Source organism: Paenibacillus plantarum (assembly GCF_013141695.1).
Classification (GTDB): domain Bacteria; phylum Bacillota; class Bacilli; order Paenibacillales; family NBRC-103111; genus Paenibacillus_E; species Paenibacillus_E plantarum.
The window spans coordinates 1-56786 of the sequence record NZ_WHNY01000061.1 but is presented as its reverse complement, the minus strand read 5'-3'; the positions used below and the strand labels follow the sequence as shown (position 1 = coordinate 56786).

Genomic DNA, 56786 nt, shown 5'->3' with positions numbered 1-56786 from the left:
ATGAACCTAACGATTAAATATGCGAAGAAGCCCATTTGACTCAATACACTTATCGTAGCTCCACCGAGAATCATATTAATCAAATTAAATCCGACCGCCGATAAGCCCATTACAGAAAATTCTTTGTCTGAAAATTGAAGGATAAGTCCAACCCCAGTAGACACTACAATCCCTAATACTAATGTTGTCCAAAATAAGTGAAACCATTTACGCAAAGTCACGTTTAATTACCTCCACACATCAACTCTAATTGTTAATTGTACCAATCTTTGCGATAAAAAGCCAATAATGTTCCCTTATATTCTGACCCTAACCACACATACTAAGACCATTAAAGTTAAGGGAAGGGAGCATGTAGTTATGTTAAAGACAAGACTTAGAAAGCTTCAGGTCCTACCGGCTATATCATTGGCTTTTCTTCTCGCCTCTTGTGGTACAGATAACTCATCTCAAGGCCAATCACAAGCCAATACGTACAAAGAACAAAAGACAATGATCCTCGATATTCTGAAATCAGATGATGGTAAAAAAGCAATAAGTGCTGCAAATCGAAGTATCATGAATGGGGATGTAGGTGCTAACAGTGTTGCTGGCCAATCACAAATTAAACTACTATCCGCTAATGAGTCCCTTCAGCTTCAAATGGCTGTCAAAGATGTACTGACCGCTAAGGAAAATAATATGTTTTTGACCGATATGATGAAGGATCCTAAGTTCGCAGGTGACTTTGCCACAGCGATCCAAAAAGAGACCAAACAAATGTTCAAGGAATTGCTCAAGGACCCTACTTATCAAAAATCACTGATTGATGTTATGAAAAACCCTGATTATGAGAAGATGGTTCTTGATGTTATGAAAACAGCACCATACCGCCAACAAATGATGACTGTCATGGAGGAATCCATCCAAAGCCCTCTTTTCAGAGCGCAAATGGTTGAATTACTTAAGTCTGCTATCGTCCAGCAAAGCAAGCCTGATCAAATGCCTTCCGCAAAGAGTACAGAAAAAAGTGATGATAAAGCCAAAGAAGGAAATAAAAAGCAAGACAGCGGGGATGACAAACAAAAGGATGATTCCTCGGGGGACTCCCAAAAACAAGGTGATGAGAAGAAAGATGGAGGTTCTGATTCTTAAACAAAAAAGGAAGAGTTGGCAGATTCCCTCTGCTTCCTCTTCCTTTTTTTTCACTATTTATCTAGCTTCGAAATCAACCGATCCGCTATTTCCAAATAGATTTGCCCCGCTTTGGATTCCGCTTTATATACGGAAGGCGAGTAATCCTTTTCAGATATATGATTATCAGGCGCTCCTAACGGAATTTGTGCTAATAGCTCACTGTGAAGATCTTCAGCAAGTTTAGCACCTCCACCTTTACCAAAAATATGATCAATGCTGCCATCCTTACTTTCATAGTAAGACATGTTCTCAACGATACCCAAAATTTCATGGTTCGTTTGAATAGCCATCGCACCGGCCCTAGCAGCTACAAATGCTGCTGTAGCATGTGGCGTCGTAACAATGATCTCTTTACTTTGCGGTATGAGCTGATGCACATCTAGTGCGACATCGCCAGTACCTGGAGGAAGGTCTAGAAGGATGTACTCCACATCTCCCCAATTTACTTCGTTGAAGAAGTTGCGGAGCATTTTGCCTAACATCGGCCCACGCCATACAACAGGTGCATTGTCTTGGACAAAGAACCCCATCGATATCACTTTTACCCCAAATTTCTCAACGGGAATAATCACGTTTTCTACTAGCTGAGGCTGTTCTTCAATCCCCATCATATCCGGAATACTAAATCCATAAATATCCGCATCAATAATCCCTACCTTTTTCCCTTTCCGAGCCAGCGCGACTGCCAGATTAACTGTGACTGTTGATTTACCAACGCCACCTTTGCCACTCGCAACAGCGATAAACTCAACTGTTGAGGATTGTCCGAGAATCGGCTGCTGAATCGGAGGTTGTACAGGGGTCTGCGGAGTAGTATCCGACTGTTGTGAAGTTCCTTCCAAACGACTCCGCTCATGGTCCGTCATCAATCTAAACCGGATATGAACTTGGGGTACTCCTATATTTGCTAAAGATTGTTGAATGAATGCTTTGGCTTGCTCCTTATATCCTTCATCCTCGGTTACTACGAGCAAGCTTAAGGATACCGCATCTTCCTTCACCATTACATCACGAATCAAATTTAATTCCACTACACTTTTATTAAACTGGGGGTCTATTAACTTATTCAACGCTTCTAGAATCTGATCTTTATGTACCATAGCCACATCACACCTTTATTGGGACATTGTATTCGCGGCTTTTATTATACCACATTATGAGGAAGAACCCACTTTTTCACCTGCATAATATCTCAAAATCCCTTGATATACCGAAGCTGCCAACATTTTCTGATAGTTCTCATCCGCTAATAACTTAGCTTCTTCTGGATTTGAAAGAAAGCCTACCTCAACGAGTGCGCTTGGAATTTTTAATGTTTTTAGCAGATACACAGTCTTATCAGCCATCTTCGCCACGCGATCTGTATTTTCTAGATTACGCCTAAGCTCGGACTGAATGAGTGCTGCTAGATTGGGATTGTTGGGATTATTCAAATAATAGAACGTTTGTGCGCCTCTCCATTTATCAGAAGGAATACTGTTCAAATGGATACTCAAAAACATATCGGCATTATTGTTCTGAATCAAGTCCGCTCGATTGTGGAGATCCTGCGTCTTCCGTTTGCTATAGCCTTTCGTGCCCGATTCCGCTAGATCCGTATCCGTTTCTCTTGTTAAAACCACGATCGCACCGGCTTGTTGCAAGTAGTCGCGTAACCGCAAGGTTATAGCTAGATTGATATCTTTCTCAATGATACCATCCTTGCTCTCAGCCCCACCATCAGGACCCCCATGACCTGCATCCAGCGCTATTGTCTTCCCCGATAAGGGGAGCGTCCAATCCGACCAGGTCTTCGTTGTAGGGAGCTCGTACGCATAAATAAAGACAACCAAGGCAACCAGCATAGCTGAAAGCAATAGCTTCAGACTACTGTGAAAGGTCAGCCATACCACCAACCTCTTCTTCCTTTTACGCATAAAAAATCCACCTCTGTTCCCCTATAGACTCTGTAACATCTATATGGGACAGGGTGGACAAATATACCATCCTACGTACAATGCATGTAGAATCGCTTCACGAGGCCTTGTGAACGCATTGCAGAGCCGATATCAACTTACTTATGGAGTCCGCATTCCGTTTTCTCAATACTTGCCCAACGTCCTGCGCGCGGATCTTCACCTTCAGCGACTTGGCGTGTGCAGTGCGTGCAACCGATACTAGGATAGTTACGATCATGAAGTGGGTTATATATCACATCATTGTCGCGAATATACTGCCATACGTCTTCTGAAGTCCATCCAGCAAGTGGATTGAATTTGATAAGACCAAACTTCACGTCATATTCCACTTTTTTAGAATTTGCTCGAGTAGGTGCTTGATCGCGGCGAATTCCTGTAATCCACGCATCATAATTTCTAAGGATATCTGTAAGAGGATCAACTTTACGTATGTTGCAGCATTGGTTCGCGTCGCTTTTCCAAAGCTCATCCCCGAATTTCTCCGCTTGCTCATCCAGTGTTAATTTAGGCAATACTTGAACGAATTTCGTACCGTAGTGTTTCTCAAGACGATCTTTCGTTTCATAAGTCTCATCAAAGTGCACATTTGTATCTAAGTAGAAGATATCCACGTTCGGGTTAATCTTTTGCAGCATGTCGACCAACACCACATCTTCTGCGCCAAAACTACAAGCAAGTGTCAATCTTTGAAATGTATCTACAGCTAATTTCAATATGGCTTCAGGCGATTGATTTTCGAATTCTTCCGCAGCTTTCGTTACAAATGCTTCTTTTTCAAATAGATTCATCTTCCGATTCCTCCAATAGTCGACAATCCCGACTGATATTGTATGATTTATAATTTAATTATATCTGACTTCTGCAGGGTGTCAATTACTTTTTATCATTTTGGTATTAACTTATTCTATTGGGCTAATGTTGGATCATGATGAACATAAAAAAAAGAAAAACCTCTCCAGCCATAAGCCGAAAAGGTTCTTCTTGCGTGCCAAAGGCACCATATCTTAACGTTTGGAGAATTGAGGAGCACGACGTGCTGCTTTCAATCCGTATTTTTTACGCTCTTTCATACGGGAATCACGTGTTAGGAATCCAGCTTTTTTCAAGGATCCACGGTATTCCGGATCAGCTTTCAACAATGCACGGGAGATACCGTGACGAATTGCGCCAGCTTGTCCGCTGATTCCGCCGCCATTTGCAAGAACTAGAACATCGTATTGACCGATAGTTTCAGTTAGAGCAAGTGGTTGTTTAACGATTAGCTTCAATGTTTCTAGACCGAAATACTCATCTAGATCACGTTTATTGATGATGATGCGTCCTTCACCCGGTATTAAGCGAACACGCGCTACCGAATGCTTACGACGACCCGTTCCATAATATTGAACTTGTGCCACGAAACGTTCCTCCTTATATTAACCGCGAAGATTCCAGACTTCTGGTAGTTGTGCTTGGTGCTGATGCTCTGCTCCACCGTAGACTTTAAGCTTAGTTTTCAAGCTATCGCCTAGACGGTTCTTAGGAAGCATACCATGAACTGCGAATTCGATCATACGATCAGGTTTGCTGTTAAGCAAGTCTTGAGCGGAAGTCACTTTCAAACCACCTTGGTACATAGAGTGACGGTAGTACATTTTGTTTTGCATTTTCTTACCAGTAAGCTTAATTTGGGAAGCATTGATAACAATAACGAAATCACCAGTATCTACGTGTGGAGTGAACTCCGGTTTGTGCTTACCGCGGATAATGCTAGCAACTTCACTTGCAAGACGGCCAAGTGTTTGGCCTGCAGCGTCAACAATGTACCATTTACGCTCTACTTCATTTGGCTTAGCCATATATGTGGTGCGCATGCTTAATCCTCCTAAAAATATATCTGAAATACATAAGTTATAGTTGTCATTTATTCATAAGCGATGGATAGTTATGATCATTTGTGATCAGGGGCTGTGGGGTAGCCGATCACGAAACGCCAAGTTATATTTTACACGATAACTTCTTAATAATCAAGTAGTGATGACAACTTTTTAATAGTCGACTTTCCACAAGGTTAATCCCATGGCTTCGGCTGTAGGACCCGCTTGAGAGCGATCTCTGGCCTCGAGAACACGTTGCATATCACTAGATGGTCTCTTACCCTCACCGATCTGTATTAACGTCCCTACGATGATCCTCACCATGTTATAAAGAAAACCATTCCCCGTTATGATTAACCGGATACGTTCTACTTTACCTGTCGCCAACAACTCATCGGATTCCGTCTCCATACGTACCTCATATAAGGTTCTCACTTTGATTTCCTTATCCGTTCTCACTGTGCAAAACGAAGTAAAATCATGCTCACCTAGCAAACAAGGGAGCGCCTCTCTCATGGCTTCCACATTCAAATGCGTGGGGTGATGATACTCGAAGTTGCGGTGAAAGACATCAGGGAAGCGCGCCGAACGAATCGTATAACAATAAGTTTTACGTTTCGCGGCTTTGCGAGAGTGAAATGTAGGGAGAACTTCTTCTGCGGTATGTGCAACGATGTCCCTGGGTAGTCTAGCATTTAGAGCTAAACACCAACGTTCTACTGGAATCTTAGAACTTGTTGTAAAATTAATAACTTGCGCTTTCGCATGAACACCGGCATCTGTACGCCCTGACGATATGACCTTCACTGTCTCACCTGTCAGCAAGAAGACTGCCTGTTCTAAACGATATTGCACCGTATCAGATCTAGGCTGTATCTGGAAACCAGAATAAGATGATCCATCATAACTTATGGTAAAGCGTAGATTTCTCAAGGCTTGTTCCTCCATGAGTCATCCTTTCTACCTAGCCTGAGTTGCTTAAGCAGCTCATTACACTAGAATGCGATCCAAGACTGCAAAAAAAGGGCTTCACCAGAATCTAGTGATTCCGTCCACCCTTTCCCATCCGTCTTCTATGCGCGATCTACTAGCTCTAGGTAAACCATTGGTGCTGCGTCACCGCGGCGTGGTCCCAGTTTAAGGATACGCGTGTATCCGCCTGGACGCTCGGAATAACGTGGTGCCAATTCAGAGAATAGTTTTTGAATCGCATCTTGATTTTCGTTAGCAGCTTCTCTACGAACAAAAGCAGCAACCTGACGGCGTGCGTGAAGATCTCCGCGTTTCGCAAGAGTAATTAACTTCTCAGCGATTGAACGAATTTCTTTAGCTTTTGCTTCTGTTGTTTGAATGCGCTCATGTATGAACAGATCCGTTACCAGATCACGAAATAATGCTTTACGATTACTAGAATCGCGGTTCAATTTTCTGTAGTTCATTGAGTTAACCTCCTTCTGACACGATTATTCCTCGGTACGTAGACCCAAACCCAGCTCTTCGAGCTTCTCTTGAACTTCTTCAAGTGATTTGCGACCTAAGTTCCGAACTTTCATCATGTCTTCTTCTGTTTTGGTAATCAGCTCTTGTACGGTATTAATTCCTGCACGTTTGAGACAGTTATAAGAACGAACGGAAAGGTCTAGTTCTTCGATCGTCATCTCAAGAACTTTCTCTTTCTTATCTTCTTCTTTCTCAACCATGATCTCAGCATCTTTCGCTTCATCCGTCAAACCGACGAACAAGTTCAAATGCTCAGTTAGGATTTTCGCGCCCAAGCTTACTGCTTCTTCTGGTCGAATACTTCCATCGGTCCATACTTCGAGGGTCAATTTGTCATAGTTAGTCACTTGGCCGACGCGAGTATTCTCAATAGCGTAGTTTACCCGAGTAATAGGCGTGTAGATCGAATCAATTGGAATTACACCAATTGGTTGCTCTTCATGCTTATTTTTGTCTGATTGGACGTAACCGCGCCCTCTGCCCGCATGAATCCTCATGTGAAGACGTGCATCTGGAGACAAGGTAGCAATGTGTAAATCCGGGTTAAGGATTTCAACATCACTATCACCGCGGATATCAGCCGCTGTAATGTTACCTTCTCCTTCTGCATCAATTTCTAGCACTTTCTCCTCATCGGAGTGAATCTTCAACGACAATCCTTTAAGATTGAGGATAATTTCCGTAACATCCTCAAGCACGCCAGGAATCGTTGAAAATTCGTGCAAAACGCCATCGATTTGGACAGAGGTTACTGCTGCCCCCGGTAAGGAGGACAGTAAGATACGACGTAGTGAGTTTCCTAAGGTTGTACCGTAGCCACGCTCCAACGGCTCAATGATAAATCTACCATAAGCGCCATCTTCACTTAATGCTACAGTTTCTATTTTTGGCTTTTCGATTTCGATCATGAAATGTACCCTCCATTCAATACGTCGGTTCCCTCTGGATACTTCGTTGAAAATTTCATAGTATGCCTATCCTTCAAACCATTATTCACGATTTTAGAATAATTATACTACAAAGTGATCCTGAATTATACGCGACGACGTTTTGGAGGACGGCAGCCATTATGAGGAACCGGCGTCACGTCTTTAATCAGGTTTACTTCAAGACCTGCTGCTTGCAAAGAGCGGATTGCTGCTTCGCGGCCAGCGCCTGGACCTTTAACCATAACTTCAACAGTTTTCAAGCCGTGCTCCATTGCTGCTTTAGCTGCTTTTTCAGCTGCCATTTGTGCTGCGAAAGGAGTGCTTTTACGGGAACCTTTGAATCCAAGGTTTCCTGAACTTGCCCAAGAAATTGCGTTACCATGCGGATCCGTGATCGTTACGATCGTGTTGTTAAATGTTGAACGGATGTGTGCTACACCGCTCTCAATATTTTTCCGGTCACGACGTTTCGTACGGACGACTTTTTTAGGTTTTGCCATTAGCTCTAACCCCCTTTATTATTTCTTCTTATTAGCTACCGTACGACGAGGACCTTTACGTGTACGAGCATTAGTTTTAGTACGTTGACCACGAACAGGAAGACCACGGCGGTGACGAAGACCACGGTAGGATCCGATTTCGATTAGACGTTTGATGTTTAGGGAAATTTCACGGCGAAGATCGCCTTCTACTTTAAGGGATTTGTCAATTACATCACGGATTTTGCTCACTTCATCTTCAGTCAAGTCACGAACACGAGTACTCGCATCGATACCTGTGGAAGCAATGATTTTCTGAGCAGTTGTAGTGCCGATACCGAAAATGTAAGTCAACGCGATTACAACTCGTTTGTCACGAGGTAAGTCAACTCCAGCTAAACGTGCCATCTACAGAATGCACCTCCTTTTAACCTTGTTTTTGTTTGTGCTTAGGTGTTTCACAAATTACCATTACTTTGCCTTTACGGCGAATAACTTTACATTTCTCACAAATCGGTTTTACTGACGGTCTTACTTTCATTTTAAGCCCTCCTTTTCATCGTAAGCAACCATGTTGCGTTTTCGTTAGAAAACTTGCTTCGTAAGCATACGTCTTGAGAGAGTATTACTTCTAAGCCGAACATTTATTTGAAACGGTAGGTTATACGGCCTCTCGTCAAATCATAAGGCGATAATTCTACGGTAACCTTATCTCCAGGCAAAATGCGAATAAAATGCATTCTGATCTTTCCTGAAACATGGGCTAGGATTTTATGACCATTTTCCAATTCAACTTTAAACATTGCATTCGGAAGAGGTTCAATCACTGTACCTTCTACTTCAATTACATCTTCTTTGGCCACAGTCATTCTCCTTTCTCTTGTGCTTCAACTTGCATAAGTTCAACGAATTTGGCGATTGCAAAGCGCAATTTCCCATTAGTCACACGACCTGTTTCCCTAATGCTTGACGCTACTTCACTGCTAATCGTTTCTTGTAAATGAAGATGATTCAGGTTCTTCTTCTTCGGTTGATCGAATTTACGATGATCGCCGTCGGCAAGCCAGACAAAACGATGATCTTCAATCCGAATCACGACCGCATATTCTCCGGGATCTTTACCGCGAAGCACCTTTACGATTTGACCCACTTGCGGAATCTTACTATCCACTCAGTTCACCTACGATCTAGGCAAAGTTAATATTTCATAACCAGCTGCCGTAATAGCAACCGTATGTTCGAAATGAGCACATAGGGTACGATCTGAAGTGACTACAGTCCAATCGTCTTCGAGTGTTTGGACAAATCTTTCGCCAACAACCACCATGGGTTCAATGGCTAGGACCATGCCTGGTTTGAGTCGAGGACCTTTGTCAGGAATACCATAGTTCGGAATTTGTGGTTCTTCGTGAAGATCCGTTCCAATACCATGACCGACATACTCTATAACCACGGAGAAGCCTGCGTCTTCAATACAAGTTTGGATTGCATGCGACAACGTGTAGAGTCTAGCATCCGGTTTAGCTTCTGCAATACCTCGATAGAGTGACTCTTCTGTCACAGTCAACAAACGCTGAGCTGTCTCAGAAATTTCACCGACAGGATATGTCCAAGCAGAATCTCCATGATAACCTTTATATTGAGCACCAATATCAATACTGATAATGTCGCCCTCAACCAGCTTTCTTGGACCAGGAATACCATGAACTAATTCTTCGTTGACTGAAGCACAAATGCTCCCAGGAAAACCATTGTAACCTTTGAAAGATGGAATTGCTCCCTGACTGCGAATGAATACCTCTGCGATCTGATCAAGTTCTTTCGTTGTAATGTTCGGACGAATCGCCCTTGCCAATAAGCGGTGCGTTTCGGCTACGATACGACCAGCTTCTCGCATTAGGTCTAGTTCAACCTCGGACTTACAAATGATCATTACGCTAGACCTCGTAGCAGTGAGCTAATTTGTTCGGTTACCGCATGAATGTCTTGTTCCCCGTTAACCTCACGCAATAATTCCCTCTTTTGGTAGTAATCCAGAAGCGGAGCCGTTTTGTTGATGTATTCATCCAAACGTGTTCCGACTTTCTCTTCCGTATCATCAGATCGTTGGTACAACTCACCGGAACATTTATCGCATACGCCTTCTTGCTGAGGTGGGTTGAAGATGACATGATACGTAGAACCACAGGATTTACAAATTCTTCGGCCAGTTAGTCGTGCTAACAGATAACTGCGATCAACAGCTAGATTGATTACGACCTCAATCTTCTTACCAAGTGAATCAACGATGTCAGACAATGCATCAGCTTGAGCTACCGTTCTAGGAAACCCATCTAGCAAAAATCCTTTATCGCAATCCGGCTGGGCAAGACGCTCTCTCACAATACCGTTCGTAATTTCATCAGGAACAAGAAGTCCCTTATCTACATATCCTTTAGCTTCGATACCCATCGGAGTACCTTGGCTCATTGCTGCACGAAATGCATCGCCAGTTGAAATATGAGGAATTTGAAACTCAGAAACGATTTTCTCTGCTTGCGTACCTTTGCCTGCACCAGGAGGCCCCATAAATATTACGTTCACAATTAAAACCTCCCCATCGCACTCGGCATTACGAACAGCACAATAGGTGCCGATGTCGCAGAACTTGCCCCATCAGTACCTATTAGCTATTTATTGATGAACCCTTTGTAATGACGCTTAATCAATTGGCTCTCGATTTGCTTCATTGTCTCAAGACCAACGCCTACTACGATAAGCAAAGATGTACCACCTATTTTAACCGAACTAGGCAATCCAGCAAGTCCTCCAAATAACATTGGAAGAATAGAGATTGCTGAAAGGAACAAAGCTCCAGAAAGAGTAATTCTAGTCATTACGCGTGTCAGATAAGTCGAAGTCGTTTTACCTGGTCTGATACCTGGTATGTATCCGCCGTTCTTCTTCATCTGATCAGCCATTTGAACTGGATTAATTTGTACGAAGGTGTAGAAGTAGGTGAAACCGATAATCAGCAGTACATACAGTACAATCGCTAATGGTGCAGTTTGGTTAATACTCAAGTTGTTGATAATCCATTCTGCGACTACATTCCCTCTCCAGTAACTTGCAATGGTTGGAGGAAACATCAAAAGTGATAATGCGAAGATTACAGGGATAACACCAGCAGCATTCACTTTAAGTGGAATGTGTGTTGTTTGCCCACCATACATTTTACGACCAACTACTCGCTTAGCATATTGTACAGGTATCTTACGAACACCTTGTTGTACGAATATAACGCCAGCAATAATCAGGATAACAACTAAAGCAATAATGATCAGTTTCACAATGTTCAGGAACAGGGCTCCCTCGGTTGCAAAGAGTGATTTGTAGATTTGTTGAATGCTTGTTGGAATCGCAGAAACGATACCAGCAAAGATGATAATGGAGATACCGTTACCAATACCGTATTCCGTGATTTGCTCACCTAGCCACATCAAGAAAGCTGTACCAGCTGTCAACACGATAGCGATCAAAGCAAAGGTTGTAAACCCAGCATCAATAACTAAACCACTGTATAGGCGGTTAAAGCCAATTGATAGTCCGAAAGCTTGAATCAACCCTAGTACAATCGTACCGTAACGAGTCACCTGCGTCATTTTCTTTCTTCCGACATCACCCTCTTTTGCCCACTGCGCAAAGCGCGGGATAACATCCATGGACAAAAGCTGAACAATGATCGAAGCCGTGATATAAGGCATAATTCCCATCGCGAAGATGGAGAATTGGAAGAGCGCACCGCCGGAGAACGTGTTAAGCAAACCAAAGACATCGCTCTGATTCGCTTGATCTTGAAGTTTCAGAACATCTGTATTAATGTTTGGAACCGGAATAAAGGCACCCAAACGGTAGACGATTAGCAAGATAAGCGTGAAGAGAATCCTTCTGCGTAAATCTTCTACTTTGAAGATGTTGGCTATGGTATTGAACATTAAATCACCTCGGTTTGACCGCCGGCAGCTTGGATTTTCTCAATCGCTGATTGAGAGAACTTATTCGCTTTAACGGTTAATTTTACTGTGATTTCACCGTTTCCTAAAATCTTAATGCCGTCTTTAGGAGCTTTAACAATACCAGTCTCCATTAATACTTCTGGAGTAACTTCAGTACCAGCTGCGAAATTGTTCAAGTCTTCAAGATTAACGATCGCGTACTCCGTACGGAAACGGTTCGTAAATCCACGCTTAGGTAAACGACGGTACAATGGGTTTTGTCCACCCTCAAATCCAGGACGAACGCCTCCACCGGAACGTGCGTTTTGACCTTTATGTCCGCGAGTTGATGTTTTACCCATACCACTACTTGTTCCACGTCCAACACGCTTAGGTGATTTACGAGCGCCAGTAGCAGAACTTAGCTCATGTAACTTCATCGTTGCACACCTCCTCTAGATCTTAAATTCGTAATTCTATGCTTCGATTTCTTTAACTTCTACCAAATGGCTTACTTGGTTAACCATTCCTCTGATTGCAGCATTATCTTGGTGAAGAACAGTTTGGTTAATCTTACGAAGACCAAGAGTTTTCACAGTAACGCGTTGCGTTTCAGGGCGGCCGATCAAGCTGCGTTTTAGGGTAACTTGTAATTGTTTAGCCATGTATACCCCTCCTAACCTAATAGCTCTTGAACAGTTTTACCGCGAAGCTTTGCAACTTCTTCCGCTTTTTTCAAGCGGCTTAAGCCTTCAAGCGTTGCGTTAACCATGTTCATGGAGTTCGATGAACCTAGGGATTTTGTCAAGATATCGCCTACACCAGCAAGTTCAAGTACTGCACGAACTGGTCCGCCTGCGATAACTCCTGTACCTTGGGATGCTGGTTTCAATAGAACGCGTCCCGCGCCAAATTTACCAGTAACAAGGTGAGGAATCGAAGTGCCTACGATAGGAACATGAATCAAGTTCTTTTTCGCATCTTCAATACCTTTACGGATTGCATCTGGAACTTCGGAAGCTTTACCGATTCCTGCACCAACCCAGCCATTGCCATCGCCAACGACGACAAGTGCGCTGAAGCTGAAACGACGTCCGCCTTTTACTACTTTAGCTACGCGATTAATATTTACGACTTTTTCTGTTAGCTCTAAAGTATTAGGATCTACACGCAAGTCTTTTACCTCCTTATTAATGTATTTCTAGAATTCAAGTCCAGCTTCACGAGCTGCGTCAGCCAATGCTTGAACACGACCATGATAAAGGTATCCACCGCGGTCAAAAACCACTTGAACTACACCTTTTTCTTTCGCACGTGCCGCAATCAAAGCGCCAACTTTACGAGCAGCTTCAACGTTTCCACCGTTACCTACTTCACTTTTAAGCTCTTTATCTTGAGTTGATGCTGCAACGATAGTTGCACCAGTTGTATCATCGATAAGTTGAGCATACATATGTTTGGAAGAACGGAAGATGTTTAAACGTGGGCGAAGAGTTGTTCCTTCAATTTTCTTACGAACACGAAGGTGTCTTTTCAGACGAGCTTTATTTTTATCGCTTTTAGTAATCATCTATACTTACACTCCTTTCATCATCTTATGATGCGAGGCTTATGCTTACGTAGCAAGTTTTCATCAGAAAACTCTTAGCTATTACCCGCGATCTTTCGATCTTATTTCTTCTTACCAGCTTTACCTTCTTTACGAAGAATGCGTTCGCCTTCATACTTAATACCTTTACCTTTATACGGCTCTGGTTCACGTACGGAACGAACTTTTGCTGCCATTGCGCCAACTAGCTCTTTATCAATACCTTTAACGATGATTTTCGTGTTCGTTGGAACATCGAACTCAATGCCGTTTTCAGGGTTGATTTCAACTGGATGTGAGTACCCAACGTTAAGAACCAATTTGTCACCGCTTTTGTTTGCACGGTAACCAACGCCTACTAGATCCAAAGATTTCGTGAAACCTTCCGTAACACCACTTACCATGTTGGCAACAACACTACGTGTTGTACCATGCAGGGAACGGTGGAGTTTGTTATCGGAAGGACGCTCAACGGAAATCTCGTTTTCTAGAACATTAACTTTCATATCAGTATGAAGTACACGGGACAAGGAACCTTTAGGTCCACTAACCGTGATTTGAGTATTGTCTAGTGTTACATTTACACCACTTGGAATGGTGATTGGCTTACGACCAATACGAGACATGTTTGCACCTCCATTCAATTACAATTGTATTACCAAACGTAGCAGATAACCTCTCCGCCAGCTTTGGATTGACGAGCATCTTTATCCGTCATAACTCCTTGAGACGTGGAGATGATGGCAATCCCTAATCCGCCCAGTACACGAGGGACTTCTTGTGATTTTGTATAAACGCGTAGACCTGGTTTCGAAATTCTTTTCAAACCAGAGATAACACGCTCATTGTTTGAACCATATTTCAGGAACAAACGAATGATACCTTGTTTGCTATCTTGAACGTACTCAGCATCACGGATAAATCCTTCTTTTTTAAGGATTTCAGCGATTTCCCTCTTCACTTTTGAAGCTGGGATTTCAACTGTCTCATGACGTACGATGTTCGCATTACGAATGCGTGTTAGCATATCTGCAATTGGATCTGACATGACCATTTTGTGTAAACCTCCTTCCCGAAAATAGGGTGATTACCAGCTTGCTTTTTTCACGCCTGGAATCTGACCCAAGTGTGCTAATTCGCGGAAACAAATCCGACAAATTTTGAACTTGCGAAGCACTGAATGCGGACGTCCGCAGCGCTCACAACGTGTGTATGCTTGCACTTTAAACTTCGGGGTACGTTGCTGTTTGACTTTCATCGAAGTTTTTGCCACTTAATATAACACCTCCTGATAGGTACGACTGGTAACCTATTTTACGAAAGGCGCTCCGAGTTGTGTTAAAAGCTCGCGAGCTTCCTCGTCGGACTTAGCCGTCGTTACGATAACAATATCCATACCACGAACTTTATCGATTTTATCATACTCAATTTCAGGGAAAATGAGTTGTTCTTTCAAACCAAGCGTGTAGTTACCGCGACCATCAAATGCTTTGTTGGAAATACCGCGGAAGTCACGTACACGTGGAAGTGATACGTTAAACAATTTATCCAAGAAGTGGTACATACGCTCGCCACGAAGAGTTACTTTCGCACCGATCGGCATGTTTTCACGAAGTTTGAAACCCGCGATTGCTTTTTTGGATTTAGTTACAACTGGTTTTTGACCAGAGATCTTTTGAAGATCTTCTACTGCAGTGTCAAGTACTTTGGAGTTTGAAACAGCTTCACCAACACCCATGTTGATTACGACTTTCTCAATTTTCGGTACTTGCATAACTGTAGTGTAGTTGAACTTTTGAATTAATGCTGGTGTAATCTCGTTCAAGTAACGATCTTTCAATCTTACTGCCATGACTTAGTTTCCTCCTTTCCATACATGTGTGTACTAGTCGATAACTTCGCCGGATTTCTTCGCGATACGAACTTTCGTTCCGTTATCTAATACTTTGTATCCTACGCGAGTAGGTTTGCCGCTCTTAGGATCAATTAGCATCACGTTAGAAACGTGGATCGCAGCTTCTTGATTCAAGATACCGCCTTGTGGGTTAAGTTGGGATGGTTTCGCATGTTTCTTAACCATGTTTACACCTTCAACAAGAACACGATTTTGACGAGGGTAAGCTGCGATAACGCGGCCTTTCTTACCTTTGTCTTTGCCAGTGATAACGAAAACAGTATCGTCTTTTTTCACGTGCAATTTATTGTTATGAGATTCTAGTCTCTTTTTAAGTCTTGGCATTAGCTTCTACACCTCCTGGGGTTCTCCACAATGGAAAACAACATCGTAACACGTCTTAGATAACTTCTGGAGCCAAGGATACGATCTTCATGAAGTCTCTATCGCGAAGTTCGCGAGCAACTGGTCCGAAGATACGAGTACCACGTGGGCTCTTATCTTCTTTCACGATAACAGCTGCATTCTCATCAAATGAGATATATGAACCGTCTTTACGGCGAGCACCGCTCTTCGTACGAACGATAACTGCTTTAACAACGTCACCTTTTTTGACAACGCCACCTGGTGTTGCTTCTTTTACTGAACATACGATCAAATCACCAATGTGACCAACGCGACGACCAGTACCACCCAAAACGCGGATACACATTAATTGTTTCGCACCTGAGTTGTCAGCGACAGCCAAACGAGTAAATGGTTGAATCATCGTATTCCCTCCTTTCGGGGTTCATATCTAGAATATTAGATAACAACTGCCACTTCAAGAATTTCAACCAGTCTCCAGCTTTTATCTTTGGACAACGGTCTAGTTTCACTGATTTTCACAGTGTCACCAATCTTAGCTTGGTTGTTTTCATCATGTGCTTTGAATTTTTTTGTAGATTTAATTCTTTTGTGGTAGAGTTCATGCTTTTTGTAAGTTTCAACAGCAACAACAATGGTTTTATCCATTTTATCACTGACAACCTTACCGATCAGAACTTTACGATCGTTACGTTCAGTCATCTAAGGAACACTCCCTTCTAGATTTGGTTACCCAATACCCAGTTCTCTTTCACGCAAAATAGTCTTGGCACGAGCGATCTCTTTACGCAAATCACGAATCTGAGTCGGGTTGTCCAATTGACCAGTAGCTAGTTGAAAACGGAGGTTAAAGAGTTCTTCTTTAAAACCATTAACTTTTTGCTCGATTTCAGCAGTGGTTAAGTTCCGGAATTCACTACCCTTCATTTGCTTCACCGCCTACTTCTTCTCTTTTCACGAACTTCGTTTTGATTGGAAGCTTGTGAGCAGCAAGACGCATTGCTTCGCGAGCAACCTCTTCACTTACACCAGCTAGTTCAAACAAAATTTTGCCCGGTTTTACTACGGCAACCCATTTTTCCACGCTACCTTTACCACTACCCATACGAACCTCTAGAGGCTTCTGTGTAACTGGTTTAGCTGGGAAAATTTTAATCCATACTTTACCGCCACGTTTGATGTAACGAGTCATGGCAATACGTGCTGCTTCGATTTGACGGTTGGAAACCCAAGCCGGTTCTACCGCTTGCAGACCATATTCGCCAAAAGCAACTTCCGTACCGCCTTTAGCGCGACCTTTCATGTTACCGCGGTGTTCTTTACGGTGTTTTACACGTTTAGGTACTAACATGATTTAATTTCCTCCTTCCGGCTGAGCCTTTTTCTTAGCTGTCGGAAGCACTTCTCCACGATAAATCCATACTTTTACACCAATACGTCCATAAGTAGTGGCTGCTTCAGCCGTACCATAGTCGATATCCGCACGAAGTGTATGAAGTGGAACAGTTCCTTCGCTATATCCTTCCGTACGAGCAATCTCAGCACCGCCAAGACGTCCGCTAGTTGCAACTTTGATACCTTTTGCTCCGGATCTCATAGTTCTTTGCATTGCTTGCTTCATAGCACGACGGAAAGATACGCGACGCTCTAATTGAAGTGCAACTGCTTCAGCTACTAGGATAGCATCAAGATCAGGGTGTTTGATTTCAGAAATGTTGATATGAACTTTTTTGTTCGACATAGCTGCGATGTAGTTACGAATAACTTCAACTTCAGCTCCGCCTTTACCAATAACCATTCCTGGTTTAGCAGTATGAATCGTTACGTTAACACGGTTAGCCGCGCGCTCGATATCGATATGGGAAACTGCAGAATCTTTAAGTTTATTCTTTAAGTATTCGCGGATTTTGACGTCTTCAAGCAGCAGAGTTCCGAAATCTTTTTCTGCGAACCATTTGGACTCCCAATCACGAATGACACCAATTCTAAAACCTATCGGGTGTACTTTCTGACCCACACGTTACCCCTCCTTATTTTTCAGATACCACGATTGTGATGTGGCTGGTACGTTTTTTGATCGCGCTAGCGCGGCCCATTGCACGTTGTTGGAATCTTTTCATTGTTGGCCCTTGATTTACGAAAGTCTCGGAAACAACAAGTTTGTTTGGATCTAATGAATAGTTATGCTCTGCATTGGCAATTGCGGAATTCAATAGTTTCTCCAAAATTGGAGAAGCTGCTTTTGGTGTATGACGCAAAATTGCGATCGCTTCACCTACCGCTTTTCCCCGAATCAAGTCAACAACTAGCTTTGCTTTACGAGGAGCAATCCGAGCGTGGTTCAATATTGCTTTAGCTTGCATGGTAGTACCTCCTCTCGGTTAAAAATGAATTAACGTTTTCCGGTTTTCTTATCGTCATCGTGACCTTTATACGTACGTGTTGGAGCAAATTCACCAAGCTTATGCCCAACCATATCTTCCGTTACATATACTGGCACGTGTTTTCTTCCGTCATATACTCCGAAAGTGTGACCAACGAATTGCGGGTAAATTGTAGAACGACGGGACCACGTTTTGACAACTAATTTCTTGCCAGAAGTGTTTAAGTCTTCTACTTTTTTCAGTAAGTGACCATCGATAAATGGACCCTTCTTTAAGCTGCGACCCATGGGTGTTCCTCCCTTCCTTGAACCTCAAGAGAATGTCTATATCCGTGATAAATTGAAACATTTATTCGATTCATTTTATCGTGATTACTTCGTACGACGACGTACAATGTATTTATCGGATGCTTTACCTTTTTTACGAGTTTTGAATCCAAGCGTCGGTTTACCCCATGGAGACATAGGTGATTTACGTCCGATTGGTGCGCGTCCTTCACCACCACCGTGTGGGTGATCATTCGGGTTCATAACAACCCCACGAACTTGAGGACGATTGCCTTTCCAACGATTACGTCCTGCTTTACCGATTTTCACGAGTTCGTGATCTTCGTTACCAACAGAACCGATTGTTGCGCGGCAAACTTTTAATACTTTACGAACTTCACCGGATGAAAGGCGAATTGTAACATATGATTCTTCTTTACCAAGCAATTGAGCTTCAGTACCAGCTGCGCGCACTAGTTGTGCACCTTTACCAGGTTTCAACTCAATGTTGTGGATAACTGTACCAACTGGAATGTTTTCCAATGGAAGAGCGTTACCTACTTTGATATCTGCTTGTGGTCCAGAAACGATACGATCATCCACTTTAAGACCTTTAGGAGCGATGATGTATTTTTTCTCGCCATCAGCATAATGAATCAATGCGATGTTCGCGGAACGGTTAGGATCGTACTCAACTGTAGCAACGCGTCCTGGTATTCCATCTTTAGTACGTTTGAAATCGATAATACGGTATTTACGTTTGTGTCCACCACCGTGGTGACGAACCGTAATTTTACCTTGGTTGTTACGACCAGCATGCTTGAACAAAGGAGCAAGCAATGATTTCTCGGGTGTTGATGTTGTGATTTCTTCAAATGTAGAAACCGACATCGCACGACGAGCTGGTGAGGTTGGTTTGTATTTTTTAATTGGCACTCTGTTTCCTCCTTACTTCAAGAAATGGGTTATACCGTTTCGAAGAATTCCAATTCTTTGCTCTCAGCGCTTAGGGACACGATAGCTTTCTTCCAGATGGAAGTGTAACCAGAGTGTTTGCCATAACGTTTAGGCTTAGCTGGCATTCTGAGTGTGTTTACATTTGTAACTTTCACTTTGAAGATTGCTTCGATAGCTTGTTTAATTTCTGTTTTGTTAGCGCGAAGATCCACTTCGAAAACATACTTTTTGTTAGCCATTAGGTCGCTTGTACGCTCAGTGATGATCGGGCGCTTGATAATGTCGCGTGGATTTTTCATTGTGCAAGCACCTCCTCAACTTTCTGTACAGCCTCTTGTGTTAAGATCAATTTGTCATAAAGCATGACATCAAGAACGTTAACTCCATCAGCAGCAACAAATTTCACACCTGGGATATTACGAGCAGATAAAGCTACATTGGAGTCGTTAGGAACGCCTACAACTAGTACTTTTGTATCTACTTTCAGGTTGTTCAAAATAGCAACGAATTCTTTCGTTTTCGGAGCATTCAATTGAAGTTGATCCAGAACGATCAAGTTGTTATCGATAAGTTTCGAGGACAAAGCGGATTTGATCGCTAAGCGACGAACTTTTCTTGGCAATTTGAAACCATAGCTACGAGGAGTTGGTCCGAATACGGTACCGCCGCCTTTCCACTGTGGAGCACGAATACTACCTTGACGCGCACGACCTGTACCTTTTTGTTTCCAAGGTTTACGACCACCGCCGCGAACTTCTGAACGACCTTTTGTTTTGTGAGTTCCTTGACGAACAGCTGCTTGTTGCAAAAGAACAGCTTCGTGAATCGCATGAACGTGAGGCTCAATTCCGAAAACAACGTCAGACAGTTCAATTTCTCCTACCTGAGCACCTGTTACATTATATAAAGCTACTTTTGGCATCTGTCTTCCTCCTTTCTTACTTTTTAACAGCAGACTTCACGCTAACGTAGCTGTTTTTAGGGCCCGGAATGGAACCTTTAACTAGCAATACATTACGCTCAGCATCTACTTTAATGATTTGAAGATTTTGAAGTGTTACTGTTTCGTTACCCATATGTCCTGGCAATTTCTTACCTTTAGGAACGCGGTTTGCTTGAATGGAACCCATCGAACCTGGTCCGCGGTGATAACGTGATCCGTGTGCCATTGGCCCAGTGGATTGGTTATGTCTTTTGATGTTACCTTGGAAACCTTTACCTTTGGAAGTACCCGTTACATCAACGAATTCGCCCTCTGCGAACAGATCTGCTTTCAGCTCTTGACCAACTTCATAGTCACCCAACTGAATGCCACGAATTTCTTTAACGTAGCGCTTAGGCGTTGCCCCTGCTTTTTTCGCATGGCCAAGCTCTGGTTTAATGATACGGCTAGCTTTTACATCATCAAAACCGATTTGGATCGACTCATAACCATCGTTATCCACATCTTTCTTTTGCAGTACCACACATGGTCCCGCTTGAATGACAGTTACCGGAACAACATTACCCTCCGGAGTAAACAATTGTGTCATCCCAAGTTTTTTTCCTAAGATACCTTTCATCGTTGACACCTCTTTTCCTTCCAGTATTAACTCTATAGTTGTTTTACAGTTTGATCTCGATGTCAACGCCAGACGGTAAGTCCAGACGCATCAAAGCATCAACTGTTTGTGGTGTTGGATTCACAATATCGATTAGACGCTTATGCGTACGCATCTCGAATTGCTCACGCGAATCCTTGTACTTGTGCACCGCACGAAGAATCGTGATGATTTGCTTCTCTGTCGGAAGCGGAATCGGACCGGATACACCTGCACCGGAACGCTTGGCAGTTTCCACGATTTTCTCAGCTGATTGATCAATAATTCTGTGATCATAAGCTTTCAAACGGATACGAATCTTTTGCTTTGCCATTTTAAAGTCCCTCCTTCTATCGCCCAATTTATTATCGGACATACTCCGCGAAAATTCTCCAACAGCCATCCCCATGGCAAAGGGGCCTGGTGTGTCGGCAACCTTTCGCATCATCGCAACGTCACAGACCAACGTTTAATATTATATAAAATTATAAAACGAAAAGCAAGTGAAATTTTAGGCAAACACACATATTTATTTCAACATGCATTTATCACCTAAGTTCAACGTCTATTGCCCGTTTCTCAAACAGTTTCTTTATTATAATAGAAGCAAGACATATTAACCACTGCATTCTGTTTCCAATGCTATTCTTTACGATAATATGATGATTCCCGCGGCAGCAACATAAACAAAAAAAACACCCACCGATTAATCGATGGATGTTTCTATCTCTCAAAGAGAGATTATTTTTGAATTGTAGCAACCGCGCCCGCACCAACTGTACGTCCGCCTTCACGAATCGCGAAGCGTGTTCCTTCTTCGATTGCGATTGGGTTGATTAGTTCTACTGTAACTGTGATGTTATCACCTGGCATAACCATCTCAGTACCTTCTGGAAGGGAGATGATACCCGTTACGTCAGTTGTACGGAAGTAGAACTGTGGACGGTAACCAGTGAAGAAAGGCTTATGACGGCCACCCTCTTCTTTAGTTAGAACGTAGATTTGTGCTGTGAAGTTCGTGTGTGGTTTAACTGAACCTGGTTTCGCAAGAACTTGTCCACGCTCAATATCTTTACGATCAACACCACGAAGCAATGCTCCAATGTTGTCACCAGCTTGAGCGGAATCAAGCAATTTACGGAACATCTCTACACCAGTTACGATGCATTTACGAGTTTCTTCAGCGATACCAACGATTTCAACTTCTTCTTGTACTTTAACAGTACCACGCTCAACACGACCAGTTGCAACTGTTCCACGACCAGTGATTGAGAATACATCCTCAACTGGCATAAGGAAAGGTTTGTCTGTTTGACGCTCAGGAGTTGGGATGTAAGTATCAACTTGCTCGAACAACTCGATGATTTTGTCAGCCCAAGGACCATCTGGGTTTTGAAGAGCTTCACGAGCTGCTCCACGGATGATTGGAGTATCATCGCCTGGGAACTCATATTCGTTAAGAAGGTCGCGAACTTCCATCTCAACCAATTCAAGTAACTCTTCGTCTTCAACCATGTCACATTTGTTAAGGAATACCACGATGTATGGTACGCCTACTTGACGGGAAAGAAGAATGTGCTCACGCGTTTGTGGCATAGGGCCATCAGCTGCGGAAACAACTAGGATAGCGCCGTCCATTTGAGCAGCACCAGTGATCATGTTTTTAACATAGTCAGCATGTCCTGGGCAGTCTACGTGTGCGTAGTGACGGTTAGGAGTTTCGTACTCAACGTGAGCTGTGGAGATTGTGATACCGCGCTCGCGCTCTTCTGGTGCTTTATCGATTTGGTCGAATGCTACTGCAGCTCCACCGTATCTTTTGGACAATACTGTTGTGATAGCAGCTGTCAAAGTTGTTTTACCATGATCGACGTGACCAATAGTTCCGATGTTAACATGCGGTTTGTTACGTTCAAATTTAGCCTTTGCCATTTTAAACGATTCCTCCTTAGAGTAACTAATATTTTTATATTAAGCGCCTTTGCCTTTTGCAATAATTTCTTCTGCAATGGACTTAGGTACTTCTTCATAATGTGAAAGTTCCATGGAGTATACACCACGGCCTTGTGTTCTTGAACGAAGTGTTGTGGAATATCCAAACATTTCGGACAAAGGCACCTTAGCACGAATGACTTGCGCTCCATGACGGCTATCCATACCTTCGATACGTCCACGACGGGAGTTAAGGTCACCCATAACATCGCCCATGTACTCTTCTGGTACAGTAACTTCAACCTTCATGATTGGCTCAAGAAGAACCGGTTTACATTTTTCTTTCGCAGCTTTAAGTGCCATGGAACCCGCGATTTTAAACGCCATTTCATTGGAGTCAACATCATGGTACGATCCATCAACAACTGTAGCTTTGATGTCCACAAGCGGGAATCCTGCGATTACACCATTCTTCATGGACTCTTCGATACCAGCTTGAATAGGTGCGATATACTCTCTAGGAATAGATCCGCCCACAACTTTGTTTTCGAAGATGAAACCTGTACCTGCTTCTTGTGGTTCGAACTCAACCCAACAATGTCCGTATTGACCACGACCACCGGATTGACGAACGAATTTACCTTCAACTTTAGCTGCTGCACGGAATGTTTCGCGATAAGCAACTTGTGGTTTACCTACATTGGTTTCTACTTTGAACTCGCGAAGCATACGGTCAACTAGGATTTCAAGGTGAAGCTCACCCATACCTGCGATGATCGTTTGTCCTGTTTCTTCATCTGTAGAAGCACGGAAAGTAGGATCTTCTTCAGCAAGCTTTTGCAATGCGATACCCATTTTATCTTGATCGGCTTTCGTTTTCGGTTCAACAGCAAGCTGGATAACCGGTTCAGGGAAGACCATTCTCTCAAGAATAACTGGATTTTTCTCATCACAAAGTGTGTCACCCGTTGTTGTATCTTTCAATCCAACAGCTGCGGCAATATCACCAGAGTATACAATGCTGATCTCTTGACGGCTGTTCGCATGCATTTGCAGGATACGACCAACGCGCTCACGTTTTCCTTTTGTCGCGTTAGAGACATAAGAACCGGAGTTCAAGGTACCAGAGTAAACACGGAAGAATGTAAGACGACCAACGAAAGGATCTGTCATGATTTTGAATGCAAGCGCTGAGAAAGGTTGATCATCAGCAGACTTACGAACCACTTCAGTACCATCGTCAAGTACACCTTTAATGTCAGGTACATCAAGTGGTGAAGGAAGGTAGTTAATTACTGCATCCAACATCAATTGAACACCTTTGTTTCTGTAAGAAGACCCTACGATAACTGGGAAGATTTTAACATCACAGACACCTTTACGTAGAGCTGCTTTGATCTCATCAACAGAGATTTCTTCACCCTCGAGGTATTTCATTGTAAGCTCTTCATCAAGCTCAGCAACTTTCTCGATAAGCTCCAAACGAAGCTCAGCAACTTGATCCTTGAACTCAGCAGGAATTTCGATTTTCTCGATATCCTTACCAAGATCATCTTTGTACATATAAGCAACTTCTTCTACCAAGTCGATGATGCCTTTAAAATCATTCTCAGCACCGATAGGAAGTTGAATAGCTACTGCATTTGCACCTAGTTTTAAACGCATGGATTCAACAACTTGCAGGAAGTCTGCACCGATGATATCCATTTTGTTTACGTAAGCAATCCGTGGAACGTTGTATTTATCAGCTTGTCTCCAAACTGTTTCCGATTGAGGTTCAACGCCCTCTTTCGCGCTAAATACACCAACTGCTCCATCTAACACACGAAGGGAACGCTCTACCTCAACGGTAAAGTCAACGTGCCCTGGGGTATCAATAATATTGATGCGGTGACCTTCCCATTGCGCAGTTGTAGCGGCGGAAGTAATCGTGATTCCGCGCTCTTGCTCCTGCTCCATCCAGTCCATCGTAGCTGCACCTTCGTGCACTTCTCCGATTTTGTGAACTTTACCAGTGTAGTACAAGATACGCTCTGTTGTAGTCGTTTTACCAGCATCGATATGAGCCATGATCCCGATATTACGTGTGTTTTTTAAGGAGAACTCTCTAGCCATAGGTCGTTATGTCTCCTTTCTCTTAATTGTATTTGAATTCTACCAACGGTAGTGAGCGAAAGCTTTGTTAGCTTCAGCCATTTTGTGTGTATCTTCACGTTTCTTAACGGAAGAACCTGTGCTATTGCTAGCATCGATAATTTCATAAGCCAATCTTTCTTCCATCGTCTTCTCACCGCGAAGACGGGAATAGTTAACCAACCAACGCAATCCTAATGTCGAACGACGGTCAGGTCTAACTTCGATAGGTACTTGATAGTTTGCTCCACCAACACGGCGAGCTTTAACTTCTAGTACTGGCATAATGTTTTTGATAGCAGCTTCAAACACTTCCATCGGCTCTTTACCTGTACGATCTTTCACGAGGTTAAAAGCGTTGTATAGAATCGTTTGTGCTACCCCTCTTTTTCCATCAACCATAATACGGTTGATAAGACGAGTAACTAGTTTGCTATTATAAATAGGATCTGGCAATACGTCTCTGCGAGTAACTGGACCTTTACGAGGCATAGTTATCCCCCTTTCTTATAAGAATCATCCCTGATTATTATCTCTTATTTTTTAACTTTCGGACGTTTCGTACCGTATTTGGAACGGGATTGCTTACGGTTGTTAACACCGGAAGTATCTAGAGCTCCACGAACGATGTGATAACGTACCCCTGGAAGATCTTTAATTCTACCACCACGGATCAATACAACACTGTGTTCTTGCAGGTTGTGACCAATACCTGGGATATAAGCTGTCACCTCTACGCGGTTCGTTAAACGAACACGTGCGTATTTACGAAGTGCGGAGTTAGGCTTCTTAGGAGTCATAGTACCTACACGCGTGCAGACACCACGTTTTTGAGGAGCGCTCAAATCCGTTGCTTCTCTTTTCAAAGCGTTAAAACCTTTTTGTAAAGCTGGTGATTTGGACTTATCCACCTTCGCTTGACGACCTTTACGTACTAGTTGGTTAATTGTTGGCATATCGCCACCTCCTCCCTACATTCATAACATGATGTGCTTCTTGCAAGCCCACAGATCCAGGCGAGTCATAAATGAGCAAAGAGAAAGTCTTTGTTATGGAGAGCTGTCAAAGTCACGAAAACTTACACAAACTTATTCCACTAACAAAAACACCTTTATCACTTATTCATTTACAACAGCTGCTACCGCAGCTCCAACTTCAATTCCACATGCTTTACCTAGCATCTTCATAGAATCTACGTAGGTTACAGGCACACCCATCTGCGTACAGAGAGCTACCAGATTTATCGTCAATCGCGGATCTGCATCTTTAGAAACAAAAACTTCTATCGCCTTACCTTGCTCGACTGTTTTTGTAACTTTCTTCGTGCCTATACATCTATTCTTCGCCTGTTTGACTATTTCATAAGACATTAGGCACCCCCTTCAAAGAAAGGAAAGAATATCGACTTAGGCACACTTCGATATATTATCATTTTGATTGGGTAGTGTCAAGGGTTAGTTTAAGTAATTCTACTAAACCGATGACCTTTTCGTTTAAATAAAAAGAGATAGCGCACCCCTAATCAAGTGGCTACCTCTTTCTTTATATTTAATTACTCAACAGCAACTGTTTCTTTTTCCAAATCTTCATCTAAAACGACAACCTCGTTCGGGTTCGTGATTCGAATATTACGGTATCTTGGCATACCTGTTCCCGCAGGGATCAGTTTACCGATGATAACATTCTCTTTCAAACCTAACAATTGGTCGACTTTCCCCTTAATCGCTGCATCTGTCAAGACACGTGTAGTCTCTTGGAAAGACGCCGCTGATAAGAAGGAATCCGTTTCAAGGGATGCTTTGGTAATACCGAGCAAGATTGGACGAGCAACCGCAGGCTCTGTGCCAGCGAACAAAGCAACTTTATTAGCTGCTTCATACTCATGAATATCAACGAAGGAACCAGGTAGAAGCGTTGTATCACCCGCGTCTACGATGCGGATTTTACGTAACATTTGACGAACCATAACTTCAATATGTTTATCGTTAATTTCTACCCCTTGGTTACGATATACACGTTGTACTTCTTGAAGAATATAGTTCTGAACGCCGCGAATACCTTTGATGCGAAGCATTTCTTTCGGATCGATAGATCCGTCCGTAAGCTCGTCACCAGCTTCAACTTGTTGATTCAACGAAACACGTACACGAGATCCGTAAGGAACTGCATATACTTTGGATTCCGCTTCACCTTGAACTTCGATTTCACGACGATCCTTAGCCTCACGAATTTCCTTAACGACACCGTCGATTTCGGAAATGATCGCTTGACCTTTCGGATTACGTGCTTCAAAGAGCTCTTGAATACGCGGCAAACCTTGTGTAATATCGTCTCCGGCAACACCACCGGTATGGAATGTACGCATCGTCAACTGTGTTCCTGGCTCACCAATGGATTGCGCGGCAATAATACCAACTGCCTCACCAACCTCAACGAATTGACCAGTAGCCAAGTTACGACCATAACATTTCTTACAAACACCATGATTGGTGCGGCAGCTAAGTACAGAACGAATTTGAAGTTTCTCGATACCTGCTTCAATAATACGATCTGCAATACCAGATTCAATAAGCTCGTTACGTTGAACGATCACTTCACCTGTTTGTGGATGACGAAGCGTTTCATAAGCATAGCGACCTTCAATACGATCGTAAAGATCCTCAATAACTTCTTTACCGTCTTGAATTTTGCTAACCATAAAGCCTTTATCAGTTCCACAATCATCTTCACGAACGATAACATCTTGTGCTACGTCAACGAGACGACGAGTCAAGTAACCGGAATCCGCTGTACGAAGTGCTGTATCGGCAAGACCTTTACGCGCTCCGTGCGTGGAAATAAAGTATTCTAAGATTGTCAGACCTTCACGGAAGTTCGATTTAATCGGCAACTCCATAATTTTACCAGATGGATTCGCCATCAAACCACGCATACCGCCAAGCTGTGTAATCTGTGATTTGTTACCCCGTGCCTTGGATTCAACCATCATGGAAATAGAGTTGTATTTATCTAGGGATTTCATCAGAATCTCAGTGATTTCATCCTTCGCCTTACTCCAGATCGCAATAACTCGGTCATAACGCTCTTCATCCGTAATCAAACCACGACGGTATTGGTTCGTAACTACGCGTACTTTCTCTTCACATTCCTTAAGGATTGCTACTTTTTCGGTTGGAACTACAACGTCAGAGACAGCTACGGTAATACCGGCTTTTGTTGAATACGTGAATCCAAGTTCTTTAATTTTATCAAGAATCATCGATGTTTGCGTAGTGTGGTACTTACGGAAACACTCGGCAATAATTGAACCTAAATACTCTTTACCTACCGCTTTGTTCTCATCACGTTCCAACATGATAGCTCTTAGATCTGCACCCTTTTCAAATACGAAGTGAGCATCTGGAATACCATTCAAAAGGTTCGTTTTGGTCGGCTCATTGATGAACGGGAAATCAGCTGGATAGATTTCGTTCATAATAATTTTACCGATTGTAGTGATCAACATAGCGTTTTGTTGTTTCTCTGTGAAACTTGTTTTGTTCAATGCTCTAGCAGGGATCGCAACACGAGCGTGTAGTGCCATTTTGCCCGATTGGTAGGAAGAAACTGCTTCATGAACGGTTCTAATGATAGAACCAGCACCTTTAGCGAATTTGTTATCCGTTGTTAAGTAGAAACTTCCCAGAACCATATCCTGTGAAGGTGTAACAACCGGCTTACCGTCTTTCGGATTCAAAATGTTACCCGATGCTAGCATTAGCAAACGTGCTTCAGCTTGTGCTTCTGAGGATAAAGGAACGTGAACGGCCATTTGGTCACCGTCGAAGTCAGCGTTGTAAGCTGTACATACAAGCGGGTGAAGTTTAATAGCGCGGCCTTCAACCAGAATCGGTTCAAAAGCTTGAATACCTAATCTATGCAACGTCGGTGCACGGTTCAGAAGAACCGGGTGCTCCTTAATGACTTCTTCAAGAACATCCCAAACATCTGGACTTACGCGCTCAACTTTACGCTTCGCACTCTTGATGTTATGAGCCAAACCTTTATTCACAAGCTCTTTCATTACGAAAGGCTTAAACAATTCAAGTGCCATTTCCTTCGGAAGACCACATTGGTACATCTTCAGGTTAGGTCCTACTACGATAACGGAACGACCAGAGTAGTCAACACGTTTACCGAGCAAGTTCTGACGGAAACGACCTTGTTTACCTTTCAGCATATGGCTGAGGGATTTCAAAGGACGGTTACCCGGACCTGTTACTGGACGGCCGCGACGACCGTTATCGATCAATGCATCAACCGCTTCTTGAAGCATCCGTTTCTCATTTTGAACAATGATATCCGGCGCCCCTAGGTCGAGCAATCTCTTTAGACGGTTGTTACGGTTGATAACACGACGATAGAGATCATTCAAATCGGATGTCGCAAAACGGCCACCGTCAAGCTGTACCATCGGGCGAAGCTCAGGAGGGATAACTGGCAATACATCCAGTACCATCCAACCAGGCAAGTTTTTCGAGTTACGGAATGCTTCCATAACTTCCAAACGCTTAATCGCACGATTACGACGTTGACCTTGTGCAGTTTTGAGTTCTTCTTTGAGTGTGTCTACTTCGCGTTCGATATCAATATCGATAAGAAGCTTTTTGACAGCTTCCGCACCCATGCCTGCTTGGAAAGCATAGCCGTATTTCTCACGATAGCTACGGTATTCTTTCTCAGACAATAGTTGCTTCTTCTCAAGTGGCGTATCACCTGGATCCGTTACTACGTAGGATGCGAAGTAGATGATTTCTTCCAAAGATCTTGGAGACATATCTAGTGCAAGACCCATACGGCTAGGAATCCCTTTGAAGTACCAAATGTGTGAAACAGGAGCAGCAAGTTCAATGTGCCCCATGCGTTCACGACGTACTTTTTGACGGGTTACTTCAACGCCACAACGGTCACAAACGACGCCTTTATAACGAACGCGTTTGTACTTACCGCAATGACATTCCCAATCTTTCGTAGGTCCGAAGATCTTTTCACAGAAAAGACCTTCTTTCTCAGGTTTTAAGGTTCTGTAGTTAATCGTTTCCGGCTTCTTTACTTCCCCACGGGACCAAGAGCGAATTTTATCGGGTGATGCCAAGCCGATTTTCATAAACTCGAAGTTGTTAACGTCCATCAAGGAGCAACCCTCCTTTAAGAAATTTAAACCCACTTTACAGTGAATCGTTCTCGTTCTAATGTGGTGTTACTATTCGTTGACCCCAAGCTCGGAGCCCTCAATGTTTAGGTTTAATTTATCGCTCGTCACTTCGTCGTCATCATCAGCTTCGCGCATTTCGATCTCTTCTTCGTCGCCAGATAGGATCTTAACATCCATACCCAAACTTTGAAGCTCTTTGATCAAAACTTTGAAGGATTCCGGAACGCCTGGTTCTGGAACGTTCTCGCCTTTGACAATGGATTCGTACGTTTTCACACGGCCCACAACGTCATCTGACTTAACGGTAAGAATTTCTTGCAATGTATAAGCAGCTCCATACGCCTCGAGTGCCCATACCTCCATCTCCCCGAAACGTTGTCCACCGAACTGCGCTTTACCACCCAGCGGCTGCTGAGTAACAAGGGAGTAAGGTCCTGTGGAACGGGCATGGATTTTATCGTCAACCATGTGTGCCAGTTTGATCATGTACATAACACCAACGGTTACTTCACGTTCGAAGGACTCCCCTGTACGACCATCGTACAGAATCGTTTTACCGCTACGTTGCATACCTGCTTCTTCCATGGCATCGAATACGTCATACTCACGCGCTCCATCAAATACCGGCGTTGCAGCGTGAATACCCAAATACTTGGAAGCCATACCTAAGTGAACTTCAAGTACTTGACCGATGTTCATCCGGGAAGGAACCCCTAGTGGATTCAGAACGACTTCAACCGGCGTACCATCAGGTAGGAAAGGCATATCTTCTTCAGGGAGAATACGTGCTACTACCCCTTTGTTACCATGACGTCCCGCCATTTTGTCGCCTTCGGAAATTTTCCGTTTTTGAGCGATATAGACACGAACGAGTTGGTTTACACCTGGAGGCAGCTCATCGCCATTCTCACGCGTAAATACTTTCACATCAACAACAATACCATCTGTACCATGCGGTACGCGTAGGGACGTGTCACGAACCTCACGAGCCTTCTCACCGAAGATCGCGTGCAGCAATCTTTCTTCCGCCGTCAACTCAGTTACACCTTTCGGTGTTACTTTACCAACGAGGATATCGCCAGCGCCAATTTCAGCACCGACACGGATGATTCCGCGCTCATCAAGATTCTTAAGTGCGTCTTCCCCTACGTTCGGGATGTCGCGAGTAATTTCTTCAGGTCCAAGCTTCGTATCACGAGCTTCAGACTCGTATTCCTCAATATGAATGGAGGTATACACATCTTCTTTAACAAGCTTTTGGCTAAGCAAAATCGCATCCTCATAGTTGTAACCTTCCCAAGTCATGAAAGCTACGACTACGTTACGTCCAAGTGCCAATTCGCCTTGTTCAGTAGATGGTCCATCAGCAAGAATATCGCCGGCTTTAATCAATTGACCTTTTTTAACAATCGGACGTTGATTAATGCAAGTACCTTGGTTAGAACGCATAAATTTGTGAAGCTTATATTTCACGATGTTGCCGCTAACTAGCTTGCCGTCAACCATTTCTTGGCGACGCAACCAAATTTCATTCGCAGCAGCTTTCTCAATAATTCCATCAAATTTGGAGACAATACATACTCCAGAGTCCTTAGCAACCTTGTGCTCCATTCCTGTACCTACAAGCGGAGCTTTAGGGATAAGAAGCGGAACAGCTTGACGCTGCATGTTGGAACCCATTAACGCACGGTTGGAGTCATCGTTTTCAAGGAACGGGATTAACGCTGTTGCGACAGAAACAACCTGTTTCGGAGAAACGTCCATGTAGTCGACACGTTCAACCGGAAGTGTTAAGTTATCATCTTTGTAACGAACGATAATCGCATCTTCGACGAATTTGTTTTCTTCCGTCAATTTCGCATTCGCTTGCGCGATAACGTAGTTATCTTCTTCATCTGCTGTCAGGTAAGCGATTTGATCCGTAACTAAACCACTCTTCGGATCTACCCAACGGTACGGAGCTTCAATGAAGCCATACTCATTAATACGGGCAAATGTAGACAAGGAGTTGATCAAACCAATGTTCGGTCCCTCAGGCGTCTCAATTGGACACATACGGCCATAGTGAGAGTGATGCACGTCACGAACTTCCATCCCTGCGCGCTCTCTCGTCAAACCGCCGGGTCCGAGTGCAGACAGACGTCTTTTATGCGTCAATTCAGCAAGTGGATTCGTTTGGTCCATAAACTGAGAAAGCTGGGAACTACCAAAGAACTCTTTGATCGACGCGATAACAGGACGAATATTGATCAACGCTTGCGGCGTGATCACGTTAGCATCTTGAATCGACATACGTTCACGAACAACACGTTCCATACGGGAAAGACCGATACGGAATTGGTTTTGAAGCAATTCACCTACAGAACGAAGTCTACGGTTACCAAGATGGTCAATATCATCTGTATTTCCAATACCATGAAGTAAGTTAATAAAGTAGTTAATGGAAGAGATGATATCGGCAGGCGTGATGTTTTTGACAGCTTTATCAATAACACCGTTAGAAATAACCTTAACTACCTTGCCTTCTTCTGTTGGTGAGTAAACATTAATGCACTGGACAGGAATTGTATCCGCGCCAGTTACACCTTTAGGAATTGTAAACTCTTTATATCCTGCACCTTTTTCAATAAAAGGTAGGATTTCATCTAACACACGACGATCCAACAACTGACCAGCTTCAGCAATGATTTCTCCTGTTTCGGAATCTACCAAAGTTTCAGCCAAACGTTGATTGAATAAGCGGTTTTTGATGTGTAATTTTTTATTGATTTTGTAGCGACCTACGTTAGCCAAATCGTAACGCTTCGGATCAAAGAAACGAGCAACGATCAAGCTTCTTGCATTATCAAGCGTAGGCGGCTCACCTGGACGAAGACGCTCATAGATTTCGATTAACGCTTTTTCCGTAGAATCCGTGTTATCTTTATCTAGCGTGTTACGAATATATTCGTTATCGCCAAGTAAATCTAGAATCTCAGCATCCGTACCAAATCCTAATGAACGAAGCAATACGGTAACTGGAATTTTACGCGTGCGATCAATACGAACGTAGATAATATCTTTCGCATCTGTCTCAAGTTCCAGCCATGCTCCACGGTTAGGAATCACTGTAGCTGTGTAAGTTTTTTTGCCGTTTTTATCCACTTTCGTGCTATAATAAACACTGGGAGAACGAACGAGCTGGGAGACGATTACACGCTCCGCACCGTTAATAATGAACGTTCCCGTATCAGTCATAATAGGGAAATCCCCCATGAACACTTCTTGTTCCTTGACCTCACCGGTTTCCTTATTAATCAAACGGACTTTGACTCTTAACGGCGCCGCATATGTTACGTCGCGTTCTTTGGATTCATCAACGGAATACTTAGGATCGCCTAAGCTATAGTCAATGAACTCCAGTACTAGGTTCCCTGTAAAATCCTGAATCGGGGAGATATCCTGAAACATCTCACGAAGTCCCTCTTCCAAAAACCACTCATAGGATTTTTGCTGGATTTCAATCAGGTTTGGAATGCCCAGAACCTCATTAATTCGTGCATAAGTCCTGCGTTTACGTCGTCCAAATTGAACAAGATGTCCCGCCAACTTTCATTCACCCCTCAACTCTACTCAATAAATAAAAAGAAAGAAGAAAAACTTCGACCGACGTACACTCAGGACGCCTCCGTTAGTGGAGCCCGTCCGAATTAAGCGACTGTATGGATGAAGGTTTTTTTCTGTATTCAATAACTTTTTCAAGATTTTCTTCCCATCCTGTTAGAATTTCCCAAAATTCAAACATTATACGTTGAGGGTTCAAATTCTATGCATAAAGGCTGAAAAAAAGACTTGACATTTTTACTAACTAAAGACATGTGTCCCATCTTAATACTGACATTTTTTAATAATATCACATTTGAAATGTCAAGTCAAACAAATTCCCACGTATATTCACAAGAGACTTACTTCGTCGCTTTCAGAATGCGGTAGCCTTTGTCTTTCGAAACCTCCACCACTTCACTATACATGGTTTCCAGCTTCTTCACTGCCGATGGCGCCCCTTGCTTCTTCTGGATGACAACCCACAGTGAGCCCCCATCTACCAAGCAATCGTAAGCATCTACAAAAATCTTGTGAACCGTTTCTTTCCCCGCACGAATTGGCGGATTGGTTAGAACAGCGTCAAACTTCTTATCCTTCACCTTCTCCAACAGATCACTCTGTAGAATGGTGACATTGGTAATACCATTTCGCCGCGCATTTTCTACCGAAAGTTCAACTGCTCTTTCATTGATGTCGACCATTGTCACATGTCCCTTCGGACACATCACAGCTGCACTCAGCCCCATCGGTCCGTAGCCACAGCCCACATCGAGAACACTAGCATCTTCCGATAGTACCATTGTTTCTATTAAATGCTTACTTCCATAATCGACACCTTTTTTAGAAAACACACCCGCATCTGTCAAAAACGTATATGTCTTACCACGAAGAATTTCCTGCGTTGTATGGACATCGCTCTTTACGGTCGGCTTTTGTGTGTAGTAATGCTCTGACACGTTTGAATTCCCTCCTTTTCTACCTATAGGAAAATCCAATAACCACGTGCGTTCCTAAGGCTTTCCTAAGGGTAAAAACTTAGGCACAATAAACGGCAACGCCGCTCATATCCTGTGAAACCATAGCGCTTAAATGTTGAAAAAAACCTCTTGAAGTCAAGCTTCAAGAGGTTTCCTAAGAAAAAGAAATTACTTAACTTCTACGGAAGCGCCAGCTTCAGTAAGCTTAGCTTTAACAGCGTCTGCTTCTTCTTGGCTAACTTTTTCTTTAACTGCTTTTGGAGCTCCGTCAACAAGGTCTTTCGCTTCTTTCAGGCCAAGACCTGTGATTTCGCGAACTACTTTGATTACGTTGATTTTGGATGCGCCAGCGCTTGTCAAGATAACGTCAAACTCAGTTTGAGCTTCTTCAACTGCTACTGCTGCGCCGCCGCCTGCTGCTACTGGAGCTGCTGCTGTTACGCCAAACTCTTCTTCGATTGCTTTAACCAGGTCGTTCAATTCCAAGATTGTCATGCCTTTGATTGCTTCTAGGATCGTTGCATTTGTGCTCATGGTTAAACCTCCATTATCATTAATAAATTAGTTTTTTTGTTTGTAAAACAGGTAGTGCATTAAAATTAAGCTTGACCTTCAGCTTCTTTTTTCTCTGCAACTGCTTTAACAGCAAGAGCAAAGTTACGAACTGGAGCTTGAAGAACGCTAAGCAACATGGAGAGAAGACCATCTCTGGATGGAAGTTCTGCAAGTGCTTTGATTTGATCGTATCCAACTACGCGGCCTTCGACCACGCCACCTTTTACGCTCAATTTATCATTCTTTTTCGCAAATTCAGTCAAAATTTTCGCTGGAGCAACTAGATCGTCTTTGCTGAAAGCAATAGCAGTTGGACCTGTTAGGTACTCATCCAATGCGCTTAGTTCAGCATTCGCCGATGCGCGTCTAGCCAACGAGTTCTTGAGAACTACGAATTCAATACCAGCTTCGCGCAAGCTTTTGCGTAGCTGTGTTACTTGAGCTACGTTCAAACCGCGGTAGTCCGCTATGATTGTAGAAGCGCTAGCTTTAAACTTCTCAGTTACTTCAGCTACTGCTTGTTCTTTCTCTGCAAGAATTTTCGCGTTTGCCATAGTACACCTCACTTCTTATGCATTTATCTTTCAAGATCGCAAACAGTAGGAGCATTAGCATTTCTTATCTATGAATAAGAAATGCCTTCGTAGACGCTACGAAGGCATGATGTGTTCACTTTTTCCCTGATGTACAAAGAAATCGTTATATATATCATAACACCTCGGTAGGAAATTAAGCTCTTCAGCACCTACTGTCTACGGTTTGCATATTCATTTTTAGGACCTTTGATAGAGTATCACGCCCAGCAACCGAAGTCAACTGGTAGCTTTTACTTATCTGAAGGATGACAGGTTCACACGTACGCTTGGACCCATTGTCGAGGATACAGCAATGTTCTTAAGGTAAACACCTTTAGCCGCTGCTGGTTTCGCACGAACAAGTGCATCAACCAATGCTTTGAAGTTTTCGTTCAACTTGTCTGCATCGAAAGATACTTTACCAAGTGGAGCATGAATTTGGCCTGCTTTATCAAGACGGTATTCGATTTTACCAGCTTTGATCTCTTGAACAGCTTTGGTAACGTCGAAAGTAACTGTTCCTGCTTTAGGGTTTGGCATTAAACCTTTACCCCCGAGGATACGCCCCAGTTTACCAACTTCGCTCATCATGTCCGGAGTAGCTACGCAAACATCGAATTCGAACCAACCTTGTTGAATTTTGTTGATCATGTCTGCATCACCAACAAAATCTGCACCAGCTGCTTCAGCCTCTTTTGCTTTCTCGCCTTTTGCAAATACGAGAACGCGTTTTGTTTTACCAGTACCGTGTGGAAGTACAACAACACCACGAACAGCCTGATCTTGTTTTCTTGGGTCTACACCCAGACGAACTGCAACATCTACAGTTTCATCGAATTTAGCAGGAGCTGTTTTCTTAACAAGCTCGATTGCTTCTGACGGATCATACAAAGTTTCAGCATTAACAAGCTGAGCTACTTCGCGGTATTTTTTACCGTGTTTAGGCATAATATTTATCCTCCTTAGTGGTATTAGCGGATAATCCTCCCACCGAGCGACCTCCATGTTTTCGTAGAAAACACTTCTGCAGGCTTCGAGCTTGCACAGTCGCATTCCTTGCGGAATTAATCTTCGATAGTGATTCCCATGCTGCGAGCAGTACCTTCAACCATACGCATTGCAGCCTCAACGGATGCAGCATTTAGGTCAGGCATTTTTTGTTCAGCGATTTCGCGAACTTTAGCGCGTTTCACAGTTGCAACTTTCTTCTTGTTCGGTTCACCTGATCCTTTTTCGATACCAGCAACGACGCGAAGAAGAACTGCAGCCGGAGGCGTTTTAGTGATGAATGTAAAGGAACGGTCTTCGAAAACTGTGATTTCAACTGGAATGATTAGACCAACTTGATCAGCAGTACGAGCGTTAAACTCTTTACAGAAAGCCATGATGTTCACACCTGCTTGACCCAATGCTGGACCGATCGGTGGTGCTGGATTTGCTTTCGCAGCTTGAACTTGAAGCTTCACGATTTTAATAACCTTTTTTGCCATGATAGACACCTCCTTGCAGTAATATAGGAGTCTTCGACGAATCAAAGCCTCGCTATTCAGGAAACTAATGCGTTCCCACTAACGTAGGTCTATCCCAAGGAATAGACCTGGTAGAGCCTTTTGGTTGTCATGCTCTTAGAGCTTTTCCACTTGATCGAAATCGAGCTCAAGCGGTGTTTCTCTTCCGAACATGTTGACATGCACCTTCAGTTTACCCTTATCGGCAATAATCTCTTCGACAGAGCCAACAAAGTTTGCAAATGGACCCACCTTGACGCGTACGGTTTCTTTCAGTTCGAAGTCAATTACTTCCTTCGGTTCTTCCATTCCCATATGCTTCAGAATCGATTCAACTTCCTCAGGTAACAATGCAGTTGGTTTAGAGCCGGATCCTGTAGAACCTACAAATCCAGTCACTCCTGGCGTATTACGTACTACGTACCAAGAGTCGTCCGTTTGAATCATTTCCACGAGAACATACCCTGGATAAACTTTACGCATAACGACTTTTTTCTTGCCGTCTTTGTTTACCAGTTCTTCTTCCATAGGCACAAGCACACGGAAGATCTTGTCCGTCATTTCCATAGACTCAACGCGCTTCTCTAAGTTGGCTTTCACTTTGTTCTCATACCCTGAATAGGTATGTACGACGTACCATCTTTTTTCCATGAATAAATTCACCTATAGTCCTGTTTATTTAAAAACAAGGCGCAGCAACTCAGAAATTCCTAGATCCAGCACAAAAAAATAAATAGCAACAAAAGTTACTGTACCTATAACGACAAGCGTATAAGTAGTCATCTCTTTGCGACTTGGCCACTTGACCTTTTTGAGTTCTGACCAACTGTCGGTGAAGAAGGAAAAAGTGGATCCGAAGCTTTGTCTCATTCTAGCCAAGAACGCCACAAACTACACCTCCAAAGAACTACCTAGTCTCGCGATGAGCAGTATGTTCATTGCAAAATTTGCAATATTTCTTCAACTCAATACGGTCGGGATTGTTGCGCTTATTTTTAGTGGATGCATAGTTTCTTTGTTTGCAATTTGTGCACGCTAATGTGATGATGACCCGCATGATGTACACCTCCTACAGACACTTTCTAATTAAAGCCCTTCTAAGCGCATCAAAAAGAAAGCGACTTTTAGGGCTACCTGAAACACTTTATCACAACTGTCCCCCGAGTGTCAAGGTAGAAGTCTCACAAATGCAAGAGTATCACCAGTATAGGCTCTCCCGAGGGGAACTAAACATACTTAGAAAGAAAAACACCCGTACAGCTCATGCGGCACGGGCATTTCTATAAATCTCTAACTTCCAAATACCGCTCAAGCTTGCGCTTAACACGTTGGAGAGCATTGTCAATTGACTTCACATGGCGATCGAGATCCACAGCAATTTCTTGATAGGATCTGCCATCGAGATAGAGCATAAGCACTCTACGCTCTAAGTCACTTAAAATCTCTCCCATTTTATCTTCAAGTCCCGTAAACTCTTCTTGATTAATAACCAATTCCTCGGGATCTGTTACCCGGGAGCCGCTAATAACATCGAGCAGTGTACGATCAGAATCTTCATCATAGATGGGCTTATCCAGTGACACGTAGGAATTAAGAGGTATATGCTTTTGACGAGTTGCTGTCTTAATTGCCGTGATGATCTGCCGCGTGATACACAGTTCAGCAAAGGCTTTGAATGAAGCAAGCTTGTCTCCTCGGAAGTCGCGGATAGATTTATATAAACCTATCATACCTTCCTGCACAATATCTTCTCGGTCTGCACCTATCAAAAAATAAGAGCGTGCTTTGGCACGAACAAAATTCTTATACTTGTTGATAAGATATTCCAAAGCTTCGCTACTGCCTTCACGGACTGCTTCGACAATGTCTTCATCTGGCTTGAGGTCATAATCATACATTCTCAGTTCTTTGAGGTCGACACTCACCAACAATCCCTCCGGCCTGCAAGACTACCCAGATTTCACTATAAAAGTTAGGTTAAGTATACATGATGAAATCTCACACCGTCAACGGGGAACCCCACCATTTCTAGCATTTGGAGGATTTACTCCCCTCTTCGCCATCGTTCTAACTTCGCTTTCATCTCGTCACTCAGCTTGCCTCCGAACGGATTTCGTTTGGTAGTCGTCTCGGGTACAATGCGTTCACGAACCTCTTTGCGATTCTGTTTAATTTTCACTAGCAATTCTTTCGCGGGCATTCGGAGCGCTCCCTTGCCGAATATGACATGCTGCTCAATCATATCCGACGTCGCCACGAATATTTCCTTACGTCTTCCCATCAGATTCGTAACCAATCGCTCGATTCGCTCGTCTGCGGTTTCCTTCTCTTTGGTATAGAGCACAGCCAGTTTATTCTGCACATATTTCTTGCCCAGTCCAGGTACCATGTAGGCATCAAAAACGAGATAGACCTTCATACCTGAAAAGGATTGAAATTCCGCAAGCATATGGATCAGTCCGTCACGTGCACCTTCCAGATCGGTATCCTTTAATTTACTTAACTCAGGCCAGGCGCCGATAATGTTGTAACCATCTACAATTAGGATCTGTTCCATCCCATTTAGCTCTTATTGCGCTGTCTTACCACTTCATACATCAATACACCCGCGGCAACGGAGGCATTCAATGAATTGACATGTCCGGCCATTGGCAGCTTGACTAAGAAGTCGCATCTTTCTTTAATAAGTCGCCCCACACCTTTACCCTCATTTCCAATAACTAGGGCAATCGGAATCGTAAAGTTGGCTTTATAGACATCTTGAGCAGCCGTAACATCCGTACCTGCAACCCATACACCTTGCTCCTTTAGTTGCTCAATCGTTTGCGAAATATTCGTAACACGTGCAACCGGTACATATTCAACTGCGCCCGCAGATGTTTTGGAAACTGTTGCCGTCAATCCAACGGAACGGCGCTTCGGTATAATCACCCCATGAACCCCCGTACAATCTGCTGTACGTAGAATGGATCCTAGATTATGCGGATCTTCAATTTCATCTAGTATCAAAATGAACGGTTCTTGCCCGAGCGCTTTCGCCTTGGCCAAAATATCTTCAACTTCCACGTAGGCATACGCTGCAACTTGTGCAACGACACCTTGATGTTGGAGGCCCTCTGCCATTTGATCCAGCTTACGCTTGTCCGTAAATTGGACAATAATGCCTAGATTTTTGGCTTCTGCCACAATCGGTCCAGCGAATTGCTTCTGAGCACCTTCGGCAATCCATATTTTATTAATTGTCCGTCCAGCACGAAGAGCCTCCAATACGGAGTGCTTCCCGCCGATAATGTCTTCATCCATCCTAATTCCTCCTAAAAGTACGTGCGAATGCTTCTCTATTTCTGCGTTTGATTAAACGTGATTGCGAAATCTAATATCTCTTTCAATCGCTCAAAGGATTGTTTGTAGTATAAATATCCGATTAAGCACTCAAACGCGGTGCTGTGCCGGTATTCCAGCACATCCGCGTTTTTGGCTGTCGTTCCTGACTTGGCATTCCGTCCCCGCTTCACGATGTCTACTTCTTCTTCTGTTAGTGTGGGCATCAAGGCTGTCAATAATTTGGACTGCGCTTTGGCAGACACAAAGCCTGTTGAAGCCTTATGCAAATGATTAGGGCGATGATTCGCCCCTGAGATGACATATTGTCGGATATAGACTTCATACACCGCATCCCCAATATACGCCAGCACTAGCGGATTTAATAAATGCGGACTTTTCGATGGCGGGAAGGAAAACAAGTTAGCAGCATCCAGATTTATTTCATTCATTTGCGGCGCCAGCGTATGCCTTGCGGTGTGTCCTCAAGGAATATCCCTTTCTCCGTCAGCAAATCACGAATTTCATCCGCGCGTGCCCAATTCTTAGATTTCCGTGATTCCGTACGTTCAACGATTAACTGCTCGATCTCTTCATCCAGCAATTCATCTGATTGTTGTGAAAGAATGCCCAGCGTTGCATCGAATGCTTCTAGCTGTTCCATAAATAGTTTCACTGCGCCCGCATGTACCCGCTCCTGTTGCAAGTACAAGTTCGCTTCTGCAACGAGATCGAATACCGCGGTAATCGCATCTGGCGTATTGAAATCATCATTCATTTTATCCACAAATTGTTTCGAAATGGCCTGCAGTTTATCTGTAATTCCCGCTTCAACTTCGCCAGTAGCAGATGCTGTAGCAAGACGATGCTTCATATTATCGTAAGCATTCTGAATCCGTTCCAACGCATTCGCCGCTTGTTTCAAACTCTCATCACTGAAATTAAGTGGGTTCCGATAATGGGCGGATAACATGAAGAAACGGAACACTTCTGGTTTAATTTGCTTAACTAGATCTCGAATTAAAATACCATTTCCGAGTGATTTCGACATTTTTTCATTATCGATATTTAGAAAAGCATTGTGCAACCAATAATTGGCCATTGGATGACCAGTTACCGCTTCGGTCTGAGCAATCTCACATTCATGGTGAGGGAACGTTAAATCTTGCCCGCCTCCATGAATATCAATCGTTTCACCCAAATATTTGCGCACCATCGCGGAGCACTCAATATGCCAGCCTGGGCGACCTTGACCCCAAGGGCTATCCCAATAAATCTCACCAGGCTTCGCCGCTTTCCATAGGACAAAGTCCTGAGGATTCTCTTTACGCTCATCCACCTCAACACGAATACCGTGCTGAAGTTCTTCCAGATTTTGCTTAGAGAGCTTACCGTATTCCGTGAACTTAGAAGTCCGATAATACACATCACCACGAGCTTCGTATGCGAAATCCTTCTCCACAAGCGCAGCGATAAAGTCGATAATTTCTTGAATATTCTCGGTTACCCGTGGATTCAATGTCGCCTCATGAACACCCAGTGTGGAAATATCCTCCAAAAAAGCTGCAATAAAGGTTTCAGCAAGTTCAGGGACGGAGACCGCCATCTCCTCGGCTTTACGAATCATTTTATCATCCACATCAGTAAAGTTCGTAATGTAGTTTACTTCATACTGCTGCGATTCCAAATAACGGCGAACCACGTCGAAAAATATGACAGGACGTCCGTTGCCAATATGAATATAGTTATATACCGTTGGACCACATACGTACATCTTCACTTTGCCTGGTTCAATCGGAACAAACTCTTCCTTCTTGCGCGTTAAGGTATTATATACTTTGAGTGTCATGTTCTCCTCAATTCTCCATTCTGCTTCCGTTCTTCTTCCAGTTGGAATTTCAACTCATTAATTTGATTCTGTAATTCTTGGAAAATATCGACGATCGGATCGGGCAAATTGCCATGATCTAATCTATTCACACGGACACCGTCTCGCTTCACAAGTTTGGCAGGTATTGTGACGACCGTGCTATTGGATGGAACCTCCTGAATCACGACTGCATTAGAGCCAATACGCGAGTTCTCACCTACGAGGAAGGACCCGAGAATTTTGGCACCAGAACCAATAACTACATTATTGCCAATTGTTGGGTGTCTCTTACCTTTCTCTTTCCCCGTTCCGCCTAAAGTTACACCTTGGTACAAGATCACATCATCTCCGATCTCGCAGGTTTCCCCGATGACAACACCCATCCCGTGGTCAATAAACAACCTTCTGCCAATTGTTGCTCCTGGATGGATTTCGATGCCTGTCATGAATCGGCTTATTTGAGAAACGATACGAGCCAGGGTAAACATCCTTCTTGTATAAAACCAATGTCCAATCCGATGCGACCATATCGCATGAAGTCCCGAATACGTAAAAACAACCTCAAACCAACTGCGCGCTGCGGGGTCATTATCGAATACGGCGGATATATCAGATTTGATCGTTGACCACATATGCTCACCTTCTTGCCTAGAATGATGTTGGAAAATAAAAAAAAGCCCCTGCAGCCCTAAGGCTGCAGAGGCGTGGTTATCGCGGTTCCACTCTGCTTGGTGACTCGGAAGTCTCCCAACTCAAACCCGTAACGTGGGTGTTTCGGCTGCGCCTACCCTACTCGGTGAGTATTCGGCGCGGCTGCTCCCAGGTGCATTTCTGATTACAAGGATTGGATAACTCACAGCCAAAGCCTCACGGCCTTGATTATCCTCTCTGACAAATCCTCACTTAACCATACTCTCCTGATCATCGCATTTCGTATTTCATTGAGTTAAGTATATCGAAAAGAACCTCGCTTTACAATAAGCTCTGGAGACGTGAAACGACTTTTTCTTTCCCAAGTAGGAAAAGGGACACATTCAGATCCGGTCCATGGACTTGACCTGTCAACGCGGAGCGAACAGACATGAACAATTGCTTCCCTTTGAAGCCTGTTTCCTTCTGTACCGCTTTAAGCAGCGCCGGCATTGCTTCAACCGTGAAAGCTTCCGCTTGCTCGACTTGAGCTAAGAAACTAGTCAGTACAACAGGGACATGTTCTTCTTTCAACACAGCAGCCGCTTCATCATCGATGACCAGCTCCTCTTTGAAGAAGATCGCTGACAATTCCACGATTTCAGCCGCGTAGCGCATTCTTTCCTGATTGAGACTAACGAGTGCCTCCACCCATGCCCCGGTAGAAGCATCCAAATCACCTTGTTCAAGGTAACCGGCCTTGCGCAAATGCGGTACGCACAGGTCAACGATGCGGGATAGCGGAGCTTTTTTCAGATACGCATTGTTCATCCAATTCAATTTATCCATATCAAACACAGCAGGGCTCTTGGATACACGATCCAGATCAAACTGCGCGATCAACTCTTCCTTCGTGAACATCTCTTCTTCTCCGCCAGGTGACCAACCTAGCAAGGCGATAAAGTTCAGCACCGCTTCTGGCAAGTAACCAAGCTCTTTGTATTGCTCGATAAACTGGATGATCGACTCATCTCGCTTGCTCATCTTCTTGCGATCCGTATTCAAAATCAAAGATAAATGCGCGAACTCGGGAATTGGCATATCCAGCGCTTCGTACATCAGAACTTGTCTTGGCGTATTGGATAGATGTTCTTCCCCACGAATAACCAAGTTGATTTTCATCAAATGATCATCCACAATGACGGCAAAGTTGTAGGTCGGGATCCCATCAGGACGCGCAATAATGAAATCGCCAATCCCATTGGAATCGAATTCCACATGCTCGCGAACCTTGTCTTCGATAGCAATGATACGATCCGCTGGTACACGGAAACGCGTTGAAGGCACACGGCCTTCCGCTTGATACGCAGCGATTTGCTCAGGCGTCAAGTTACGGCATTTACCGGAATAGCCGCCCATTTCCCCGCTTGCCTCTTGCTCTGCGCGCTCTTGTTCTAGATCGGCTTCCGAGCAATAGCAGCCATAAGCGTGACCGCTTTGTAACAGCTTATCTAGGTATGTCTTGTAGATATCAAGTCTCTCCATTTGACGGTAAGGACCATAAGGGCCTCCGATATCCACACTTTCATCCCATTCTAAGCCAAGCCATCTCAGACCATTCAACTGGTCTTCGATACCAGACTCCTTATGACGCGTTTGATCCGTATCTTCAAAGCGCACAACAAATGCGCCGCCGTCCTTACGAGCTAATAGATAATCAAACAGTGCCGTACGGGCACCGCCAATATGTAAATGTCCAGTTGGACTAGGTGCATAACGCACGCGTAAAGGCTGACTCATCGTTGTATCCCCTTTTCATCTTCCATGCATGAATACCTGCTATTTTATCACATCACGAATTAAACAAACAACCGATTGTGCCGCGATTCCCTCGCCACGGCCCGTAAATCCAAGTTGTTCTGTCGTTGTCGCTTTCACGTTCACTTGATCTGTCTCTGCTTCTAGTGCGGCAGCAATGATTTCAACCATTTGCGGGATATACGGCAGCATTTTCGGTTTCTGAGCAATAATCGTGGAATCTGCATTCCCTAATTTGTAGCCCTTCTCTTTCGCCAATTGCCATACCCGCTTCAACAAGACTAAGCTATCCGCATCTTTGAACTCGGCAGCTGTATCCGGGAAATGCTTCCCGATATCGCCAAGACCAAGTGCGCCTAGGATCGCGTCACTAATCGCGTGCAATAGTACGTCCGCATCGGAGTGTCCCAGCAACCCTTTTTCATAAGGAATCGTTACCCCTCCAATAATGCACTTACGTCCTTCTACCAATTGATGAACATCGAATCCATTTCCTATTCTAATCATACCTAAGCCTCTCCCCTCACGTTATGTAAAATCCATTCTGCCCAAGGTAAATCTTCGGGGGTCGTTATTTTGATATTATAATAGTCCCCTTCTACTACGTATACGGCTGCACCTAAACGCTCCACTAAACTCGCGTCATCCGTCCCCATGAACTGATCCTGCTGTGCCTTCTCATGCGCCTCCTGTAGGAGAGAAAGACGAAAAGCCTGCGGCGTTTGGATGGCCCACAAGCTTCGTCTATCCGGTGTCGATTGAATGCGCTTATCTGCTGCATCCACAACTTTAATTGTATCTTTGACGGGAACGGCTAAGACCGCTGCTCCTATTTCTTGTGCCTTTGCCAGACACTCGAACATATGTTCTTTTCTTACGAAAGGGCGAACACCGTCATGCACAAGCACCCATTGCGTGCCCTCTTGCAAGGCCTGGAGACCCTGTCTAACGGAATCTTGCCGCTCTGCGCCACCCGCCAGCACACATGTTACCTTCGTAAGTGCATAGTTCGTGACATAGCCGTTACAGCGACTCACATCATCAGCACCCACAACGAGAATAATTTCATCCACTTCATGTATGTTTTGAAATAATTGCAAGGTATGTACCAGAATTGGCTTCTGTCCCAGTTGCAGGTATTGTTTGCTTTCTGCTGTACCCATGCGCGAACCTTTGCCCGCTGCTACGATGATAACTCCTAGCTTCCCCATAAGTCCTCCAACTTGGCGCTTCCAAACGAAAGCTTTCTTCGTAATCATAGGCCCAAGTCAACTTGAAAGAGCTATGTTACATCTCCTTATCATACTGGTTTTACTGTGCTTTTTCCAATAGTTTTGGTTTCGCAAAAATCATTCGACCCGCCGAAGTCTGAAGCACACTCGTTACCATCACTTCCAGCGTCATCCCGATGAAATCACGTCCGCCTTCAACAACGATCATCGTACCATCATCGAGGTAAGCTACACCTTGTCCATGTTCCTTGCCGTCTTTAATGACTTGAACAATAATTTCTTCTCCCGGTAGGACAACTGGCTTCACCGCATTCGCAAGATCGTTGATATTGAGCACCGATACACCTTGAAGTTCACATACCTTATTAAGGTTAAAATCGTTCGTAATTACTTTCCCTTGAAGCACTTTGGCTAAGCGCACCAGCTTGCTGTCCACTTCAGCGATTTCTTCGAAATCCCCTTCATAAATGAGGACCTTCACTTCAAGTTCTTTTTGGATTTTGTTCAAAATGTCCAGTCCGCGACGCCCACGGTTTCGCTTCAGTAAATCTGATGAGTCTGCAATATGCTGCAGCTCTTCCAATACGAACTCCGGAATCACCAGGGTTCCCTCGATAAATCCGGTCTTGCAAATATCTGCGATCCGGCCATCGATGATGACGCTCGTATCCAAAATCTTATGTTCCTCGTACGGGCGATGCGTCTGCTTCTCAGGACCGCCAGATCGGCTCTTCGCAATGACCTGCACAAGTTCTTCCCGCTTGCTGTAACCGATACGGAAGCCCATAACGCCTAATACAGCCGATACAAGGAAAGGTAAGAATGGCCCTGCCCATTTGGCCTGCTCCAGCACGGGAAATAACATGACTGAAACCAATAGCCCAATCACGAGTCCTAGCGTACCAGATAGTAAATCCGACACGGGAATATCCGTGACATTGCGTTCACCTTTCATCAGCAAGTTCATGCCGACGTTAGCTACCCACGCTGAAATCAAAAACATCCCTACTGCACATAAACTATTAATCCAAAATACTTGTCCTGCTTGACTTGTCACATCCGTCGTTTGTAGGAACGAATCGCTCCACCTATAACCTAAACTGCCACCCATGATGGCTAAAATGATTTGTACCCATTTCTTCATCACAGATTCACCTCCTGCATCAACTTTTTTTGAGCCTTATTACAATTATGTTCCAATTTATGCAACGTTAATCACTTCTTTAGTCGGAAAATTGAAATATTAGAGGGCATCCATTATAATGAAATGGAAGTTACCAACCTACCAGAGGTGGATGGAATGAGCTCCTTGACATTAAAGCAGTTTCAAGATCAAGTGTCTGAATTGTTACTCCGTCACCGCAGTCTGCTTGATGTCTTATCCAAATTTCAACAGTCAGGCGCAGCTGCCAACCGTTCCGTGGTGAAATCCATTACTGAATGTGGATGTATCCAGGTTCATGCAGCTAAGCAAGAGTATCATCCAGAGATGACCTTGGATGAGGCTAAGGATGTTCTAGGCACCCATGTATCTGGTCACTTATGTGAGCAATGCATTGAGGTCGTTAGTAGCGAACTAGGCAGGAATCTCTTCTACATGTCTGCGCTAAGTAACATTCTTGATATTAATTTGGAGCAAGTCGTTGAGAATGAATCAAAGAAATGTACAACACTGGGCCTATTCAACATGTCATGATGATGAAAACAAAAAAAGCATTTATTTTCTTCCTGAAGATCAGGAGAAAATAAATGCTTTTTATTTTCGAACAATGTGCTTACACGTCAGATTTCACTGAATTCGTGTCATCTACGCCACGTCTTTTGTTCTTTCTGCGAAGATTACGGAGACGAATGAAGTATCCATCAACGTTTTTTTTTAGGCCGTAAAGCGCGTACATCAAAAGCGGTACGAAAATCATTTTGGAAATGGACTCAGGCCATTTGATTGCAATCAAAATCGCTGCTGCAACGATAATTGGCGTAATCCAAATCGCTGCTTTAGGAATACCCGCCTTTTTGAAGTTCGGATATTTCACTGTGCTGACCATTAAGTATGACAATAGAACTGTACTTACGAGAAGTACATACACGTTAATATCGTTCACGAAAAGAGCTAACGTACAAAGAACACCGCCTGCTGCTGGAATCGGTAAACCGATGAAATAGCCAGGCGTACCGGCAACAACATTGAATCTAGCTAACCGCAACGCTCCACAGATTGGGAAGATCGCTGTGACAATCCAAGCAAAAGCTGGGCTAATGACGGTAGGATCGTTAAATGCAACTACATACATGATGAAAGCAGGAGCGACACCGAATGAGATCACATCGGATAAGGAGTCTAATTCTTTACCGAACTCACTTTGAGCGTTCAACGCTCTCGCAACACGTCCATCGAGTCCATCCAATAGCATAGCGACAATGACAAGAACGGCAGCGATGCCATGTTCTCCACTGAAGGCTAGGATAATCGATAGTACGCCTAGGAATAAGTTCCCTACTGTAAAGAGACTGGGAATTGATTTTGTTAACATATGTTTTTGTCCACCTCTGGATTTACTATACCCTAAACTTGACTACATGAAACCTTAACAATGATACTTTATGATTGTATCCACTTTAAATATGTCTGTCAATGAACACTTGTTCCTGAATTCTTTTGAGACCTTCCTTAATGGCGCGGGCTCTCACTTCTCCGATTCCGTCAACTTCATCCAATTCCTCGATCGTCGCCATCATCATGTGTGGCAAGTAGCCAAACTTCTCGACTAGATTACCAATAATAATGGATGGTAACCGCGGAATTTTGCCTAAAATGCGGAAGCCACGTGGAGAAACTGGCTCTTCAGCAATCGAATTGGTATGAGAATACCCTAGCAAGCGAATAATCTGCTGGGGCTCTAGCAGCTCATCAGATGACAGACGTTTCAAACCAGCCTGCATCTCCTTGACTCTTTCTTCAGATAATTCTCTTACATAATCTTTTACGAGCAAACGTGCCTCAAGTTCCGCATTCCCCACAAGTTCTTCTAATTGCATGCTAATTAAGCGTCCCTCATTGCCAAGTTCGTTAATATAACGATTAATTTCCGCTTTGATGCGTAACACCATCTCAAATCTGGCAATGACATTGGTAATATCATGCAAGGTAACTAGTTCCTCAAACTCCGATGCACTCAGATTCGTCAGGGACTGATCCAAAACAACCTTATATCGCTCCAATGTTTGAATCGCTTGATTCGCTTTGGTCAGGATGACTCCGATATCCTTAAGTGCATATCTTAAATTACCTTGATATAGCGTAATGACATTCCGCCGCTGTGAAATGGAAACAACTAATTTATTCGTTTGCTTCGCCACGCGCTCCGCTGTTCGGTGTCTAATCCCCGTCTCAGATGAGGAAATAGAAGAATCCGGAATCAATTGGGTGTTCGCATAAAGGATGCGCTTGATGTCCTCGCTGAGGATAATCGCACCATCCATTTTGGCAAGCTCATACAAATAGTTAGGTGAGAAGTCGCAATTGATTGAGAATCCACCATCCACGATTTCTGTTACCTCGGAACTGAAGCCTACAACGATCAGTCCGCCTGTTTTGGCGCGTAAGACATTCTCCAAACCATCACGAAATGGTGTACCAGGTGCTACCAGTTGGAGCAATTGGCTCATCACATCGCGTTTCATCTCTTCTTTACTCATCATTTTCCTCCTGAAGGCTTATAGCTTGCAGAACTCACGCTAACCCAGCGCCGCTTTCAATGCCTCAGCCACCGTGTTTACCCCAATAATCTCCATGCCTTTCGGATGTGTCCACCCCTTCAAACTTTTCTCTGGCATAATCACTCTGCGGAAACCAAGCTTCTCTGCTTCCTTCACACGCTGATCAATCCGAGATACGCCGCGGACTTCTCCTGTTAAACCGATTTCACCGAACACAACATCAAATGGCTGTGTCGGTTGATCTCGGAAACTGGATGCGATACTAATGGCGATCGCCAGATCCACAGCTGGTTCATCCAGCTTGATCCCACCTGCCACGTTGAGATAAGCATCTTGATTTTGCAAGAACATGCCCATGCGTTTCTCTAATACTGCGATGATTAAGGAAAGACGATTGTGATCAACACCTGTCGCCATCCTTCTCGGAGAAGGGAAATTCGTCGAGGAGACGAGTGCTTGAATCTCGACCAAGACAGGACGCGTTCCCTCCATACTAGCAACAACGGCAGAACCAGCCACACCAAGTGGCCTTTCCGATAGAAACAACTCCGATGGGTTGTTGACTTCTACGAGACCAACCTCTTGCATTTCGAAGATACCAATTTCATTTGTTGAGCCAAAACGATTCTTAACCGCTCTTAACACACGATAGGAATGGTGCCGCTCCCCTTCAAAGTAGAGAACACAATCAACCATATGCTCTAGCATTCTTGGCCCCGCTATTGCACCTTCCTTCGTCACATGCCCGACAAGGACCGTTGCAATTCCCTTACCCTTAGCTATTCTCATAAAATGGCCTGTGCATTCTCGAACTTGCGATACGGTTCCAGGCGCCGAAGTAATCGCCGGGTGAAATACCGTTTGGATCGAGTCAATGACGAGAAAGTCAGGATTCGTTTCTTGTATAGCTTCCTCGATCAGTTCAAGGTTCGTCTCACATAATACGTATAGCAGCGGAGATGACGCATTTAAGCGATCAGCACGAAGCTTGGTCTGCTTAATAGATTCTTCTCCTGATATATAAAGGACTTTTTGCTGGGCTTGTGTGAGTTCGAAGGACGTTTGCAGAAGCAAGGTTGATTTCCCGATACCAGGATCTCCACCGACGAGGATAAGTGACCCAGGGACTATACCTCCACCCAGGACCCTGTTTAATTCTTTGTTGCTTGTGACAACTCTCGGTTCAGAGCTGCTTTCTATATGTATGATGGGGATCGCTTTTTCTTTCGTTTTGGGGATCGAAGATGTCATACCCTGCGTACGAACGACTGTTTCAATTTCTTCCACCATCGTATTCCATGACTGACAACCTGGACATTTACCCATCCATTTCGGTGAATCATAGCCGCATTCTTGACAGCTAAATTTGGTTTTTTGTTTACTCATAGAAGAAATTGCTCCTTAACATGGGGATATCCTTTTTGGTTATCCTTACCAATAAAGTTTAACATTTTTATGTTTCTCATGAAAGTGCTGAAACAAAATAAACGACTACACCGTCCAGTTAGGGCGGGAGCGTTTCAATACGGCCGACTTAAATAAAAAGCATCTCACCCCACCCTCATCGGATGAAGTGAAATGCTTCTTCACTTTCTCTTATTTCGTTAATGAGACGCCTTCGCCCTTCAGGACAACCAGTTCGCCTTCATTCTCATCAATCGTGAGTGAATCACCTTTGGAAATATTACCTCTCAGTAATTCTTCCGATAAGCGATCTTCGATATGCTTCTGAATCGCTCTGCGTAATGGACGCGCACCGTAGGTTGGATCAAATCCTTCCTTGGCCAGGAACATCTTCGCTTTATCCGTTAACAAGAAATCAACCTCTTGCTCTTTCAGACGCTTGCGCAGATCATCAGCCATTAAGCTAACGATTTGTGCAATGTGTGCTTCATCCAAAGAGTGGAATACGATGATTTCATCGATTCGGTTAAGGAATTCAGGACGGAAGCTTTTCTTCAACTCGCCCATAACTTTGTCTTTCATATTCGTATAGTCTCTTCCAGCATCAAGTGCAGCTGTGAAGCCAAGCGAGGAGTTCTTCTTAATCATGTCCGCGCCGACGTTGGAAGTCATAATGATTAGCGTATTACGGAAATCAACGGTACGACCTTTGGAATCCGTTAAACGGCCATCCTCTAGCACTTGCAACAAGATGTTGAACACTTCCGGATGTGCTTTCTCGATTTCATCGAGCAGGACAACGGAGTATGGCTTGCGACGAACTTTCTCAGTTAACTGACCGCCTTCTTCATAACCCACATACCCTGGAGGCGCTCCTACCAAACGGGAAGTTGAATGCTTCTCCATGTACTCGGACATATCGATACGAACAACAGCGTTGTCATCTCCGAAGAGGGATTCTGCTAGTGCACGTGCAAGTTCGGTTTTACCAACACCCGTTGGTCCTAAGAAAATGAAAGAGCCCATCGGACGCTTCGGATCTTTTAGACCAGCTCTTGCGCGGCGGATCGCACGACTCACAGCTTTAACTGCTTCTTCTTGTCCAATGACGCGCTCATGAAGGATATCTTCCATTTTGAGCAAACGCTCGGTTTCTTCCTCAGCCAGCTTGCTGACCGGAATTCCCGTCCAGCTCGCTACAATTTGTGCAATATCATCTGGAGTTACTTCTGTATCCAGACGACCTTGTTTCTCTTTCCATTCGTTCTTCGTCGAGTCTAGCTCTTCGCGAAGCTTTTGCTCCGTATCACGAAGACCTGCTGCTTTCTCGAACTCTTGGCTTTGAACAGCAGCATCTTTCTCTTTACGGATGTTTTCCAACTTACTTTCAAGCTGCTTCAAGGAAGGTGGCGTCGTGTAAGAACGCAATCTTACTTTGGAACTCGCTTCATCGATCAAATCGATCGCTTTATCCGGTAAGAAACGGTCTGTGATGTAACGATCCGATAGCTTTACAGCCTCTTGAATCGCAGCATCTGTAATTTTCACACGATGATGCGCTTCATAGCGATCACGCAAGCCATACAGAATTTGAACAGCTTCTTCAGGTGATGGTTGATCTACTGTAATTGGCTGGAAACGACGCTCAAGTGCAGCATCTTTCTCAATGTATTTGCGGTACTCATCTAGCGTTGTAGCACCAATACATTGAAGCTCTCCCCTAGCAAGTGCCGGCTTCAGGATGTTAGAAGCATCAATTGCGCCTTCCGCTCCGCCCGCGCCAATCAAGGTGTGAAGCTCATCAATGAACAAGACGATATTGCCAGCTTGACGAATTTCATCCATGATTTTTTTGAGTCGATCTTCGAATTCACCGCGATACTTCGTTCCTGCAACAACAGAACCCATATCCAGCGTCATAACGCGTTTATCTTTCAACGTTTCCGGAATTTCATTGTTAATGATTTTCTGTGCAAGGCCTTCAGCAATCGCTGTTTTACCAACCCCTGGTTCGCCGATGAGTACAGGATTGTTTTTGGTTCTGCGACTCAATACTTGAATCACACGCTCAATCTCTTTGCTACGGCCGATAACAGGGTCCAAATGACCTTCTTTGGCGTACGCAGTCAGATCTCTTGCCAAACCATCCAATGTAGGCGTGTTCACATTCGGATTGGTACCATGACTAGGCGACACGGTTTCGCTGCTGCCTAGCAGCTGAAGAACTTGCTGACGTGCCTTGTTCAAGGAAACGCCAAGATTATTAAGAACTCTTGCAGCTACGCCCTCACCCTCACGGATAAGTCCGAGCAGAATATGTTCAGTCCCCACATACGTGTGACCTAATTTTCTCGCTTCATCCATCGAAAGTTCGATTACTTTCTTAGCTCTAGGTGTATACGCGATGTTGGTCGGCTGTTCTTGCCCTCTGCCAATTAGAGATTCGACTTCGTCTTGAATTTTCTCAAGACCTAGGCCGAGCGCAACGAGTGCTTTAGCAGCAATGCCTTCACCTTCACGAATAAGTCCTAGTAAAATGTGCTCTGTTCCAATATTGTTATGTCCTAATCGAACAGCCTCCTCTTGAGCAAGAGAAAGCACCTTCTGCGCACGTTCCGTAAATCTGCCAAACATCATAGCGAACACCTCCAAAAGTAGTATATCTATGGAATTCCTAAAGGATGAATCTTAACGTACTTCTTACTACTTATTTATACCCTGCCAAATTTCTCGCGAATCAGTTCCGCCCGCCTCATATCTCGCTCTTCCGGATTCAGCTTCTCCCCCGCATATTGCTGAAGAAAACCAGGTTGCGTCATGACCAAGAGTTCATTAAGAACATGGGACGATACATTGTTGATGATACCTAGATCGATACCTAGGCGTACATCTGACAGTCGCTGTGCCGCTTCCTTAGAGTCCATAATCCCCGCATAGGATAGAATGCCAAGGGAACGATTCACACGATCAATGATGCGCATTCTAGACTCTTGTAATAGCTTATGTCTCGCGGCGCGTTCATGCTCTATAATTTGCCTGGCCACACTATATAAATTATCAATGATCTCTTCTTCCGATTGACCTAACGTAATTTGATTAGAGATTTGGAATAGATTACCTAAAGCTTCGCTACCTTCCCCATATAATCCTCTAACCGTCAACCCAACTTGTGTAACTGCGGATAAAATACGATTAATTTGCTGACTAAGCACTAGCGCAGGAAGGTGCATCATAACCGAAGCGCGAATCCCTGTGCCGACATTGGTCGGGCAGCTCGTTAGGTAGCCTCTTTTTTCATCGTATCCATAATCCATCTGTGTTTCAAAAATATCATCAATCTGGTTGGCCAGATCCCAAACCTCTTTAATCTGGAAACCCGGACATAAACATTGTATGCGAAGATGATCCTCTTCATTGATCATGATACTGATCGATTCATTATCGCTTAAAATAACGGCCCCATTCCTGGATTCGTTAGCTAAATTAGGACTAATTAAATGTTTCTCCACTAGCACCATTCGCTCGAGCTCATTTAGTTCCGCGAGTGGAATGAGCGAGAAGTTGCTTATCGTCTCCAACTCTTCATTCTCAAGAACACCAGATAATTGTTCCAGCACTTCCTGTGATTGTTGATTCGTCGCGAGCATGGGATATGGATAATCTCTCAGGTTACGAGCAATGCGGATTCGACTGCTTATGACAATATCCGACTCTGGCCCTTCACCCTTCATCCATTCACTCAAAGCATCTCCTGTAAACCGCTGTAATGTCACTGGATTCACACTCCCTTACAAACTTACATACCCGCAATCTTCTTCTCAATCTCACGAATCTGGTCACGTATCTGGGCAGCCTGCTCGAACTCTTCGCTCTCGATACAGGTCATCATATCTTTCTTCAAAAGATCGATTTCACGCTTGCTTTGAATGATACCACCACTGCGCTTGGGAACTTTCCCTACATGCACGATATTCCCATGAACTCGCTTGAAAAGAGGATCAAGTTTGACCGAAAAGCTTTGATAACAGGACCCACAACCAAACCGACCTAATTTACTGAATTGCGAGTACGTAAGACCGCAGCTATCACAGCGGATGGCCTGAGACTTCGCCGCGGACAATGGTTCAAAATCAAGTAAACCTGAAAGTAAATTGTGAATCGAAAAGCCGTTCGATGTTCCTGGAATCATCTCGCCCTTCTCGCGGGCACAATTCTCACAAATGTGGAACTCGTTCTTGTCTCCATTCACAATCTTCGTGAAGTGAAGAGTCGCCGGTCGTTTCCCGCATTCCTGACAAACCATTCCATCTGCCTCCTTATCTGCTAAGCAAGGATATCAGCATTGCTTTAAGAATCTTAGCCCGAATTTCATCGCGCAGCGGGAGTTTAAAGGTCAATACATCTCTGGAAATCGCTGCCCGAATCAGGTTAGCTTCTCTGGTGGAAATATAATGCCCCTCTTGCAATTGATAAATGAGCCCCTCTGAGGTGACTTGATCAATGTGGGTATGAATCGTACGGAAAATGTGATCTAGAATAGATCCATGGCTCTTGAGTTCGATCTTCTGAATCCGAATATAACCGCCGCCGCCGCGTTTGCTCTCCACCACATAGCCTTTTTCCAAGGTGAACCTTGTACTAATGACATAATTGATTTGAGATGGCACGCATTGAAACTGGTCCGCCAAATCGTTCCGTTGAATCTCGATAGCGCCCTCCGTACTCTGTTGCAGGACATGCTTTAAATACTGTTCAATAATTTCTGATACATTGCGCATCAATTCGGCCTCCCAGATTTCTAGAAGTAAATTGACTTTGACTTTCTTTGACCTTGACTAAATTATAATCATTTCCTTTCTTTTTGACAAGTACTGCTCTAAAAAGTCTCTCCCTACAAATCCGATAGCCATATGTGAACCTTACTATTGTTGACCTTACCTAGGGATTTATTCGAGAGTATTTTAATAAAAGCCGTTGATACGACGCGATTTACAAAAAAAGGAGGGCAATGCGATTGCGCATCTCCGCCACGATCTAACTACGCTCCACTCCTCTATTCAACTCAATACACAATCTGCTTTCTCCACTGTACGAATCGAGTCAAACTAAATGATCATAACTCGAGTCACACATCATGAGATTGGACAACTAAATGGATTTTGTACAGTTAATTTCGCTGCTTTTGTCACTTCCATCGAAATAAATGGATTTTATGAAGTTAATTCCGTTGAACTAGCTGAAAATGGAGAATTCCTATGACATTAGATGGAGGTTTTCCATTTAAATCAATTTTTCCATACAAATCATTAAAATTAGCTGTAGGAAATCCAGTTAATGGTTATTCAGGAGGATAGCCTTAGTTCAGGTGACACTAGGCTGAATGCAAAAAAGCCTTACCCGGATTTCTCCAAGTAAGGCTCTCTTA

72 protein-coding genes and 1 other annotated feature (1 of these 73 running past the window's edge) are annotated in these 56786 nt (G+C 43.8%); of the genes, 2 read left to right on the top strand and 70 right to left on the bottom strand.

Annotated features, from left to right (window positions below; genetic code table 11):
- A protein-coding gene (locus GC096_RS20470) for a KinB-signaling pathway activation protein (protein WP_171632743.1) crosses the window boundary here: on the bottom strand, positions 1-221 show its start. Its footprint begins 376 nt before the window's first position; 221 of the gene's 597 nt are visible here — the first part of the coding sequence; the start codon lies at positions 219-221; its stop codon lies off the left edge, out of view.
- 139 nt (positions 222-360) lie between these two features.
- On the opposite strand from GC096_RS20470, the gene gerD reads away from it, so the two are divergent.
- A complete protein-coding gene (gene gerD / locus GC096_RS20465) occupies positions 361-1134 on the top strand; it encodes a spore germination lipoprotein GerD (RefSeq protein ID WP_171632741.1) in 774 nt (257 codons plus the stop codon).
- A gap of 53 nt (positions 1135-1187) precedes the next feature.
- On the opposite strand, the gene salA is transcribed toward gerD, so the two are convergent.
- The 62 genes from salA to GC096_RS20155 form a co-directional block, all read right to left on the bottom strand.
- Complete coding sequence (salA, locus tag GC096_RS20460) at positions 1188-2276, bottom strand: iron-sulfur carrier protein/transcriptional regulator SalA (protein WP_171632740.1); 1089 nt, start codon at positions 2274-2276, stop codon at positions 1188-1190.
- 54 nt (positions 2277-2330) lie between these two features.
- Positions 2331-3092 carry an N-acetylmuramoyl-L-alanine amidase CwlD gene (gene cwlD, locus GC096_RS20455; RefSeq protein ID WP_171632738.1) on the bottom strand — a complete coding sequence of 254 codons (762 nt, stop codon included), beginning with the start codon at positions 3090-3092 and terminating at the stop codon, positions 2331-2333.
- A gap of 137 nt (positions 3093-3229) precedes the next feature.
- On the bottom strand, positions 3230-3922 hold the full coding sequence (locus GC096_RS20450) for a phosphoadenylyl-sulfate reductase (RefSeq protein WP_171632736.1): 693 nt from the start codon (positions 3920-3922) through the stop codon (positions 3230-3232).
- Between the two features lie 216 nt (positions 3923-4138).
- A complete protein-coding gene (gene rpsI, locus GC096_RS20445) occupies positions 4139-4531 on the bottom strand; it encodes a 30S ribosomal protein S9 (protein WP_028557465.1) in 393 nt (130 codons plus the stop codon).
- 18 nt (positions 4532-4549) lie between these two features.
- A complete protein-coding gene (rplM, locus tag GC096_RS20440) occupies positions 4550-4987 on the bottom strand; it encodes a 50S ribosomal protein L13 (RefSeq protein ID WP_171632734.1) in 438 nt (145 codons plus the stop codon).
- Between the two features lie 174 nt (positions 4988-5161).
- A complete protein-coding gene (gene truA, locus GC096_RS20435) occupies positions 5162-5923 on the bottom strand; it encodes a tRNA pseudouridine(38-40) synthase TruA (RefSeq protein ID WP_171632732.1) in 762 nt (253 codons plus the stop codon).
- A 140-nt stretch (positions 5924-6063) separates the two neighbouring features.
- On the bottom strand, positions 6064-6429 hold the full coding sequence (rplQ, locus tag GC096_RS20430; protein WP_056618253.1) for a 50S ribosomal protein L17: 366 nt from the start codon (positions 6427-6429) through the stop codon (positions 6064-6066).
- A 24-nt stretch (positions 6430-6453) separates the two neighbouring features.
- Complete coding sequence (locus tag GC096_RS20425; protein WP_028557469.1) at positions 6454-7398, bottom strand: DNA-directed RNA polymerase subunit alpha; 945 nt, start codon at positions 7396-7398, stop codon at positions 6454-6456.
- A 125-nt stretch (positions 7399-7523) separates the two neighbouring features.
- Positions 7524-7919 (bottom strand): 30S ribosomal protein S11, encoded by a 396-nt coding sequence (gene rpsK, locus GC096_RS20420; protein ID WP_028557470.1) that lies wholly within the window; start codon positions 7917-7919, stop codon positions 7524-7526.
- Between the two features lie 18 nt (positions 7920-7937).
- On the bottom strand, positions 7938-8306 hold the full coding sequence (gene rpsM / locus GC096_RS20415) for a 30S ribosomal protein S13 (RefSeq protein WP_171632731.1): 369 nt from the start codon (positions 8304-8306) through the stop codon (positions 7938-7940).
- Between the two features lie 19 nt (positions 8307-8325).
- Positions 8326-8439 carry a 50S ribosomal protein L36 gene (rpmJ, locus tag GC096_RS20410; RefSeq protein ID WP_171632730.1) on the bottom strand — a complete coding sequence of 38 codons (114 nt, stop codon included), beginning with the start codon at positions 8437-8439 and terminating at the stop codon, positions 8326-8328.
- A gap of 103 nt (positions 8440-8542) precedes the next feature.
- Positions 8543-8761 carry a translation initiation factor IF-1 gene (gene infA, locus GC096_RS20405; RefSeq protein WP_009676800.1) on the bottom strand — a complete coding sequence of 73 codons (219 nt, stop codon included), beginning with the start codon at positions 8759-8761 and terminating at the stop codon, positions 8543-8545.
- A 2-nt stretch (positions 8762-8763) separates the two neighbouring features.
- A complete protein-coding gene (locus tag GC096_RS20400; RefSeq protein ID WP_312886312.1) occupies positions 8764-9069 on the bottom strand; it encodes a KOW motif-containing protein in 306 nt (101 codons plus the stop codon).
- Between the two features lie 9 nt (positions 9070-9078).
- On the bottom strand, positions 9079-9831 hold the full coding sequence (gene map / locus GC096_RS20395; RefSeq protein WP_171632728.1) for a type I methionyl aminopeptidase: 753 nt from the start codon (positions 9829-9831) through the stop codon (positions 9079-9081).
- On the bottom strand, positions 9831-10481 hold the full coding sequence (locus GC096_RS20390) for an adenylate kinase (protein WP_068661885.1): 651 nt from the start codon (positions 10479-10481) through the stop codon (positions 9831-9833). Before GC096_RS20390 ends, map begins: the two co-directional genes overlap by 1 nt.
- Before the next feature lie 86 nt (positions 10482-10567).
- Positions 10568-11872, bottom strand: coding sequence for a preprotein translocase subunit SecY (gene secY, locus GC096_RS20385; protein ID WP_171632727.1), 1305 nt, complete (start codon positions 11870-11872; stop codon positions 10568-10570).
- A complete protein-coding gene (gene rplO / locus GC096_RS20380) occupies positions 11872-12312 on the bottom strand; it encodes a 50S ribosomal protein L15 (protein WP_056618269.1) in 441 nt (146 codons plus the stop codon). Before rplO ends, secY begins: the two co-directional genes overlap by 1 nt.
- A 36-nt stretch (positions 12313-12348) precedes the next feature.
- Positions 12349-12537 carry a 50S ribosomal protein L30 gene (rpmD, locus tag GC096_RS20375; protein ID WP_057313449.1) on the bottom strand — a complete coding sequence of 63 codons (189 nt, stop codon included), beginning with the start codon at positions 12535-12537 and terminating at the stop codon, positions 12349-12351.
- An 11-nt stretch (positions 12538-12548) separates the two neighbouring features.
- Positions 12549-13046 (bottom strand): 30S ribosomal protein S5, encoded by a 498-nt coding sequence (rpsE, locus tag GC096_RS20370; protein ID WP_056618277.1) that lies wholly within the window; start codon positions 13044-13046, stop codon positions 12549-12551.
- Positions 13047-13073: 27 nt separating this feature from the next.
- Complete coding sequence (gene rplR, locus GC096_RS20365) at positions 13074-13442, bottom strand: 50S ribosomal protein L18 (RefSeq protein WP_057313450.1); 369 nt, start codon at positions 13440-13442, stop codon at positions 13074-13076.
- Between the two features lie 101 nt (positions 13443-13543).
- Positions 13544-14086 carry a 50S ribosomal protein L6 gene (gene rplF, locus GC096_RS20360; protein ID WP_028557480.1) on the bottom strand — a complete coding sequence of 181 codons (543 nt, stop codon included), beginning with the start codon at positions 14084-14086 and terminating at the stop codon, positions 13544-13546.
- A gap of 29 nt (positions 14087-14115) precedes the next feature.
- Positions 14116-14514 carry a 30S ribosomal protein S8 gene (gene rpsH, locus GC096_RS20355; protein ID WP_028557481.1) on the bottom strand — a complete coding sequence of 133 codons (399 nt, stop codon included), beginning with the start codon at positions 14512-14514 and terminating at the stop codon, positions 14116-14118.
- Positions 14515-14547: 33 nt separating this feature from the next.
- Entirely contained in the window at positions 14548-14733 is a 186-nt protein-coding gene (locus tag GC096_RS20350) for a type Z 30S ribosomal protein S14 (RefSeq protein ID WP_028557482.1), read from the bottom strand.
- A 36-nt stretch (positions 14734-14769) separates the two neighbouring features.
- Complete coding sequence (rplE, locus tag GC096_RS20345; RefSeq protein WP_056618284.1) at positions 14770-15312, bottom strand: 50S ribosomal protein L5; 543 nt, start codon at positions 15310-15312, stop codon at positions 14770-14772.
- A 33-nt stretch (positions 15313-15345) separates the two neighbouring features.
- Positions 15346-15699, bottom strand: a complete 354-nt coding sequence (rplX, locus tag GC096_RS20340) for a 50S ribosomal protein L24 (RefSeq protein ID WP_081787661.1) — start codon at positions 15697-15699, stop codon at positions 15346-15348.
- Positions 15700-15754: 55 nt separating this feature from the next.
- Entirely contained in the window at positions 15755-16123 is a 369-nt protein-coding gene (gene rplN / locus GC096_RS20335) for a 50S ribosomal protein L14 (protein WP_028557485.1), read from the bottom strand.
- 35 nt (positions 16124-16158) lie between these two features.
- The gene (gene rpsQ, locus GC096_RS20330; RefSeq protein WP_028557486.1) at positions 16159-16422 is read right to left on the bottom strand and encodes a 30S ribosomal protein S17; all 264 of its coding nucleotides are present in this window, start codon (positions 16420-16422) and stop codon (positions 16159-16161) included.
- Between the two features lie 27 nt (positions 16423-16449).
- Entirely contained in the window at positions 16450-16647 is a 198-nt protein-coding gene (gene rpmC / locus GC096_RS20325; RefSeq protein WP_028557487.1) for a 50S ribosomal protein L29, read from the bottom strand.
- Positions 16637-17071, bottom strand: a complete 435-nt coding sequence (rplP, locus tag GC096_RS20320) for a 50S ribosomal protein L16 (protein WP_028557488.1) — start codon at positions 17069-17071, stop codon at positions 16637-16639. The genes rpmC and rplP overlap by 11 nt, the downstream gene beginning before the upstream one ends.
- A gap of 3 nt (positions 17072-17074) precedes the next feature.
- Positions 17075-17737, bottom strand: coding sequence for a 30S ribosomal protein S3 (gene rpsC / locus GC096_RS20315; RefSeq protein ID WP_028557489.1), 663 nt, complete (start codon positions 17735-17737; stop codon positions 17075-17077).
- Between the two features lie 13 nt (positions 17738-17750).
- Positions 17751-18083, bottom strand: a complete 333-nt coding sequence (gene rplV, locus GC096_RS20310; RefSeq protein WP_028557490.1) for a 50S ribosomal protein L22 — start codon at positions 18081-18083, stop codon at positions 17751-17753.
- Positions 18084-18112: 29 nt separating this feature from the next.
- Complete coding sequence (rpsS, locus tag GC096_RS20305; protein WP_028557491.1) at positions 18113-18391, bottom strand: 30S ribosomal protein S19; 279 nt, start codon at positions 18389-18391, stop codon at positions 18113-18115.
- Positions 18392-18475: 84 nt separating this feature from the next.
- Positions 18476-19306, bottom strand: a complete 831-nt coding sequence (gene rplB, locus GC096_RS20300; RefSeq protein ID WP_056618285.1) for a 50S ribosomal protein L2 — start codon at positions 19304-19306, stop codon at positions 18476-18478.
- Between the two features lie 29 nt (positions 19307-19335).
- On the bottom strand, positions 19336-19626 hold the full coding sequence (rplW, locus tag GC096_RS20295; protein ID WP_056618288.1) for a 50S ribosomal protein L23: 291 nt from the start codon (positions 19624-19626) through the stop codon (positions 19336-19338).
- Positions 19623-20249, bottom strand: coding sequence for a 50S ribosomal protein L4 (gene rplD, locus GC096_RS20290; RefSeq protein WP_056618294.1), 627 nt, complete (start codon positions 20247-20249; stop codon positions 19623-19625). The genes rplW and rplD overlap by 4 nt, the downstream gene beginning before the upstream one ends.
- A 16-nt stretch (positions 20250-20265) precedes the next feature.
- Positions 20266-20889, bottom strand: a complete 624-nt coding sequence (gene rplC / locus GC096_RS20285; RefSeq protein WP_056618299.1) for a 50S ribosomal protein L3 — start codon at positions 20887-20889, stop codon at positions 20266-20268.
- Positions 20890-20932: 43 nt separating this feature from the next.
- Positions 20933-21241, bottom strand: a complete 309-nt coding sequence (gene rpsJ / locus GC096_RS20280; protein WP_028557496.1) for a 30S ribosomal protein S10 — start codon at positions 21239-21241, stop codon at positions 20933-20935.
- A gap of 407 nt (positions 21242-21648) precedes the next feature.
- Positions 21649-22839 (bottom strand): elongation factor Tu, encoded by a 1191-nt coding sequence (tuf, locus tag GC096_RS20275; protein WP_028557497.1) that lies wholly within the window; start codon positions 22837-22839, stop codon positions 21649-21651.
- A gap of 39 nt (positions 22840-22878) precedes the next feature.
- A complete protein-coding gene (gene fusA, locus GC096_RS20270; RefSeq protein ID WP_171632725.1) occupies positions 22879-24954 on the bottom strand; it encodes an elongation factor G in 2076 nt (691 codons plus the stop codon).
- 39 nt (positions 24955-24993) lie between these two features.
- Entirely contained in the window at positions 24994-25464 is a 471-nt protein-coding gene (gene rpsG / locus GC096_RS20265) for a 30S ribosomal protein S7 (RefSeq protein WP_028557499.1), read from the bottom strand.
- A 44-nt stretch (positions 25465-25508) separates the two neighbouring features.
- Positions 25509-25928: a 30S ribosomal protein S12 gene (gene rpsL, locus GC096_RS20260; RefSeq protein WP_028557500.1), complete on the bottom strand. Its 420-nt coding sequence runs from the start codon at positions 25926-25928 to the stop codon at positions 25509-25511.
- A 162-nt stretch (positions 25929-26090) separates the two neighbouring features.
- Positions 26091-26342 (bottom strand): ribosomal L7Ae/L30e/S12e/Gadd45 family protein, encoded by a 252-nt coding sequence (locus GC096_RS20255; RefSeq protein WP_171632723.1) that lies wholly within the window; start codon positions 26340-26342, stop codon positions 26091-26093.
- A 182-nt stretch (positions 26343-26524) separates the two neighbouring features.
- Positions 26525-30145, bottom strand: coding sequence for a DNA-directed RNA polymerase subunit beta' (rpoC, locus tag GC096_RS20250; protein WP_171632721.1), 3621 nt, complete (start codon positions 30143-30145; stop codon positions 26525-26527).
- A gap of 69 nt (positions 30146-30214) precedes the next feature.
- Positions 30215-33754: a DNA-directed RNA polymerase subunit beta gene (gene rpoB / locus GC096_RS20245; protein ID WP_171632719.1), complete on the bottom strand. Its 3540-nt coding sequence runs from the start codon at positions 33752-33754 to the stop codon at positions 30215-30217.
- A gap of 356 nt (positions 33755-34110) precedes the next feature.
- Entirely contained in the window at positions 34111-34707 is a 597-nt protein-coding gene (locus GC096_RS20240) for a class I SAM-dependent methyltransferase (RefSeq protein ID WP_171632718.1), read from the bottom strand.
- 189 nt (positions 34708-34896) lie between these two features.
- Positions 34897-35262 (bottom strand): 50S ribosomal protein L7/L12, encoded by a 366-nt coding sequence (rplL, locus tag GC096_RS20235; RefSeq protein ID WP_057313458.1) that lies wholly within the window; start codon positions 35260-35262, stop codon positions 34897-34899.
- 65 nt (positions 35263-35327) lie between these two features.
- Positions 35328-35837, bottom strand: coding sequence for a 50S ribosomal protein L10 (gene rplJ, locus GC096_RS20230; RefSeq protein WP_068661872.1), 510 nt, complete (start codon positions 35835-35837; stop codon positions 35328-35330).
- A gap of 68 nt (positions 35838-35905) precedes the next feature.
- Positions 35906-36059: a sequence feature (ribosomal protein L10 leader region), on the bottom strand.
- Between the two features lie 54 nt (positions 36060-36113).
- On the bottom strand, positions 36114-36806 hold the full coding sequence (rplA, locus tag GC096_RS20225) for a 50S ribosomal protein L1 (RefSeq protein WP_028557507.1): 693 nt from the start codon (positions 36804-36806) through the stop codon (positions 36114-36116).
- Between the two features lie 116 nt (positions 36807-36922).
- Positions 36923-37348 carry a 50S ribosomal protein L11 gene (gene rplK / locus GC096_RS20220; protein ID WP_029196472.1) on the bottom strand — a complete coding sequence of 142 codons (426 nt, stop codon included), beginning with the start codon at positions 37346-37348 and terminating at the stop codon, positions 36923-36925.
- Between the two features lie 135 nt (positions 37349-37483).
- On the bottom strand, positions 37484-38017 hold the full coding sequence (gene nusG, locus GC096_RS20215; RefSeq protein WP_028557509.1) for a transcription termination/antitermination protein NusG: 534 nt from the start codon (positions 38015-38017) through the stop codon (positions 37484-37486).
- Positions 38018-38041: 24 nt separating this feature from the next.
- Positions 38042-38254 (bottom strand): preprotein translocase subunit SecE, encoded by a 213-nt coding sequence (gene secE / locus GC096_RS20210; RefSeq protein WP_047683213.1) that lies wholly within the window; start codon positions 38252-38254, stop codon positions 38042-38044.
- 19 nt (positions 38255-38273) lie between these two features.
- Positions 38274-38423 (bottom strand): 50S ribosomal protein L33, encoded by a 150-nt coding sequence (rpmG, locus tag GC096_RS20205; RefSeq protein ID WP_079418041.1) that lies wholly within the window; start codon positions 38421-38423, stop codon positions 38274-38276.
- A gap of 223 nt (positions 38424-38646) precedes the next feature.
- Entirely contained in the window at positions 38647-39291 is a 645-nt protein-coding gene (sigH, locus tag GC096_RS20200) for an RNA polymerase sporulation sigma factor SigH (RefSeq protein WP_028557511.1), read from the bottom strand.
- Between the two features lie 119 nt (positions 39292-39410).
- Entirely contained in the window at positions 39411-39923 is a 513-nt protein-coding gene (locus tag GC096_RS20195; RefSeq protein WP_171632716.1) for an NYN domain-containing protein, read from the bottom strand.
- 5 nt (positions 39924-39928) lie between these two features.
- Positions 39929-40669: a 23S rRNA (guanosine(2251)-2'-O)-methyltransferase RlmB gene (rlmB, locus tag GC096_RS20190; protein ID WP_056618335.1), complete on the bottom strand. Its 741-nt coding sequence runs from the start codon at positions 40667-40669 to the stop codon at positions 39929-39931.
- A 35-nt stretch (positions 40670-40704) separates the two neighbouring features.
- A complete protein-coding gene (locus GC096_RS20185) occupies positions 40705-41139 on the bottom strand; it encodes a Mini-ribonuclease 3 (RefSeq protein ID WP_171632714.1) in 435 nt (144 codons plus the stop codon).
- Positions 41136-42536: a cysteine--tRNA ligase gene (gene cysS / locus GC096_RS20180; protein ID WP_171632713.1), complete on the bottom strand. Its 1401-nt coding sequence runs from the start codon at positions 42534-42536 to the stop codon at positions 41136-41138. The genes GC096_RS20185 and cysS overlap by 4 nt, the downstream gene beginning before the upstream one ends.
- Positions 42533-43189 carry a serine O-acetyltransferase gene (cysE, locus tag GC096_RS20175; RefSeq protein ID WP_056618342.1) on the bottom strand — a complete coding sequence of 219 codons (657 nt, stop codon included), beginning with the start codon at positions 43187-43189 and terminating at the stop codon, positions 42533-42535. The genes cysS and cysE overlap by 4 nt, the downstream gene beginning before the upstream one ends.
- A 340-nt stretch (positions 43190-43529) precedes the next feature.
- On the bottom strand, positions 43530-44987 hold the full coding sequence (gene gltX, locus GC096_RS20170; RefSeq protein WP_171632711.1) for a glutamate--tRNA ligase: 1458 nt from the start codon (positions 44985-44987) through the stop codon (positions 43530-43532).
- 39 nt (positions 44988-45026) lie between these two features.
- Complete coding sequence (ispF, locus tag GC096_RS20165) at positions 45027-45512, bottom strand: 2-C-methyl-D-erythritol 2,4-cyclodiphosphate synthase (RefSeq protein ID WP_171632709.1); 486 nt, start codon at positions 45510-45512, stop codon at positions 45027-45029.
- 2 nt (positions 45513-45514) lie between these two features.
- The gene (gene ispD, locus GC096_RS20160; RefSeq protein WP_171632708.1) at positions 45515-46216 is read right to left on the bottom strand and encodes a 2-C-methyl-D-erythritol 4-phosphate cytidylyltransferase; all 702 of its coding nucleotides are present in this window, start codon (positions 46214-46216) and stop codon (positions 45515-45517) included.
- 100 nt (positions 46217-46316) lie between these two features.
- Positions 46317-47384 carry a PIN/TRAM domain-containing protein gene (locus GC096_RS20155; protein ID WP_376769512.1) on the bottom strand — a complete coding sequence of 356 codons (1068 nt, stop codon included), beginning with the start codon at positions 47382-47384 and terminating at the stop codon, positions 46317-46319.
- A 153-nt stretch (positions 47385-47537) separates the two neighbouring features.
- Between GC096_RS20155 and GC096_RS20150 the strand changes: the two genes are divergently transcribed.
- Positions 47538-47933, top strand: a complete 396-nt coding sequence (locus GC096_RS20150; protein WP_056618352.1) for a hypothetical protein — start codon at positions 47538-47540, stop codon at positions 47931-47933.
- Between the two features lie 79 nt (positions 47934-48012).
- Here the strand turns inward: GC096_RS20150 and pssA are convergent, their stop codons facing one another.
- The 7 genes from pssA to GC096_RS20115 form a co-directional block, all read right to left on the bottom strand.
- Complete coding sequence (gene pssA, locus GC096_RS20145) at positions 48013-48771, bottom strand: CDP-diacylglycerol--serine O-phosphatidyltransferase (protein WP_056618353.1); 759 nt, start codon at positions 48769-48771, stop codon at positions 48013-48015.
- Positions 48772-48856: 85 nt separating this feature from the next.
- Positions 48857-49936 carry a DNA integrity scanning diadenylate cyclase DisA gene (gene disA / locus GC096_RS20140; protein ID WP_082595602.1) on the bottom strand — a complete coding sequence of 360 codons (1080 nt, stop codon included), beginning with the start codon at positions 49934-49936 and terminating at the stop codon, positions 48857-48859.
- Positions 49937-49975: 39 nt separating this feature from the next.
- Positions 49976-51343, bottom strand: coding sequence for a DNA repair protein RadA (radA, locus tag GC096_RS20135; RefSeq protein ID WP_056618365.1), 1368 nt, complete (start codon positions 51341-51343; stop codon positions 49976-49978).
- A 210-nt stretch (positions 51344-51553) separates the two neighbouring features.
- Positions 51554-53998: an ATP-dependent protease ATP-binding subunit ClpC gene (clpC, locus tag GC096_RS20130; RefSeq protein ID WP_171632704.1), complete on the bottom strand. Its 2445-nt coding sequence runs from the start codon at positions 53996-53998 to the stop codon at positions 51554-51556.
- Between the two features lie 74 nt (positions 53999-54072).
- On the bottom strand, positions 54073-55134 hold the full coding sequence (gene mcsB, locus GC096_RS20125; RefSeq protein WP_171632703.1) for a protein-arginine kinase McsB: 1062 nt from the start codon (positions 55132-55134) through the stop codon (positions 54073-54075).
- Between the two features lie 23 nt (positions 55135-55157).
- The gene (mcsA, locus tag GC096_RS20120) at positions 55158-55664 is read right to left on the bottom strand and encodes a protein-arginine kinase activator protein McsA (RefSeq protein WP_171632701.1); all 507 of its coding nucleotides are present in this window, start codon (positions 55662-55664) and stop codon (positions 55158-55160) included.
- Positions 55665-55677: 13 nt separating this feature from the next.
- Entirely contained in the window at positions 55678-56139 is a 462-nt protein-coding gene (locus tag GC096_RS20115) for a CtsR family transcriptional regulator (protein WP_056618373.1), read from the bottom strand.
- Positions 56140-56786: the final 647 nt, after the last annotated feature.

Bases quoted from the DNA above. Each gene is read 5' to 3' on its own strand.
- gerD (WP_171632741.1), top strand. From the start codon at position 361: ATGTTAAAGACAAGACTTAGAAAGCTTCAGGTCCTACCGGCTATATCA.
- salA (WP_171632740.1), bottom strand. From the start codon at position 2,276: ATGGTACATAAAGATCAGATTCTAGAAGCGTTGAATAAGTTAATAGAC.
- cwlD (WP_171632738.1), bottom strand. From the start codon at position 3,092: ATGCGTAAAAGGAAGAAGAGGTTGGTGGTATGGCTGACCTTTCACAGT.
- GC096_RS20450 (WP_171632736.1), bottom strand. From the start codon at position 3,922: ATGAATCTATTTGAAAAAGAAGCATTTGTAACGAAAGCTGCGGAAGAA.
- rplM (WP_171632734.1), bottom strand. From the start codon at position 4,987: ATGCGCACCACATATATGGCTAAGCCAAATGAAGTAGAGCGTAAATGG.
- rplQ (WP_056618253.1), bottom strand. From the start codon at position 6,429: ATGAACTACAGAAAATTGAACCGCGATTCTAGTAATCGTAAAGCATTA.
- GC096_RS20425 (WP_028557469.1), bottom strand. From the start codon at position 7,398: ATGATCGAAATCGAAAAGCCAAAAATAGAAACTGTAGCATTAAGTGAA.
- rpsK (WP_028557470.1), bottom strand. From the start codon at position 7,919: ATGGCAAAACCTAAAAAAGTCGTCCGTACGAAACGTCGTGACCGGAAA.
- rpsM (WP_171632731.1), bottom strand. From the start codon at position 8,306: ATGGCACGTTTAGCTGGAGTTGACTTACCTCGTGACAAACGAGTTGTA.
- rpmJ (WP_171632730.1), bottom strand. From the start codon at position 8,439: ATGAAAGTAAGACCGTCAGTAAAACCGATTTGTGAGAAATGTAAAGTT.
- map (WP_171632728.1), bottom strand. From the start codon at position 9,831: ATGATCATTTGTAAGTCCGAGGTTGAACTAGACCTAATGCGAGAAGCT.
- secY (WP_171632727.1), bottom strand. From the start codon at position 11,872: ATGTTCAATACCATAGCCAACATCTTCAAAGTAGAAGATTTACGCAGA.
- rplO (WP_056618269.1), bottom strand. From the start codon at position 12,312: ATGAAGTTACATGAGCTAAGTTCTGCTACTGGCGCTCGTAAATCACCT.
- rpmD (WP_057313449.1), bottom strand. From the start codon at position 12,537: ATGGCTAAACAATTACAAGTTACCCTAAAACGCAGCTTGATCGGCCGC.
- rplR (WP_057313450.1), bottom strand. From the start codon at position 13,442: ATGATTACTAAAAGCGATAAAAATAAAGCTCGTCTGAAAAGACACCTT.
- rplF (WP_028557480.1), bottom strand. From the start codon at position 14,086: ATGTCTCGTATTGGTCGTAAGCCAATCACCATTCCAAGTGGTGTAAAT.
- rpsH (WP_028557481.1), bottom strand. From the start codon at position 14,514: ATGGTCATGTCAGATCCAATTGCAGATATGCTAACACGCATTCGTAAT.
- rplE (WP_056618284.1), bottom strand. From the start codon at position 15,312: ATGGCAGTAAGATTGAAAGATCGTTACTTGAACGAGATTACACCAGCA.
- rplX (WP_081787661.1), bottom strand. From the start codon at position 15,699: ATGCCAAGACTTAAAAAGAGACTAGAATCTCATAACAATAAATTGCAC.
- rplN (WP_028557485.1), bottom strand. From the start codon at position 16,123: ATGATTCAACCATTTACTCGTTTGGCTGTCGCTGACAACTCAGGTGCG.
- rpsQ (WP_028557486.1), bottom strand. From the start codon at position 16,422: ATGACTGAACGTAACGATCGTAAAGTTCTGATCGGTAAGGTTGTCAGT.
- rpmC (WP_028557487.1), bottom strand. From the start codon at position 16,647: ATGAAGGGTAGTGAATTCCGGAACTTAACCACTGCTGAAATCGAGCAA.
- rplP (WP_028557488.1), bottom strand. From the start codon at position 17,071: ATGTTAGTACCTAAACGTGTAAAACACCGTAAAGAACACCGCGGTAAC.
- rplV (WP_028557490.1), bottom strand. From the start codon at position 18,083: ATGCAAGCTAAAGCAATATTGAACCACGCTCGGATTGCTCCTCGTAAA.
- rpsS (WP_028557491.1), bottom strand. From the start codon at position 18,391: ATGGGTCGCAGCTTAAAGAAGGGTCCATTTATCGATGGTCACTTACTG.
- rplW (WP_056618288.1), bottom strand. From the start codon at position 19,626: ATGAAAAATCCACGCGACATTATCAAGCGCCCGATCATCACTGAGCGT.
- rplD (WP_056618294.1), bottom strand. From the start codon at position 20,249: ATGCCAAAAGTAGCTTTATATAATGTAACAGGTGCTCAGGTAGGAGAA.
- rplC (WP_056618299.1), bottom strand. From the start codon at position 20,889: ATGAAAGGTATCTTAGGAAAAAAACTTGGGATGACACAATTGTTTACT.
- rpsJ (WP_028557496.1), bottom strand. From the start codon at position 21,241: ATGGCAAAGCAAAAGATTCGTATCCGTTTGAAAGCTTATGATCACAGA.
- tuf (WP_028557497.1), bottom strand. From the start codon at position 22,839: ATGGCAAAGGCTAAATTTGAACGTAACAAACCGCATGTTAACATCGGA.
- fusA (WP_171632725.1), bottom strand. From the start codon at position 24,954: ATGGCTAGAGAGTTCTCCTTAAAAAACACACGTAATATCGGGATCATG.
- rpsG (WP_028557499.1), bottom strand. From the start codon at position 25,464: ATGCCTCGTAAAGGTCCAGTTACTCGCAGAGACGTATTGCCAGATCCT.
- rpsL (WP_028557500.1), bottom strand. From the start codon at position 25,928: ATGCCAACAATTAACCAACTAGTACGTAAAGGTCGTCAAGCGAAGGTG.
- GC096_RS20255 (WP_171632723.1), bottom strand. From the start codon at position 26,342: ATGTCTTATGAAATAGTCAAACAGGCGAAGAATAGATGTATAGGCACG.
- rplL (WP_057313458.1), bottom strand. From the start codon at position 35,262: ATGAGCACAAATGCAACGATCCTAGAAGCAATCAAAGGCATGACAATC.
- rplJ (WP_068661872.1), bottom strand. From the start codon at position 35,837: ATGGCAAACGCGAAAATTCTTGCAGAGAAAGAACAAGCAGTAGCTGAA.
- rplA (WP_028557507.1), bottom strand. From the start codon at position 36,806: ATGCCTAAACACGGTAAAAAATACCGCGAAGTAGCTCAGCTTGTTAAT.
- rplK (WP_029196472.1), bottom strand. From the start codon at position 37,348: ATGGCAAAAAAGGTTATTAAAATCGTGAAGCTTCAAGTTCAAGCTGCG.
- nusG (WP_028557509.1), bottom strand. From the start codon at position 38,017: ATGGAAAAAAGATGGTACGTCGTACATACCTATTCAGGGTATGAGAAC.
- rpmG (WP_079418041.1), bottom strand. From the start codon at position 38,423: ATGCGGGTCATCATCACATTAGCGTGCACAAATTGCAAACAAAGAAAC.
- GC096_RS20195 (WP_171632716.1), bottom strand. From the start codon at position 39,923: ATGGAACAGATCCTAATTGTAGATGGTTACAACATTATCGGCGCCTGG.
- rlmB (WP_056618335.1), bottom strand. From the start codon at position 40,669: ATGGATGAAGACATTATCGGCGGGAAGCACTCCGTATTGGAGGCTCTT.
- GC096_RS20185 (WP_171632714.1), bottom strand. From the start codon at position 41,139: ATGAATGAAATAAATCTGGATGCTGCTAACTTGTTTTCCTTCCCGCCA.
- cysS (WP_171632713.1), bottom strand. From the start codon at position 42,536: ATGACACTCAAAGTATATAATACCTTAACGCGCAAGAAGGAAGAGTTT.
- cysE (WP_056618342.1), bottom strand. From the start codon at position 43,189: ATGTGGTCAACGATCAAATCTGATATATCCGCCGTATTCGATAATGAC.
- gltX (WP_171632711.1), bottom strand. From the start codon at position 44,987: ATGAGTCAGCCTTTACGCGTGCGTTATGCACCTAGTCCAACTGGACAT.
- ispF (WP_171632709.1), bottom strand. From the start codon at position 45,512: ATGATTAGAATAGGAAATGGATTCGATGTTCATCAATTGGTAGAAGGA.
- ispD (WP_171632708.1), bottom strand. From the start codon at position 46,216: ATGGGGAAGCTAGGAGTTATCATCGTAGCAGCGGGCAAAGGTTCGCGC.
- GC096_RS20150 (WP_056618352.1), top strand. From the start codon at position 47,538: ATGAGCTCCTTGACATTAAAGCAGTTTCAAGATCAAGTGTCTGAATTG.
- pssA (WP_056618353.1), bottom strand. From the start codon at position 48,771: ATGTTAACAAAATCAATTCCCAGTCTCTTTACAGTAGGGAACTTATTC.
- disA (WP_082595602.1), bottom strand. From the start codon at position 49,936: ATGAGTAAAGAAGAGATGAAACGCGATGTGATGAGCCAATTGCTCCAA.
- radA (WP_056618365.1), bottom strand. From the start codon at position 51,343: ATGAGTAAACAAAAAACCAAATTTAGCTGTCAAGAATGCGGCTATGAT.
- clpC (WP_171632704.1), bottom strand. From the start codon at position 53,998: ATGATGTTTGGCAGATTTACGGAACGTGCGCAGAAGGTGCTTTCTCTT.
- mcsA (WP_171632701.1), bottom strand. From the start codon at position 55,664: ATGGTTTGTCAGGAATGCGGGAAACGACCGGCGACTCTTCACTTCACG.
- GC096_RS20115 (WP_056618373.1), bottom strand. From the start codon at position 56,139: ATGCGCAATGTATCAGAAATTATTGAACAGTATTTAAAGCATGTCCTG.